Source organism: Shewanella sp. SR44-3 (assembly GCF_014163735.1).
Taxonomy (GTDB): Bacteria; Pseudomonadota; Gammaproteobacteria; order Enterobacterales; family Shewanellaceae; genus Shewanella.
This window is the reverse complement of sequence record NZ_JACJDV010000011.1, coordinates 57,672-100,301: the sequence shown is the minus strand read 5'-3', so window position 1 is coordinate 100,301 and position 42,630 is coordinate 57,672. Positions and strand designations below refer to the sequence as shown.

The window sequence follows — 42,630 nt, the reverse complement described above, 5'->3', positions numbered from 1 at the left end:
ATGCTGAATATGATTGGCGGTTTAATTGCCTATCAACTCAAAGAGAGTAAGCCACAACTTAATATCACAGATGTCGATTTCAATGCGATTTCTGTTATGGCTTAAACCGATCTCAGGTTACTTAGGATAGGATCAACTTAAGGTTGGTAGGGAAACTGTGGGTGACTCCTTGCTTAAGTTAAAAAGCACTTACCCTTAAGCTAGTACTTGATTAACCAGTAAGACAAGTGAAAACACTAATACTACCGCCATAATAATGCCCATGGCAATGTAGGCAAGCGGTGAGTGATTTTGAAAGTCTCGTCGACGATTAGCATTGGATTGTACCCCGAAAAAGGCGGCGAGAGTGCTGGTGAATACTTGCCACAATACCCGCATTTACAGAGGGGTATCCGTGTTGGCAGGGATGTCATCACTGGCCTTGCTCTTATGACCGTGAAGTAGCTCTAATAAATCTAAGAAATGGAACTGATTTGAGCGGCTCTTACCGGTAAGCCAATTCTTCCAGCTAACATCAGTACTTTCAGTGGCACAGCGATTATTCGGATGGCTACTGGGGAGCAAAGCATTGTAACTAGTATTTTCGCTGCATTGACAAGCATTGCTTGCGGCTAAGCTGGGTTTCACCGATAAACTGTAGTGAGTAACAACTAGGGTAAGGCTTAAAGCGGCAAGTGCTAACATAGGCTTGATAATTGCAAAGCCCGCAGCATGACTGCTTTTGTTAGAAATCTTAGCTAAGATATTAATTTGGTTACTCATTGTTGAGTGCCTCTGTTTGATAAGTCCATCTAATTCAGCATCCTTGTATAGGTCATGTTGAGCTTTTTAACCTTGGCTAATTACTGCAATAGCAGAGGCGAGTATATCAAAGCTGGCTAGATATTGAACACTGTTTTTAACTTAATTTAGTTAAAATACGATTTGTTAGTGAACCTTGCCAATATATATGAGTGATAAACCGTGTAAAAGTTTTGTATGGCTCACGCTTTGATGGCGAAAAAACTGATTTTTAGCCTACTAGGCTAGAGGCTAAGCCTCCCAGAGGGTAAACTAAGCCTCCTTTTACTTGCTAGAGAAGACTATGCGCCCATTTTTAATTGCCCCCTCTATTTTATCTGCAGATTTTGCCCGTCTAGGTGATGATGTTAAAGCGGTATTAGATGCTGGTACCGATGTGGTGCATTTTGATGTGATGGATAATCATTATGTGCCCAATCTAACCATAGGCCCTATGGTCTGCACTGCATTACGTAATTACGGTATTACTGCCGATATTGATGTACACCTTATGGTAAAACCTGTAGATCGCATTATTCCTGATTTTGCTAAGGCAGGCGCTTCGATTATTACCTTTCATCCTGAAGCTTCTGAGCATATCGACCGTACCTTGCAGCTGATTAAAGAATCAGGCTGTAAAGCAGGTTTAGTATTTAATCCGGCAACACCACTGCATTATCTTGATCACGTGATGGATAAGCTAGACGTTATTTTATTGATGTCAGTGAACCCAGGTTTTGGCGGCCAATCTTTTATTCCTGCGACGTTAGACAAGCTTCGCCAAGTGCGCGCTCGCATCGATGCCAGTGGTTTTGATATTCGTCTAGAAGTCGATGGCGGCGTAAAAGTGGACAACATTGCTGAAATTGCAGCGGCAGGTGCCGATATGTTTGTCGCAGGTTCGGCCATCTTTAACCAACCAGATTACAAAGTTGTGGTGGATCAGATGCGCGCCGAGTTAGCCAAAGTATAAGGCTTTATTTATGACAAAATGGCATTCAATCAAGGCTATCGCCTTTGATTTAGATGGCACCCTTATCGACAGCGTGCCAGATTTGGCCGCGGCAGCTAACGCTACCTTAATCGAGCTTGGGCTGGCTGTCGTCACTCAAGAGCAAGTGCGCGCTTGGGTGGGTAATGGCGCACAAGTATTGATGCAAAGGGCGCTTAATTGCGCCTTGGGTCGCGATGTATCAGAAGATGAACTTAGGGAGGCCATGGTGCCTTTTCTGCACCAATATGAGCTTCATCTTGAAAAGCACAGCCGCCTTTATCCCAATGTAATTGCAACCTTAAGCGCATTAACTCAGGCTGGCTTTAAGCTAGCCGTTGTGACGAATAAACCACATAAATTCACTGTGCCACTGCTTAAGGCATTTGGGCTAACAGAGTTTTTTAGCTTAGTGCTCGGCGGTGATTCGTTAGCGAAAATGAAACCAGATCCATTGCCGCTAGCGCATGTATTGGCAACTTGGCAGATACACCCTGATGAATTATTAATGATTGGTGACTCTAAGAATGATATTTTAGCAGCCAAAGCGGCCAAGGTTGCTTCAATAGGCTTGACCTATGGCTACAACTACGGTGAACATATCAGCTTAAGTGAGCCCAATGCTGTCTGTGATGACTTTGGACAAATTTGTGAGTACTTGCTTACTGTTAATGTGTAATATCAATTTGAACGTCAAACTTAATTTTATTAATCGGAGTAATTAGACCCATGTCGAAACCCATAGTACTAAGCGGCGCGCAGCCATCAGGCGAACTTACCATAGGCAATTATATGGGCGCGCTTCGTCAGTGGGTTGCCATGCAAGACACTCACGATTGCCTCTATTGCGTAGTAGATTTGCACGCTATAACTGTTCGCCAAGATCCTAAAGCCCTGCGTGAAGCCTGCTTAGACACCTTGGCTCTCTACCTAGCTTGCGGCGTTGATCCAAAAAAGAGCACGGTATTTATTCAGTCTCAGGTGCCGCAACATACTCAATTGGGTTGGGCGTTAAACTGTTACACCCAGATGGGTGAGCTGAACCGCATGACTCAGTTCAAAGACAAATCACAAAAACACGCCAGCAACATCAACGTCGGCTTATTTAGCTATCCAGTATTAATGGCGGCGGATATCTTGTTGTATCAGGCTAACGAAATACCCGTAGGCCAAGATCAGAAGCAACATTTAGAGCTGACTCGCGATATTGCTAGTCGCTTTAACAATGCCTACGGCGACACCTTCACCATTCCTGAGCCGTTTATTCCAGAACATGGCGCTAAGGTAATGTCACTGCAAGATCCGTTAAAGAAAATGTCAAAGTCAGATGACAACCGCAATAACGTTATCGGCTTATTAGAAGATCCAAAGGCCATCTTAAAGAAAGTGAAAAAGGCCATGACTGACAGCGAAGAGCCGCCGGTTGTACGCTTTGATATGGAGCAAAAGCCAGGAGTATCTAACTTGCTTAGCTTAATGTCTGGGGTGACGGGTCAATCTATCGCGAGCCTTGAAAGTGAATTTGAAGGTAAAATGTATGGCCATTTAAAAGGTGCCACAGGTGAAGCGGTTGTGGCTATGCTTGAACCATTACAAGCCAGATACCGCGAATTCAGAGCCGATCAGAACTTGCTTAACCAAGTCATGCACGATGGCGCAGAACGCGCACAAGCCAGAGCCGAAGTCACCTTGAAGAAGGTGTACGAAAAGATAGGTTTACTGGTGTAGCAGTAGCATTACAGCATAAAAAAGACACAAAAAAGGCCTTTAATTCACACTAAAGGCCTTTTTTACCTCTGTGAGGTTAGTCTTGGGTTACGTCGACATACTCAAACACTTTTACCACTTTACGCACCCCAGCGGTGTTACGGGCGATGTCCACTGCTAAGTCAGCTTGCTTACGATCTACTAAGCCTAATAAAAAGACTTCACCGTTTTCAGTAATCACTTTAATGCGAGTTACGTCTATACCGTTTTCATTGAGCATGCGTCCCTTTACTTTAGTGGTCACCCAGGTATCATTACTGCGAGTCGTAAAAGAGGTCGGATTACCGATGCGGATTTGATTATGGATTTTACCGCCAAGCTGTAAATTTTGTACTGTGTTAACCGCCTTGTCGCGCAACATAGAATTAGGCGATTGACCAATTAAGAGCACATTGTTATTCATCACCACAGCGGTGATATTAGTCTGATTGCTAATATCGGCATGCTTAGATAATGCGCTTGAAATCTCAAAATCGGCATTGGTGTCACTGAGCTGAGTACCAACACTGCGTTCGTCGTTGGCCATTTTAGCGCCACTAACAGCGCCCAGCACAACTGCACCAGCGCAACCTTGTAACAGGGCTAAGGTGAGCAGTATTAGTGTATATCTCATTAGACTTCATCCTGTGGGAATAGAGTTCTGTCTATGTTGTCACATAGGCAGTGAATAACCAATAAGTGAACTTCCTGAATGCGGGCCGTCACGTTGGATGGCACACGGATCTCAACATCCCCAGCACTCATTAGACCTGCCATCGCGCCGCCATCCTTACCCGTTAGGGCAACGATAGTCATATCACGACTTAATGCCGCTTCCATAGCCTTGATAATGTTGCCAGAGTTACCGCTGGTGGAAATGGCTAATAGAATGTCACCAGGCTGACCTAAGGCTAAAATTTGCTTAGAGAAAATTTCATCATAGCTGTAATCGTTGGCAATCGCTGTAATGGTTGAAGTATCGGTCGACAGCGCGATAGCCGGTAACGGTGGACGCTCAATCTCATAGCGGTTTAACAATTCGGCTGAGAAATGCTGAGCATCACCTGCACTGCCGCCATTACCACAGGCAAGGATTTTCTTACCGCCAAGTAGGCATTGAACCATCATTTCAGCCGCTTTTTCAATTGACTCAGGCAGTGCCTCGGCCGCATCGATTTTAGTCTGAATAGATTCGGTAAAGCTGTCTTTAATACGTTCTAACATGAAAAAATCCTTACAAGGTCAAGTATTGCTATCATGCCATAACTCAGGCTTGAGTCTAGGTCATAATAAAGTTTTTAAAAACAGCCCTGTAGCCAGTTTATTTGCGTGCCATCTATGGCAAGGACGTCAAACCGACACGGGGCATTAATCTTATTAAGCTGCAGGTAATGATTAGCAGCTTTGCGGATCCGCTGAATTTGTTTAGGCCTGATGGCCTGTAATGCACCGCCAAATTGTAAATTTGTACGAAATTTTACTTCAACAAATACCCAAAATTTCTGTTCGCGCATCACTAAGTCCAATTCACCGAACGGGTAGCGCACATTATGCGCCACGTACTCTAGACCCTGTTGCTCTAAATAGGTTCTAGCCAGTTGCTCGGCTTCTTGTCCTGTGGTCATTGAGGTGTTAGTACTCCTTGTTGGTAACGTCCCCAGCTAAGCTGACGCTCAATCACCCCATTGGGTTTCACCGATAATGCACCACTGCGACCATTAAATTGGAATCCAGGGAAGGCGCGCATTTGAGCTAAACGATTCACTAAATCTAAAGCATCAAAACCCATGATATAAAGGCGCTTTTGGCTGTAGCTCCATTGAGACCAGAGTGTATTCACCATGCGAGTCTCACTGCTGTCATTCATCAACCAGGGGATGTCGCTAATCATTAGCTTATTGAGTTCTTGCACCGCCTGACCTGAGTCATTTTCAAGGCGACTGCGACTGGTGGTGTACAGCGCCACAGGCTTGGCAAATACACTGAAATTTACATCCAAGAAAGCTTTAAGCAATGACAGGTCTTGGGCTGGCGACACCATGTAGATGGCATCAATATCCCGACGTGAACGAAAATCTGCCTCGACTTTGCTACCAAGAAGTTCTTTCATTCTGGCGATACGGGCTTGGCTGTCTTTAACGCCTAAGGCTTCTTGGACAGTCAATTTCATCTGATCGCCAGGGTTATAATAATGGATCTCGGCATTGTTCTGGGTTAAGCCAAACCATGCTTGATTGAAACTTTCGGCCATGCGTTTGCCCACAGGGTCGTTACTGACCAATAATAACGGCAGGTTGATGCCATCTTGGAACAATTTACGGGCGGCATCACTGGCTTCTTGAGCGGGCGATAACGAGAAATAAAACTGATGGGCTTTAGGGGTAAAGTTGTCAGTTTGGTTCAAGAACAGCTGCGGCAACATCAACTTGCCCTTATCATTGAGATTTTGCAGCTTCTCGACTTCTTCAGGCAATAATGGCCCTATGACAAACTCAGCGCCAGCACTTACAGCTTGCTGATAGGCTTGCTCAATACCAAGTTGAGTGTCATAAAAATTCACACTGGCTTTGCTATCAAACTGCGATTGGTAGCTAGATAAAATACCTAAACGTATCGGCTCAGCAACCGCGGCTCGTGGGCCACTTAACGGCAGTAATACGGCAATATTTTTCGGCCTAAAGGGCTTAGCATTAAGGGCTTTTTCAAGATCTGACGGCAATTTAACCGCAGCCGTGTGGTAAGGGTTATTGCGCTGCCACTGACCTAAATGAAGCACTAACTGATTGGGGTCAACCGCATAGTGCTTGGCGATGTAAGCTAATTGCAACCAACCGGCAAAGGTAGGGTTAAGGGCATCTTTAGCAAAGCCTTTGACGGTTTCTTCTTGCAATGGCTGCAAAATTTTCCAAATGGCATCACTAACTTTAGCGGCTTCGAAGCTAGGCAGGAAAGTACTTAATAAACTTAATTGACGCACTTGATCTATAGGGAGCTTGGCTTGTTTGTAAAGTCTTGCCTTATACCTGTGATAAGTGATCCTCTGGCTTTGAGGCAATTGCCAATGGGGTGGATAATCTAGTAGGGCGAGTGCAGTTTCATTACCTGCGATTTGCTCAGCAATGCGGGCGCTTAAATAAATGTGTTCGGCCAATAAAGTGTGCTCTTGAACCCGGTCTTTGAGCATCATCTTAAGCACTTTTTCTGCCGCAGTGTAATTGCCATCATTGATATAGGCATGGGCAGCTAGTAAGCGATAGCGATCGCGCTTTTCTGGTAGTTTAGCCTTAGAGGCCTCAGCAAGATAAGCCGCAGGCTTATGGGTTGCCGAACCTAAAGCGGCGCTGAGTACAGGCTGCTTCACTTGGGTCTGCGAAGCACAGCCGAACAAAACAGTGGCGAAGATGACCGCGCCGATTATTTTTGCTGAATTCATAGTTTTTATCACAGGGCTTTTTAACACTTGGCTTTACTCTGGTAAGATGCTGGCACTAGTTTAACCCGCTCTTACGTTTGGCGAAAGTCTGGGTATATTGAATATTGAGGAAGATATGGATCAAAGGGTCGCACTGTACGTTGTTCCCACTCCAATTGGTAATTTTGCTGACATGAGTTCCCGCGCTATTGAGGTGCTAAATCAAGTCGCCTTGATTGCCTGTGAGGACACGCGCCACAGCGGAAAACTCCTGAGCCACTTTGGTATTGCCACCCGAAAAATCGCGCTGCATGACCATAATGAACGTGATCGTGCTCAATGGATTGTTGAAAAACTCCAAGCGGGTGAGTCAATTGCGTTAATTTCAGATGCAGGGACTCCGCTGATTTCAGATCCTGGCTATCACTTAGTCAAGCATGTGCGTGAAGCAGGCTTTGATGTTATTCCCTTGCCTGGCCCATGCGCGGCGATTACGGCTTTAAGTGCATCTGGTTTACCTTCGGACAGGTTCAGTTTTGAGGGTTTCTTGCCCGCCAAAGAAAAAGGTCGCTGCGACAAACTCGAAGCCCTGCGTGAGGATCCGCGCACCTTGATTTTTTATGAGTCACCTCATCGCATCGAGCAAAGCTTAGCCTCGATAGTGCAAGTGTTGGGTGAAGACAGGCAAATGGTGATGGCCCGCGAAGTGACCAAAACCTTCGAGACGTTTTTATCAGGCACTGCTCAGGAAATTCTTGACATCGTCCGTCACGATCCCAACCAACAAAAAGGTGAAATCGTACTCATGTGCCACGGCTTTGTGACTCAAGATGATGAGGCCATTCCTACCGTAGCGCTAAGCACGTTAACCTTGTTATGTGAAGAATTGCCATTGAAGAAAGCCGCAGCGATAGCGGCGCAAATTCACGGGTTGAAGAAAAATGCCCTGTATAAATATGGTTTAAGTATAGATTTATAATCTTTACCGCAGCAATTGATTGGTTTGTGCCAAGGCTTGGGCTATAATCCGCGCCGAGTTGGCCAGACAGTCGCCGCGTTTTTCGGAACGGGGAGGAAAGTCCGGGCTCCACAGAGCAGGGTGCCAGGTAACGCCTGGGCGGTGTGAACCGACGACAAGTGCAGCAGAGAGGAGACCGCCATTTTAAGCTTCGGCTTTAAATGGTAAGGGTGAAAGGGTGCGGTAAGAGCGCACCGTGCGGCTAGCAATAGTCCGTAGCAAGGTAAACTCCACCCGGAGCAAGACCAAATAGGGTTCCAGTGCTTACTTAGGTAAGCTGATGCGTGGCTCGCGTTGGAACCGGGTAGGTTGCTTGAGCCTGTGAGCGATTGCAGGCCTAGATGAATGACTGTCGCTCCTCACGGAGAGACAAGACCCGGCTTATAGGCCAACTCACCTCATACCCCAGAAAGGCCCCGCAGCAATGCGGGGCCTTTTTGCCTCTTCGATTTTAAAATTTTACACTTATATCAATCACATTAATTATGTGTTCTATCAGAGCACCTCAAGCTTTTCAAATTAATGCAACGAATAAGTGGGACGCTTGAGATGCTCACTAAGGGCGGGGTTTCAAATGTCCCTATGGGCTCGGGCGCAGCATCCTTGCTGCTAACGCACTCGAACCATCCAACCCAATACCTTCCCGTTAGTATTTGAGTTTCCATTGAGTCCTAACAGCATTAACGGGCCATATACAGTTAAAGTGATTGGTACCGTTAGATGTTTGCGAATATGCACTTGTTATTGGTGATGGCTTGGCGTGTAATGGCCTGTGCGAGTAAGTTGAGCGTAACTTATTATTGGGGTTTAGGGCTTAGGAAGGTTGTGTGATTAAAAACGTTATTGATAAATTAGTGTTTGGCATAGCCTTAATTTTTGCGTTGCAGTTACCGCTGCTTGCGGATCATTATCAGCAATATCTCTCTGGGCTTTATCAGGCGACTAAGTGGCAAGTTGATGGCTATGAGATGACGGCTAAGATGCATGAATTTCCTGATGCTAGGGCTATGATAGCGCGTCATCTTCAGCTCAATGAACCTAGTGTTAACACTGATGCCAAACAGAAACTGGTCACTCTCGAGTTATTCGACGAGTTAAGCTTAGGCATGGACACATTTAACCGTGGTAACCTGTTTGAGCAGCTAGTCTTTATGTTTAATCCCAAGCGATATGATGCACTCATTGAGACCAGTAAAAACTTTACCTTGGGTATCCCGCTTGATCCTGTTGGTTTAGGCTTTGGGGTGATTTTAGGGCTGCTGTTAAATGGACTCATTATGTTGCCGGCGACTCTGCTGTTTAGCAAAAGAAAGTCTTAGCCTTTCTATCGATTTTACACTCTCTCTATTTCACGCTTTAGCTGAAAACTGTCATCTGTGGCTAGACGTTCTAGCACTTCCACACGTTGGCGTAATTGATTGAGCTCATCATGCAGGGCTTGATTATGCTTGTTGTGCTCGGCGCTGATTTGTTTTTCTCTGAGTTTCATAATGCTAACAATAAAACTGCCGCTAATGGCTAAAATGGGAATAAGTAGGGCCAAGGTTGCTGCGTTCATAATGTGATTCCTTATTCATTGGGTATTTTTTATGTTTGTGGGAGCTATTGTGGATTTTTTTGGCAAAAATGCCAGTGACAAAAGTCATCAATATGACTGTCCCCTATCACTATTTTTAATAATAGCTATTTATATCCATCATTCTATTTATAATCAAAATGCGTGTTAATCGGCTTCATCCATCCAGGCCATTTGCACCGCTTCTAACACTTTTTCACCGCAATGCTTAGGGTCGTCATCGAAATTCTCTAGGGCTAAAATCCATTTCATTAGTTCAGGAAAGTGTAGCGCCGTAGGGTCTACTTCAGGGTGTTGTTCGATTAACGCCAATGCAATTTCTTGTGAGTCTATCCAACGTAATGACATAGCAGAGCTCCTTTTTTGATGACTATCATGACTAATAGCTAAGTTAAAGTTTAGCTCTTACCGCTAAGTTGTTCGATAGCATGTTAGAAAAGTAGATTTGCACTGAAATTTGTAATTAAAGCTAAAAAATGGCACAAATACTCTCCAAAAATTAGATTAAAAACAAAATGGAACACTAGCATGAAGTTAAGCATTAACGTAAATAACACAATTTGGACTTCAATTGGAGCCCTTGCCTTAATGAGTTCAGCGGTTAGTGCGCAGACAGTGCAAGATGATTTTTTTGCAGACTTAGCCTCCCATTGTGGTAAGGCATTTGTGGGCAAGGTGGTATCAAACGATAGCGCCGATAAGGCCATGAGTGAGCAGCGATTAGTGATGCATGTGCGTGAATGTTCAGATACTGAACTTAAAGTGCCTTTTCATGTGGGTGAGGACAGCTCGCGGACTTGGGTTATCACTAAAACAGCGGGTGGATTGCGCTTAAAGCATGATCACAGACACCAAGACGGCAGCCCAGATGCAGTGACGTTTTATGGTGGTGACACCCCTGCAGGAGATTTAGGCAGTCCTATAGCTCAGTCGTTTCCCGTGGATGCTGAGTCCATAGAAAACTTTAACGCTAATGGCTTAGAAAAGTCAGTGACGAATGTGTGGCATTTATATATTTCACCTGGGATATTCACCTACAGATTGAGCCGCGAAGACCGGGAGTTTAGGGTTGATTTTGATTTGAGCAAACCCGTTGAGACGCCAGCAGCCCCTTGGGGGTATTGAGTGAGTCGAGCGCTCGATGAATAAAAAATGGCCCTAACGCGTAAGCACTAGGGCCATTTTTATTGGTAAGTTTCACAATAGGGTAAAACTTGTTTATCTCACGGTTCTAATTTATCAGTCTTTAACGCTAAGGCTGGCCTGAGTTTAAAGCAGAGGATTACCATGTTTTAAGGCTAAAGCTTATTTGGGCTTAAAGCTAAATGATTGTCCTGCTATCGCAGCTTCATACATTAGCCCGCCTTTGGCTGAGGTAAATATCGCCATGCCATTAACATAGGCCGCTTTAGTCGATTGATTGCCTCCGGACTGCCCAGCATTAGCCGAATTCCCCGTGGTGCCAACTTGGGCGCTGGCTCCAGCATTAAGCGCTACTGCTGACGCTTGAGCGCTGAACTCAAAACTGCCGCTAGTAAAGGCGTTATACGCCTCAGCATTTTTGAAGAAGATAATTTCACTGTAAGCCTGACCACCAATTTGAAACCCTATGGACACTTGGGTCAAGGTTGACTCGCCAGTGAGCTGGCCGCCGCGATAAACACGGCCTTCGCCGTAAGCGGCGCCAATGCCAAAGCCGCCTTTACCCACTGTGGGGAAAATGGCATAGCCATAAGCGGTATTAAAAAATGCTTGGCTTTCAGCGGCCTGTTTAAAATTCGTCATTGCTTTGCTGTAAGGCTCGGCGCTGGCATTGGCGGTTAATGTCAATGACAATAAACCGAATGCAGAAATTAGTAATGCTTTGAATGTTGACATTATTTTCTCACTTTCATAATGAAATAAACCTGACTCTGGTTTCCGTGCTTACTCTATGACCAAATACACTTACTCTTTACCAAGTACATAGTGCTCAAACCATTTTTGATCCCATAGCATCTTAGTTTTTCGATGTTGATATTTGCTGAGGCCATGGCCTTCCCCAGGGTAGACTATGAGTTCGACCGGAACATTAAGGTAATGGTTCAATGCACGGTATAAGCCCTGTCCATGACCTAGGGGCACGCGTTCATCATTTTCACCTATGTGAATTAATGTTGGGGTGGTTATTTTATTGGCATGGGTAAGGCTCGATGCCTTAGTGTAAGCTTCTGCTTGTTCCCAAGGCAGGCCCTGCATGAAGTTAATCACATGCCCTGGCGTGTCTTCTAGCATCCATTCCAATCGTTGATCGAACACCCCAGCACCAGAACTTGCCGCCTTAAAACGATCTGTGGTGCTGATTAACGCATTGGTTAAGTAACCGCCATTACTCCAGCCCATGACTGCCATTTTCTCTGCATCCACTAGACCATCGCTGATAAGCTTATCCACTCCAGCGAGGATATCTTGCACCTCGATGTCGTGCTCGCGGCCAATCAAGTCAGTTAAAAACTTGTCACCATAGCCGACAGAACCACGGTAGTTGGGAGAAAATAGCGCCCAGCCGTTCGCGCTAAAAGTACTGCGACCGTATGATCTGTGCTGCAGCGCATAAGGCGTCGCAGCGGTGGGGCCGCCATGTAACTGCACCACTAAAGGTAATTTACCTTGGGCTTTAGTGTAACCAAAGGGTAACTCTAAAATTCCTTCTACTTGGGTGCCATCAGCAGCTTGCCATTTCACAATGGAAATCTGTGGCAGTTTCCAGCTGTCTATCTGTGGGTTGATATGGGTTAAGCGTTTGAGTTGGGCTCTTGGGCTATCGGCATCGGCAATAAACAAGTCACTGACATGATCTAAGCCGTCGTGGCTTACGGCAACTTGTTTGCCTGAATCAGTAAAGCTGTAGCTGCCGATAACCAGGTCGCCTTCAATGACTGCACGGCTTTTGCCTTGGGTGCTGCCATTCATTTCTGTGCAATACAGTTTGACCCTGGCCTTGTATGCACCGCGATAGCAGATGTCATTGCTATCACCGCGCCAATGGAGGTTATCACCAAAGTAGGTGACTTGATTTGGCGGCGTCACTGGGATGATGTGCGCTTGCTTGGCGGTATTGGCGACAAACAATTGCCCTGGGTAACCGTCAAAGTCGATCCGAAACGCCAGTCTTTGGTTGTCTTGATGCCAATCTAAACCCAGTAGCCAGCCATAGGGCGAAGGCGCTTTCCCGCGCCATTGTTCATCGGCAAGGGAGGTATTTGTTCCTTGCTTAATGTCGAACACTTCGATATGGGAGCGGCCTTCAAGGAAAATAAGCTCGTTGTCTGTGGTGGTTATCCGAGCGATTTTAGTCTCGTTATCATTAACGCTAAATTGCCACACTACTTTGTCATCATCTAACAGTAATTCTTGGTTGAAATGTTGTAAGTTCAGGCGGTAAATAGGGTGAGTGGTTTTCTTTCCGTGGGCATAGTTTACCTTGCCGTGCTCGGCGCGCAGCGCTGCAAACTGGTCTTTGTCAGTGATCTCTTTAGTGGTCGAATAGTAAATGTTGTCACCGCTTCGATTAAGCTCAAAGGCGTTAACTCCAGTGACGGTTCGGGTGATGACCTGAGGCTGACCGCCAGTGGCAGCAATGCGATACACCTGTGCTATGCCTTGGTACGGATGAAGCGGGTCTTTCTCACCTATTTTGGCGATAAAATAAATGTAGCGATTATCTGGGCTCCACACTGGGCTGGATTCATTTTCATCACTAAAGGTTAATCGAGTTGTCTTACGGCTATTGTTATCGATATGCCACAGTTCAGTTTGAGCTTTGTCTAAGGCTTCATCCCAGCGGCTCTCTACCCATACTGACTGTTTACCATTAGGGCTAATTTGGCTTTGAGTCATGGTGGACAGGCCAAAAAAGTCATCTATGGTGATTTGATGATCCCGGGGGGTGCTGTTGACGCTAAGGCTGACGCCAGCCAATGGTAATAGCAGTGCCAATGACAACAGCTCTGCCTTGTGGGCGCGATAAAAGCCGCTTATCCCATCCAGTGGGCGTGATTTAGTAAGCATGAATGACAATTGAATACTCCTTTACTGTGGGCGATACCTAGGCTTGCTAGTCTACCTCAAACTTAGCCCAAAGGGGCGCTGAGGAATAGCGGTTCATGAAAGCGTGATGTAAGACAAGGGTTGCAGATTGAGAGTTAACTTGGATTTAAATGACAAAATTAACATAAATACTTGATTTTATACCGCCAAATGGCTTATTAATAACCACTGTATGCTTAAAAAAGCAGCTTAACATTGCCGATGCTGAAGTGAATCTTTGCTTAGCATTGCCTTAGGTTCATTATCGAGCCCACGATTAGCATGGTGAAATAGATGAAAATTGTTCTAGTGATTGTGTTGGTGATTATTGCCGTTTATCTCTATCGTCGTACTCAAAAAACGGCTGAAACAGAATTAAGCGTATCTAAATCCGAATCTAAAGCTAAGCCTGAGTCTAACAGCGCCTCAGATGTGGCTGATGTTGGCAGTGAGCCAGAAGGCAAAGCCATAGAAGACAGCAGGCAAGAACCTGCTAGCAGTGACTCAGAAATCTCCTCCGTAGAAGATAAAGCCGCAACAGAGCCAATCCCTGTCAGTCCAGAGCCTACGCCGCTTTCAGTGGTTGAAACATCAGTGGTAAAAACACCTCAAGTAAAAGCTAATGCCACGATGGATGCCGAGCCTGCAAAGGCTGATAATGCCAAGCCAGCGTCACCTCAGTCCAAAGGTAGCCTTAAGCCTAGCCCTTTGAGCGATAGCGATAATGCTTCTACAGCATCCGGTTTCACGCCAATTGCGGGCTTAAGCGGTAACTGGGCCAGCGATACCTTTATTCAGCTGGTGGGCGTCTACGGCGAGCAAACGGAGGTAATTGCAGCTCATAAATGTTTGGAAGAGGTCATAGCGCACTGTTATAAATTACGTAAGCAATCAGACTATTGTGCCTATGGAGCCAAACTGAGTGACAACTACCTTGCGCTCTTTAAGCAGCTCAAGGAAGACCCTCAGATATCGGTGGATCTGAAAGGCGGTGCCTTTATGCAGCTCACCACTTTGCTCAATGATGTTGAGGATTTTGCAGCAGCGATAAAAGTGTGTCAGCAGGCGATAGCCTATCAGCTCGATGATGGCACTGTAACAGGTTACGCAGGGCGACTCGCCCGGGTGGAAAAAGCTCAGCTGAAAGCACAAGCTTAAGTGGCTGCATTACTATAAAATAGTGCCATGGAATGCAGGCTTGCGAATATTACCGCAATGACTGCCTCTGTGGATTAACGTTTAAGGCGAACTCAAGTTCGCCTTTTTTATGGCTGCAAGTTTGTGTGGGTAAGGAAATCGGATGAGGCGCGAGGTTCAATCTATGAGTCGATATAAGAGATTATTGAATTTAAGTCCCTGGCTAATCGCCGCCTCTTTGCTCGCCGCTTGCACGCAAGCGCCACAGTGGACGCTATTTTTTACGCCAATTCAAGGCGCGGGACCCGAGACTCAAGTAAGCAAACTCGTGGTTGCAGACATTCAAGGGTATTATCAGACCTTGGCACAGTGCCAGCATAAGGCTGAGGGCTTGATGAAATTAGCCCTAATACAGGCGAATGCCCCAAGGGGCGTGTATCAGTGTGCCGATGAATGCCTAGTTGAGGCGGATAATAGCCTTAACTGCCAGCAAGTGATTCAAACCGGGAGTCATAATGAAGTTTAAACAAGATTTTTTCGAACAGCTGCAAGGTTTTTACTCCCAGGTGGCCCCCTTACCGCTGAGCAATCCTCATTGGCTTGGTTGGAGTCAAGATGCGGCGGCCCTGATTGGTGTAGATAAACCCGATGATCACTTGTTACAGCAATTGTCTGGTAATGCGCAACACCCACAAGCATGCTATTACGCCCAAGTTTACAGTGGTCATCAGTTTGGTGGATATACCCCTAGATTAGGTGACGGGCGCTCGATAATTTTAGGTGAAGCGCAAGGTCCTACTGGCTCATGGGATTTAGCCTTAAAAGGCGGCGGTCCAACACCCTATTCTCGCCACGGTGATGGCCGCGCTGTAATGCGATCCGCTGTACGTGAGTTTTTAGTGTCAGAAGCTTTAGCCAGCTTACATGTGCCCACTACCCGTGCTTTAGCGGTCATAGGATCAGATTTACCCGTGTGGCGTGAAAGCCAAGAGACAGCTGCAATCACGGTGCGCCTTGCTAAGAGTCATATTCGCTTTGGTCATTTTGAATATTTTTGCTATAGCGAAAAGGGTGCTAAAGACAAGTTAACCCAGTTAGTTAACTTCACGCTTACCCAGCATTATCCATATCTCAGCCAGGATGCTGCAGGTTATAAAGCCTGGTTTTATGAGGTGGTAAAAGCGAGCGCGAAAATGATCGCCCATTGGCAAAGTGTAGGCTTCGCTCATGGAGTGATGAATACAGATAACATGTCAATTCTTGGTGACAGTTTTGATTTTGGCCCGTTTGCGTTTTTGGATACTTTCAAAGAAAACTTCATTTGCAATCATTCAGATCCAGAAGGGCGCTACGCCTTTGGCGAGCAGCCAAGCGTGGGCTTATGGAACTTACAGCGTTTGGCTCAGGCACTCACACCGCTCATTCCCTCGGATGATTTGATTGCTGCGCTTAATACTTATCAGAGCGAGTTAGTGGGCCATTATTTGCATTTAATGCGCGGCAAACTTGGCTTGAGTGAGTTTAATTTCAATAGTGATAAATTAACCCAAGCAGCAAAAACTGAGCAGGACAAGCAAGATCTACAGTTAATTGGCCGTTTCACCGGGTTACTGGAGTCTGAGCAGCTTGATTACACCAATAGCTTGCGTCAGTTTGCCTATTTAGATCCAAGCAGTGTTCATTCGCGTTTAAGGGATGATATGCGTCAGCGAGATAACTTCGATAGTTGGTATCAAGACTATCAGTTTAGGGTTGGTGCACTGGTGGAGCTAGAGGCATGGCAACAGGCCCGTGCAGTGGAAAATCCTAAATACATTTTGCGCAACTATTTGGCGCAAGAGGCGATTATCGCAATCGAAGACGAGGGCGATACCAGTAAGCTCGAGCAGTTGCATGTGTTACTGCAGCGTCCATTTGATGAGCAGCCAGAACATGAGGCGTTGGCTAAGCGTCCGCCAGATTGGGCCAATGGATTAATTATGTCCTGCAGCAGCTAGCCCACGAGCACTCAAGCGGTTGAGCGATAAATATCATATTAAAGACATTAAGGAAGCCAGCTAAGTGATCAGATTAGCGTCCGTACAATTGAACCAACAGGCTTTGAGTCTGCTTATTGAAGCTGATATTGACTTTGAAGCTTTCGAAGAGTTTGCAGAACCTTTGGCAAAGGCGCTTGATTGCCAAGTTCGCGAGCGTCAATGGGGCGCAGATAGACACCAATGGCTATTGGACTTCGAAGGTTCGCAGCTGTGGCTTAACTATGAGTTTTACGGTGATATCTGCTGGATATCGACTCAAAATGCCGCCGAGTTCGATGTATTGCAATACCTTGCCAGCTTGCTACAGCCATTAATTACCCAAGGAATCAGCGCCCATGACTGATGTCGCGTTTCATTTTCAAGCATTGACGCCAGAACTTATTCTCGATGGCATTGAGAGCCTAGGAATTTATCCTGATAGCGGCTTATTGGCGCTTAATAGCTACGAAAACCGTGTGTATCAATTTCGTTGTGATGATGGCAAGCGTTATGTGGTGAAGTACTACCGCCCTGAGCGCTGGAGTGAAGCGCAAATCCAAGAAGAGCATGATTATGCCCTGGCATTGGCGGCGGAAGATATTCCAGTGGCAGCCCCTTGTGTGTTTGATGGCAAGTCGTTGCACCATTACAAAGGCTTTATGTTTACCCTGTTTCCCTCCATAGGCGGGCGTGCTTTTGAGGTGGATAACCTAGATCAGCTTGAAGCAGTGGGGCGTTTTGTTGGCCGTATTCATCAATACGCCGCAAAGCAGAAGTTCGCCCACCGTGAGGGGCTTAATCCACAGATTTTGGGGGTTGAGCCTTTGGCTTATTTACGCCAATCAGGCATGGTGTCAGCTGGGATGGCAGAGGCGTTTTTTACCGTCGCCGAACAAGTGCTGGCGAAAACTCAAACCATTTGGCAGCGGCATAATTTCAACACCATACGGTTACATGGTGATTTGCACCCAGGTAATATTCTATGGACTCCAGATGGCCCAGGGTTTGTTGACTTAGATGATGCCCGCCAAGGCCCGGCGATCCAAGACTTATGGATGATGGTAACCGGTGACAGGCAGCAGCAATTACTGCAACTGGATGTGCTGCTAGAGGGCTATCAAGAGTTTTGTGATTTTGATATGCGTCAGCTGGCACTTATTGAGCCGCTGCGAGCTTTACGAATGCTGCACTATAATGCCTGGCTTGCAAAGCGTTGGTCTGATGGTGCTTTTCCGATGAACTTTCCTTGGTTTGGTGATGTAAAGTATTGGGAGCAGCAGACATTGAGCTTTAAAGAGCAGCTAAGTGCCTTAAATGAAGCGCCGCTGAGTTTGCAAGCTTATTAGTGACAGAAACACTTGGTTAAACTTACTTCATGTTTGGTGATTGAGCTTAGCTTAAGTTTAGGATTATGATAAGGTTTGAAAAATTTATCTTGAAAGCTCCAAAGACCTTAGATAACAAACCATGACATTTTAGCGTTGAATAAAGAAGGAAGTTACATGAAAAAAGCATTACTTATGGCCGCAGCGCTACTACTCGCTCCACTGTCAGCCTTGGCCGCCGATTATAAAGAAGGCGTACATTACACTGTTATTAACGAGGGCCCTGCTACAGAAAAACCTGAAATTACTGAGTTTTTCTCATTTTTTTGCGGCCACTGTTACAACTTTTCTAAAACTGTGGTGCCAAAGATCAAACAGACTCTGCCAGAAGGCGTAGCATTTAACCAATCACATGTTGAGTTTATTGGTCGTGAAATGGGTGTTGAATTATCTCGTGCCTATGCTGTTGCTCATCAGTTAAACGTAGATGAAAAAATGGAAGCGGCAATATTTACCGCCATTCATGACGAGCGTAAGCGCTTAGTCAATCGCGATGATGTGCGCGCCTTGTTTGTGGCTAATGGCATTGAAGGCAAAGATTTTGATGCTGCGGCCAATTCATTCATGGTGAACGCTCAAATGTCAAAAATGAAGCGTGACACTGAAAATGCAAAATTATCAGGCGTACCATCATTGGTGGTTAACGGAAAATACCGTGTTGAAACAGGTGCGGTTAAATCTTTTGATGAAGTGATAGCCATTGCTTATCATTTAGCTAAGCTCAAATAACCAGCTATACTGAATCACTAAAGGCGCCTAGGCGCCTTTTTTGTTGGCCAAAAAAAGCCAAAAAAAAACCGTATGCTCAAAAGAGACAATACGGAGATGAGTCAAATGACTCGTTTTTACCCTGAGTAACCAGTGTAATTTAGCAGAGTGTCAAAAAATTGGCAAGCGTCAATTTTACGTTATTTTTTATGAGGATAAAAAGAGCAAAAAATACCGCTAAAAATGAACTCTAGCTTAAACCCCATGGTCAAACAGGATGTTAGTCAACTGACTTGTTACCTTTAAATGGCTTGTCTGCGCCCTGCATTGATGAATTAATGGGTTAGAGATGAATAAGCCTACAAGGGAGCAATGCAGACAATATTGATACGGAGGTTATATGAGGATGTTTCCTGTTTATGCGCCTAAGCTCATCGTAAAGCATGCGCGGATATTTTTAACGGGTGTAGTCTGGGTACAAGATTTGGGGCGACTGGAATTTGAGAAAGGCCGTTTTTTACTGCCGAAAAAAAGCCTGCCAAAAGTGAAGCAGGCTATTTGTGAGCTTAATGCATTAATTGAATCTCAACAGCAAACGAGTGCGGTTTAGATTTCGTTGTTAAGCAGGCCAACAAGACCGTTTACCTTGTCACTCCAAGAGTTGAGGTCTTGTTGTAACTTTTGATTCTTTTCAGCCAAGATTTGGCTCTTTTGCTTTTCTTCTTCAAGCTCCATTTTTAGTAGCTCAATGTTTTCAAGCGTGGCCTGGATTTTGGTTTCCAGTTGGGACAGTAATTCGAGGCTCATGGGGAGTCCTATAGTTTCTGGATGGAATGCCGATTTTAACAGTGACTTAGGCGTTAGTAATAGCCTTTAGCTGCCTGCAGGTAAAAAAAACTCAATAAAATACTTAATTAGTGGTGTTTTCGATGCTGGCCAGTGCCTTCGGCGTCGTAGTTGTGACTTTTTGCGCATTTTTTATGCATATTGGGCTGGGCTTTTGCTTCCTTACTTTGATATCCCTATCTGCTGAATAAACTTTGGTGTCTATAGCAAAGCATTTGATAGACTCAAATTCAAACTGTTAATTTACCGAATTTATTGGAGAAAACATGATCCAACGTCTTGATGTTAGCGCCCGCATGAGCAGCATAGTTATCCATAACAATAGCGTCTATTTATGTGGTCAAGTTGCCAAAGATAAGTTCAGCGATATTACTGAGCAAACACGCACCATGCTAGAAGAGGTCGACGTCTTATTATTGCAAGCGGGCAGTAACCGTGAGCAAATGCTATCGGCCACCATCTACCTCAAGGACATGCAAGACTACCATGAGATGAATTTGGTTTGGGATGCCTGGGTGCCACAAGGGTGTGCGCCAGCTCGAGCCTGTGTTGAGGCCGCCATTGCAGAACCTGAGTATAAGGTAGAAATATCCGTGATTGCCGCGATTAAGCCTTAATTTAGATACCAGCGGCAACAGATTGTGCACTGGGCGTGACGCTTATTAATCCGCGCTTTTAAGCCGATTGCTTGACTTTATTATCAAGCCTCCATAGGCTGCAAGCATAGACTTAAAGGTGGTATGCAATGGACATAAAATATAACTTAAAACCAGTTTCAGAGCGTCGTACACAAGCTTTTATTCCAGAAGGTAATTTGGGCTTTGGCAGCTTAAGAACCGATCACATGTTTATGATGGATTACAGTGACGGTGAATGGCGCGATCCGCGTATTGTGCCTTATGGCCCGTTCGAGATGGCGCCTGGTGCTATGTCGCTGCATTATGGGCAGTCCATTTTTGAAGGCGCCAAAGCCTTTATGCATCAAGACGGTGAAATCTATACTTTTAGATTGAACAAGAATGCCGAGCGCATGAATCGTTCAGCGGATATCGTCTGTATTCCTAATCTGCCTGAAGAGATGCAACTGGCGGCAATTAATGCACTGATCGATGTGGATAGACTGTGGTTCCCACAGCAAGACGGCGCCTGTTTGTATATTCGGCCATTTATTTTTGCAACCGAAGACAGATTGTCAGTGAGCCCAAGCCAGAAATACACCTTCTGCGTCATTATGAGCCCAAGCGGCGCTTACTATGCCACAGGCGTAAACAATGCTATTCGTTTACTTATCAGTAAGAAGTTTCACCGCGCGGTAGCGGGTGGCACTGGCGCCTCAAAAGCGGCGGGTAACTATGCGGCGTCATTGCGAGCCGGTAAAGCCGCCGCCGAATACGGTGCAGCTCAAGTATTGTATCTTGATGCCAGCAATACTCAGATTGAAGAAGTGGGCGCCATGAATCACTTTCACGTGCTTAAAGATGGCACAGTGATCATCCCAAGCTTTACCGATACCATATTGCAATCAATCACCTCAAAATCCATGCTCGAGCTCGGGCATTTATTAGGCTGTGAAGTTAGGCAAGAAACCGTAATGTTGGATAAATTTATCGCCGATATTGAGTCTGGCGACATCGTTGAGGCCGGCGGTTTTGGCACCGCAGCTGTGGTATCAGCTGTTGGCTCATACATTTTTGAAGATGGCCGTATTGTGACTGTGGGTGATGGCAAAGTTGGCCCGTTTACGCAGCGCATCTACAAGCTCTACACTGACTTGCAAAAAGGTAACAGCCCTGCACCAGAAGGTTGGGTAAAACAAGTGCCAAGGCTAGCAAAATAACCTAGGCCTAACACAAAAAAGACGCCTCGGCGTCTTTTTTTGTTTAATTCAGCTGTGGGTTAGGATTTCACGGATCTTTTTGGCTTTCTGCTTGCCTATACCATCAACTTGCATTAATGCCGCCTCTGAAGCGATGAACACAGCTTCAACATTGTTGAAGTGATGTAAAAGCCTGTGTGAAAATTTAACCCTGTGTGGCTGGTTAAATTTAGGATGGAGATTTCAGTTACCATTTTGAAGGTAAGTATTGGGTGTAATATAACGGCATCACTATATTGGTTTGCTCTAATGCTGAAGAACCCTGGGTGCCAGTTAGTTTGAATGTTTTGCTCGGTGCACATTTGTCTATATAGGATGCCAGCGATTTAGCGCGCGTGCGTTTACCGCTTTTTACTTCAATTGGGAAAATGGCACCTTCATCATTTGAGACAATGAACTCGACTTCTGCTCGTGCATCATTCCAAGAGTAACTCGGGTCAACGCCCATGGCGGTGAGCTCTTGTTGGACAAAGTTTTCAGCAATGTAGCCCTTGTACTCATAGCTTTGTTGCTTTATTTCTTTATAGCTGCAGCGGAGCATATGGTTAAGCAAGCCCACATCAAACAGAAACAACTTAACCCTATTGTCTTTTTTGTAGGCGGCAAGTGGCGCTTTGGCTGTGCCTTCAATGGCGTAGTTAGCTAGGGCTAAACGGCAGCATCTTAGCCAGTGAATAGCCGTTTCAAAATCGCTGTAGCGAGATTTACGCTCGTGAACGTTTTTAAACTTAAAGCGTTTAACAGAATCATCCATCACCAAAGAAAGCTGCGCTGGGATGCTATTAAAAACGGATTCTATCAGGGTCGCATCCACTTTACCGGCATACTTACCAAAGTCACGTTGGTATCCAGCGACTAAGTCAGAATGTATTTTATTCACCTTTTCAACGCGTTCCAAAATGCTGATATCTTTGAATTGATACCAGGCGGCAACAGCCTCAGGCATACCGCCAGTAAAAAAATAATCCGTGAGTTTATCCATTAATTTGCTGTGGGCTGCAGGCGAGTTCACTTGTGTATCAAATGCCTTGATCAAGGGCGCTTCTTTGGATGCATAAATAAATTCTTGGAAGGTCAAAGGACGTAAATTGTATTGCTCGACCTTGCCAACCGGAAAGGTGTTAAGCAAACCTATGTTTGAGCCGCTTGCTGCAACAAAGTAGGTCGGTGCTTTTTCTGCAAAATATTTAAGAGAAGTAACAGCGCGTTCACACTCGCCAATCTCATCCAGAATCAGTAAGTCTGTTTCGGGGTTAAAGGATTGGTTGGTGATAAGCTCAAGGTTCATCAATAACTCATCTGGCGAAAGTGAGCCATCGAAGGCTTCTTTGTAGGCCGGGTTTTCCAGAAAGTCTATGCGCAATACATGGGTAAATGTTTTACCGAAAAGCGTTTTCAGTAAGAAGGTTTTACCCGTTTGGCGAGCACCATCAATCAGCAATGGTTTACGCATAGGCTGATTTTTCCATGCTATCAATGAGTCTAATAACGTACGCTGCATCTTTGCTTTTTACCGAGAGGGTGCATTTATAGCGAAGAGTATAGCAATGACCACACTTTTATGCGCAATAAAATGTGTAAGTCCGCACTTTTATGCGCCATAAAATGTTTAAGCTCGCACTTTTATGCGCCATAAAATGTTTAAGCTCGCACTTTTATGCGCATAAAAGTGTGATTTGTGGCAGTTTTACGCGCGTAAAAGTGTTTTGTTAGGTGTGCTGCAGAAACTCATGGCACTTGATTTAAACTTAAGTCGGCAGCCCCGTCTGATGTGAAAGGACTCACAAATGCCGCGATGGCATGGTCAATGATGTTCCGATTATCTTAATGGCATTTCCCACTTCCATGTAGATCAGACGCCAAAGAGCGGCCATGAGGCTGATGGTCTGCTCACCAAGTAGCCATAGTCTGCCTTGTGGGTTTGGGGTTAGCAATTAGCTATAACAGCTCAAGCAAGTAGGTGTTTAACAGGAACCTTGTAGTACTGGCTAACCATGATGCTTGTCTCTCCGACACGCTGCCTTCTGTGTAAACCAAAGTCGTCCATGAAGGCTCGTCAGCCTCGGCTGATGTGAAAGGATGTTGAAGGAGGCGGCAGCGAGTTAAAAATTACTGGCACTGGTTATTGAATGAGACAATAACCAGGAGCTCAGAAATGTTACCTAACAAAAAGCTAATCAAATTAAAAGCAGTGATGGATTGCACCGGCCTAGGGCGATCAACCGTTTACAACTACATAGCCGAAAACCAATTTCCAAAGCCTGTAAGCCTAGGCTTGAGAGCTGTTGCCTGGGTAGAGAGTGAAGTGCAAGATTGGATCTTAGAAAGGATAGAAGAAAGGGATTTGCATTGTGAACTTGGTAATTTCTTAGTTATTTTCACGTCGACTTTAGATTGAATTAAACAAGTAAATATTACTACGAATATATATTATAGATTTCCTCTTGTGAATAGAGGTAAAAAGTATTGCAAATCATAGGTTCGCTTACATTTCTCACGAAGAATTGTTGGCCATAATAGGCAATGGTGATAGGCTGCAAAACATAAGATACACTGGCAAATAAAGTTGTGAATCAATGGATATGACCTCAAACAAATATGACTCTGTTCGCCACGTAGATGCAACTCCTTATGCTTCATCACTGATTGAAGGGCATAGAGACTTTGGCTACAGCCTTAAAACTGCGTTGGCTGATATAATAGATAACTCCATTTCTGCTGATGCTAATTGTATCCGTCTTGTTGTCGATTCAGTTTCTAATAATCCATCGGTTATTATTGCGGATAACGGGCATGGAATGACTGAAGGAGAGTTGTTAGAAGCTATGAGGTTAGGGTCTAAAAGCCCTACTATTGAGAGGAAACCTTTTGAACTTGGACGATTTGGTCTTGGTTTAAAAAGTGCGAGTTTTTCTCAATGTCGTTCACTTACTGTAATGAGCAAACGTGACGGTATTAGTTCTTGTGCCCGGTGGGACTTAGATTTAGTCGCTAAAACAAACTCATGGACTTTAGAGGTATTTGATCATTTTGAGAATCAATTAGGTTATGATTTACTTGAAGATAAGGGGACGGTTGTAGTCTGGCAAAAGTTAGATCGTCTAGTCGGAGAAGTTGGCTCGGTAGCTAAGATAACCGAGAATATGAATGCAGAATTCTCTCTTGCTGAACGTCATTTAAGACTTACTTTTCATCGATTTCTTGAAAGCAATAAACCGCAAATTCAATTGAGCCTTAATGCTCGTCAGCTTACTCCCTTAGATCCCACGGCCTCATCTCATCCAGCAACTCAGAAAGATCCAGAAGATACAATTCATTTATCTAACGGTGATGTACGTATTCGTAGTTACACTATTCCACATTACAAAAAAATGTCGCAAACAGATTGGGATGAGCTTGGCGGACCTGAAGGGCACCTAAAATCTCAAGGATTATATATCTATCGAGAAAATAGGCTAATAATAGCAGGTAGCTGGCTTGGGCTTGCGAAGCAAACAGAATTAACGAAATTAAGCCGCATTGCTATCGATATTCCTAATACAATGGATTCTCAATGGAAAATTGACGTGAAGAAGTCATCGGCACAATTACCTCCTTTAGTGCGAGAGCGACTTATGCGAGTGGTTGAGCGTTTTGTTGGAACGTCGAAAAGGACTTATCGAAGTAGAGGTCAAAGACTGGTTGAAAGCACTATGCACCCCATTTGGAATAGAGTACAAGTAGAAGGAAAAATACACTTTAAACCGAATATAGACCACCCAGTATTTCAAGCTTATTCAAAATGTCTACCGATTGAGTTTAAAGAGGGGTTTGAGCGCTGTATTCGGTTAATCGCTGCAGGCTTACCTATCGATGCGCTACATGCCGAGCTGGTGGGGAATGCGGAATCAATAGTTGCTTTGCAGACAGCTGAATCAGATTTAAATCAGGTCGTAATTGATCTCACGGAAGTGTTGTTGGCTAACGGTATCACTCGGGAGCGAGTTAAAGACACACTTCAAAATTACCCTTTGTTGCAATCGAATTGGGAAGTAGCAGAGCGATTAGTCACAAATTACCTTAAGGAAAAGGTTTATGAATAGCAGACAACAAGTATTAAACATGGTTGAATCTGGGCTCTTTAATCAACCCCGTAAATCAGAAGATGAATTGAGAAGCTTTGTAAAAGGAATTGCAGCTATTGTTGACCTTACTCTTAGTGAGGAAGATATTGAATCAATAGCGCGAGAGGTCGAATCAAAGCAAGGTATTAATGTTGGGCTAGGTTCAGTTGTTGATAGTAAAGAGTTTAAGCCATGGTTAGATGATGCAAAATCAAATATTGAACCATTTTACTGGAAAAGATACGAGAAACTGCTGTTGCAAAGTGGCTTACCAAGAGATGTAGTAACGGGTACAGACATCGTAACGGATAAGTTACTTGGTCGCTTAGGAAACCCTAAAGAGCATACGCCCTGGGATCGACGAGGGATGGTCGTTGGCCATGTTCAAAGTGGAAAAACTGCAAATTATACAGGCTTAATTTGTAAAGCTGCTGATGCAGGTTACCGCCTTATTATTGTTGTAGCAGGAATACACAATAACCTACGTAATCAAACTCAAGCTCGAATTGATGAAGGTTTTATTGGTCGTGATACAGGCAAGGTATCTGATAAGAAAAGTGGGAATGCAAAACATGTTATAGGTGTTGGCTTGTTTGATCAAAGTCGAACCCCAGTAAGCCTAACAAACATTACAAGAGATTTTAATAAACCTACAGCCTCAACAAATACCAGCGAAATAGATTCGTATAGAGTGCCTGTTGTTTTAGTCATAAAGAAAAATCACAGTACACTTAAAAACTTGCTGGAATGGCTCAAGGATAATAGTGCTCGCGGTGATAGAGAAATGATAGATCAACCAATGTTGTTGATTGATGATGAGGCTGATAATGCATCGATTAATACTAAGTACAGTAATCAGCTTGTAACAAAAATTAATGGTCAAATACGTGATCTTTTGAAGATGTTCCATCGAAGTTGTTACGTGGGTTATACAGCGACACCTTTTGCAAATATCTTCATAGATCCGGATGAAACCCATGAGATACACGAGCAAGACTTGTTTCCTAAAGATTTTATCATCGGCTTAGATGCTCCTACCAACTATTTTGGGCACAAGAAAATCTTTATCGATGGGTTACCTGATGAAGGGGAACCTACGTGGTTACGTGATATTTCTGATAATGAAGATATTTTTCCGATAAAACATAAGATTGACCATGACTTAATTCAATTACCTAGTTCACTTTTATTTGCATTACGCGCTTTCCTTTTATCACGTGCAATTAGAAACTTAAGGGGCCAATCCACTTCACACTGTTCCATGCTAGTTAATGCTAGCCGATTCACCGCTGTTCAGAGCAAACTGAGAAATCGACTTCATGAAGCACTAGAACGCATTCAAAACTCTCTAAGGATGAATTCCTCATCTTCTAATGCATTAAATGATCCTGAAATAAAAGCCATCTTTGATGTATGGGATAGAGAGTATGCTGATACCGAATTTAGGTGGGCAGATATCCAATGTTCAATTTTTGATTCAATAGCGTCAGCCAAAGTTGTTGAAGTAAACAGCAAGGCCAATGATTTAAATTATTCAGAGACAGGTGAAAGAGGGCAAACTGTCATTGCTGTAGGTGGTTTCTCATTATCTAGGGGATTGACACTTGAAGGGCTAACTGTCACATGGTTTTTGCGTAATACCATGATGTACGACACGTTGATGCAGATGGGACGGTGGTTCGGCTATAGAAATGGATACGAAGATCTATGCCGTATCTGGATGCCTGATGACGCGATGGGGTGGTATGCATTTATAGCTAACGCAGCAGAAGAGCTTCATGCTGAACTAAAATTAATGGAACAGGCTAAAGCAACGCCTGAAGATTTTGGTCTCGCAGTTCGCAGTCATCCTGCCTCATTATTAGTAACTGCTAAAAATAAGATGGGAGCAGGGAGAGAGGTTACAACTCTTATAGGGCTATCAAATAAGTTTATAGAAACAGCGAAGGTCCATACAAATAAGGCAGAGTTAAATACGAACCTAATTGCGGCTAAGGTGCTAATTTCAAAATTGAAACATGATGGCTTTGACATAAAAAAGACTCAGTGGGGCTTATTGGTTCATGATTTACCTGTCACTTATATCGATGACTTTCTAGTTGGCTGGAGTAATGTTCCGGAAAGTGTGATGACAGCAACGGCTCCAGTACGGAGTTATATTAGTGCACGTAAAGAAGATGAATTAGCATCATGGGACCTATTGATCCCTAGTTTACAAAAGGGAGAGGCAGACTCAACTCTCGGAGTTAATATAGTCCCTACTAATCGAGCCGTTAATCTCGATGATTTGCAACATGGATTTATGTCTTTTAGTGGCAAAAAAATGAGGGTCGCATCACGAGGAATCGAAAAAGCTGGTGTCGATCCTGATATGGCCCTTATTGCTGAAAATAATTATGAAAAGGATAACTTAAAGAGTAATTATCCTGATTCAATATACCGGCAAGTGAGAACTAAGCCTTTATTTGTTTTGCATTTTGTACAGGCAATTGCTCCGAAAGGTAAAGAAAACTATAAGGAAGCTGCATTACTTCCAAATGAGCCTGTTGTAGCATGGGGAATTAGCCTACCTATCTCAAAAAAAGCCTCAGAAAAGGTTGCATATATCGTTAACACTCAGCGCTATAAAGAGCTTTATGGTGAGGACGACACTGATGAAGGGGCTGAGGATGAGTTAAATGGATAACTCTCCTTGGAAAGGCTTAGATCCCAGTAATGCCAGAAGAGTAAATAACAATGGCCACTATGATTTTTTCTGGGTTGTTGTTGAAAACGGAATGCCAGGACTCATGCTTAGACTTCCAACTGAGCCAGAAAGTAAGCTTAAGCTTCCTGAACTCAAAAATATCATTGCTAGTTTCAGAATAATATCAGGACGATTGGCACTTGTAATCGCACTCAAAGAAAGCAGTCAAGCAGAGCTTTTTGAAACTCTTTGCAGGGATGTCGTTAAATCAGGTGAGGAAGCTAAAAATCTTGATGAAGCATTGTCTAGAGTCATCCATCGCACGAAAAGGTGGCACCACCTTCTGCGAGCTGGACATTCGGACGGCCTTTCTGTTGAAGAACAACGAGGCCTTATTGGTGAGTTAGCTTTTCTGCGAGATTTAGTAGTTACTTTTGGAGCTAATACGGCGATTGAGGCTTGGAAGGGGCCTTCGGGAGCTCCAAAAGATTTTGAATTTATTGGATGCTGTGTTGAAGTAAAAACTAGAAGAAGTGCTGCAGTTCCTTCAGTTTCTATTTCATCAGCAGATCAGTTAGCAGATTTTGATGGTGGGCGTCTTTTTCTAAATGTGACAAATGTAGAGTCTGCCATTGTGCCTGAAGGCATTACACTTCATGACTATGTAAATTTGACTGACTCTTTATTTCAAGAAGAACACCATATTTATACTAAATGGGAAGATGTAATTTATTCAACTGGTTATGATCCTCAAAATAAATACGATGACCGTCGTTGGCTGATACGATCTACTTCTTACTTTGAGGTGATAGATGGTTTTCCAAGGATACCCTGCCCGTTACCACTGGGAGTGCAAAATGCAAGATACTCAATATCTTTAGATGCCTGCACCCCTTTTCAATTGAGTAACAATATTTTTGAATCTATTCGAGAGTGCTTTTAGAAATGACAGAATTAGCAGAATTCAATCTCCAGTTTATAGCTGATGTGCAAGGCGATGCTGATGCATTGGGCCTAGTAACAGTAGAAGCATTCTTTGAAAAAGCAGGTGATCTACTGAGTGAAGCGGGGGAAATCGAAAACGCAAACAGAGCTTTTCATGAAAGTTCATATTCACGTGGTATTGCGCAGATTGATGGTTATGGGGGAGACCCTAGAGAAAGTGATGGGATCCTTAGTTTAATTTTGTGTGATTTCACTTTAGATAAAGAAATACGTCCCTTATATAAAGAGCATGCACAAAAATTATCTCAAAAGCTTTTTAGGTTTTTAAACGCGAGTTTAGATGACCGATTTAGAGATAAGCTTGAGGAAACTAGTCCCGGTTTCGGCCTTGCTGATTTAATTAAAGCAACATGGTATAGCGTAGAAAAAGTTAAATTTATTATCGTTTCTAACGGTGACTATAGAGCAAGAACAGATGCAGATAACTTTGAAGTTATCGACGGAAAGCCAATAACATTAAGCATTTGGGATATTAAGCGTCTTAAGCGTTTTATGGAGCAAGGGCAAGTTAGAGCTGACACAGTCATTAATTTTAAAGAAGATTTTGGCGGCGGTATACCTTTACTCAAAGCATCTGGCGGTAACGATGCACTTGAGAGTTACCTTGCAGTCATTCCAGGAAAACAGCTTGCTGAAATTTATGATAAATGGGGGCCTAGGCTGCTCGAAGCTAATGTTAGGAGTTTCCTCCAAGTTAGGGGGAAAGTGAATAAAGGAATACGGGATACCATTCGCGATGAACCTCATATGTTTTTTTCTTATAACAATGGGTTAAGTGCAACGGCTGATAGTGTTGAGATAGAAAAAACAGAGACTGGCTATCAATTAACTAGTGTTAATAATCTTCAAATAGTTAATGGTGGCCAGACTACCGCGTCTTTATATACAGCGAGTAAAACTCTCAAAGAACAAATTCAACAAGTATTCGTGCAAATGAAGTTAACTCTAACTCCTAAAGAGTGTTCTGAAGAAGTTGTTCCAAGAATATCTGAATATGCAAACAGTCAGAATAAAGTAAATGCTGCTGATTTTTTTGCTAATCACCCATTTCATATACGTATCGAGGAATTATCTCGACGCATTTTATCCCCCGCAGGTTCAGACAGTTATCGAGAAACAAAATGGTTTTATGAGCGAGCTAGAGGCCAATTTGCAGATGAAAGAAGTAGAAGAACGCAAACTGAACGCACAAAATTTGATAAAGAATACCCAAGGAAACAGTTTTTTACTAAAACTGATCTGGCAAAATATGAAAATACTTGGTTGTGTTGTCCCCATATTGTAAGCCTTGGTGCACAAAAAAACTTCTCAGAGTTTGCTAAAAAAATAGGTAAGAATTGGGGGAAAGAGGGTTCTGCTTTTAATGAGGTTTGGTTTAAGAGGTTGATTGCTAAAACTATCATGTTCAGGGAAACTGAAAAGCTTGTTTCTTCAGCGGAATGGTACGAAGGTGGTTATCGAGCCAATATTGTAACATATGCAATTTCAAAGCTTGTACATGATGCTAAAAGCGTAACTATGGTTATAGATCTTGACCTTATCTGGAAAATGCAACAAATCCCAGATGCATTAAAAACCTCATTGTTGATAGCTGGAAAGTTGGCTCAAAATATTATCACTACCCCTCCAGAAGGAATTAGGAACTTCAGTGAATGGGCAAAGAAACCACTTTGCTGGCAAAGATTAACGGAGAGTGAATCTCTTCTTAACGACACCTTTAGAAGTGTAATCATTCCTTCAGAGCTAGCCGATGAAAAAGTTAGAGAAGTAAAAGCTGAAAAGGCGTTAGATGACAGTATAAATGTAGAGCTTGAAGTTTTTAATCTAGGTAAAGAGTTTTGGAGTGATGCTAAAAGCTGGGCAAAAGAGCGAGGAATGCTCACACCCAGGGAGAATAGTATTATTGAAATTTGTGCAGCAATTCCTTTAAAAATACCATCACCAAAGCAATGTGAAATTGCGATTGAGGCGCTTAAGAAGTTGAAAGTAGAAGGTTTTACAGCTTTGAATGGTAAATGATGTAATAAATATTGGCGGTGAAATTTTTAGTAATATACCGCCATCTTTTTAAAAAGATTCAATGGATAATAATTGTAAAACAACTTCACCAATTTGCTGCGCCAAAAACGGCGGTACTGCATTTCCTACCTGGACATATTGCTGTGTTCTTGTCCCTTCGAAAATGTAATTATCTGGAAATGTTTGTAATCTTGCGGCTTCACGTACCGTTAAACTGCGGCATTGCTTTGGATCGTAATGCACAAAATAATGGCCGTCTTTCGAGATATGACTGGTTACAGTTGTGGCATATTTATTGGCAGATTGAACCCTGAAACGATCTGCATGAGTGCCAGTTGTCCAGTTTTTATGCTCTGGAGCTAGCTCTTCAGGGAAGTCACGTGATTTAGGTGATACTCCATTATTTAATTGTGCGTGTGCAGCACAAAATGCGTATCTCAATAAATCAGCCTCAATATGTCCACGAGTTGCATGGTTTAGCACATATCCTAAGTCATCATCTATTAGCCAGTCTTGTAATGGTTGAGGGATTTGACAATTATCAATATCAGCATGGATAGTTGAAGAACGCGGTAAATTCGAAAGAGGTGTCAAATCTAACGCTTTGACTGCTTCTAATGGGTAGTGCTTTTGAAATAATGTTATCAGTTGCGTTGAGTGCTTAGTGATAGTGTGTTGCCATTGAGTTGTGTCATCTTTTTGCTTGGAAAATCCACTTCTTAAGGGCGGGAGATCACCAAGTACCGATTTAACTGTTATAGCTTCTTTAGCTTTCTTTAGGGCTTGTGGTATCGCCTCAATATCATCACGCACACCAAGCAAAATGACTCTGTGTCTCGCTTGAGGTATGCCATATTGTTCCGATCGAATTAAAAAATCTGCAGAATTAGGGTATTGAGGATTTTTGGGATTATCAGCATCAACGACTAAAGAATATATTCTATAGTTTGCAGTATCTTTTATTTTAGTTACCCGCCCAGGGTTCCTCAGATCTTTAAGTATCTGTGGGAACATCACTTTACCATTCAATTTTGCAGACAAAATACCTCTAACATTTTCCATTACAAAAATGTCTGGTTGCGCGATAGTGAGTACTTTCAAGTATTCCATATACAGAAAATGACGCTCATCTTTTTCTGCTTTATAGTCTTTGATACCGGCATTTCTTGAGCGTCCAGCTAATGAATAGGCTTGACATGGTGGGCCGCCAATCACGACTTTTGGCCCTTTATGCTGGCTTACAAGTTCTCTGATTCGAGCATGAATTAACTCATTGTCTTGGCCTAAAGCTCGAGGTGCTTCCAGCGTTTCTTCCTGTGCGGCTTGGGCTTCATCAGGGTGGAAAGTAAACAATTGCTCTCGGCTAATTTTACCTTGAACATAATCGTAATAATGTTGTTTAGCCGCAGGATTATTAGCAAGCTTTCTAAATAAAGCTCTAGTGGTAAGTGTTTTGTGTGCTGAAGGTTCTTTTTCTACAGATATGCCGATTTGAAATGGCTTATGGCCTTTTTCATCAGTACATGAAGAAATCCCTTCACCTAGTCCGCCAGGTCCCGCGAAGAGATCAATAACAAGAACACCAGCTTTCATAATTTAACGCACTTAACCTAACTATAATTGTGTGCAATCATACCAGGTATGTCAAAGCTATCAATCATTGAATGGTGATCTATCGATATTAAGTTTGTTTTATTCGCTCCCAAGGACAAAATAGTTAATACAAAGGTTTACACTGGTTAAAGCGTGTTCAAGGCTGAACTCCAAGCCTGTATCTAACTCTTCCCCATCTTTGGAGACTGACCAAAGATAGCCTCCTCGGTATTGGTCGGGATTGGGTTCGATATAAACCTCAAAACCATTAATAGTCTCTTCAATCACTGCTGTATATGGATCATCCCACATGGTGTTAGCTCCAATAAAATCTATGCTTTATTGTCGCCGTAATAGACAAGGAAATCCACGGACTATGAGTCACATAGGCTTCTTGAAACATTAGAGGTGATGATACTGAGGTTGATTCTCCGGATTGATTAAGATGAAACTGCTAGAGCCTGCCATGTTGGCATAGGCAACTGTTGAAAACAGGATGTTTTCGTCAAGCCCCCATGGATGGGTTTACGGCGTGTTGCAGAGGGCGATGTGGTGGGTGGGTTTACTACAAGGATATTTGATTAAGATAAGCGATAAGGTGTTCAGGTTTTTCGCACTCAAAAAGGCTAACGGCTTCAGACCCTGCATAGATTTCCGGATACTCATCAGTGCCTTCATTGGTGGCCGACTCGATAGTGTAACGCGCACCTGCTATTTCGCGCTCGCTCGGCTGTTCATGATCTACCCATAATATGTTGTATTGGCCAGCTTGTTTAAAATAGAAGCTGACACAAGTGTCGTTAGCGTAACTATTATCAATTAAAAATGGATAATTATGGGGGCTAAATCCTAAACTAAACTGAGTGTCAAAAGCGGGTAAATGCTGCTGCATCATCATATTTCTCCGTTTTAGCGGTTAGTATAATTATAGTCCACAGTGTGTTTTTTATAGGTTTTTCAGCTGATGTTTTAGTGAAAATTGAATTCGATGTGAAAAACTGCGCCTTGACATATTTTCATTTGAAATCAGTGGTTTATGCTGTTGCTGCAAAGTGCGCTACCTCCCGTCTTAGTTGGTTTTAGCACTGCTTGGCGTTAACAGAACTCCGAACGCCTTCATAATTTCACTTCTGATTTGACGCATTGTATCCCTCGACACTTGCAGATGGCATCATTCCCCTCGTTAGTCTTTTAAGTGATAACGGGTACTGCGTCCACCTGAGTCTGATTTCACCAAGCAGCCCATTCTCTAAGTCACAGCACAAGCATGCTAATGTGACGGGTAGCGGTCGCGCTGCTTGTGTTGCTACTTATGTTGCCTAAGTGTTGATACTGGCTTTTTTTCTCCCTGTGTCAGGATAGATGCCTTGTTTATCCATCTATTGATTCAACTCTTGATTCAACTCTTGATTCAAACAAAGCGATTATTCGCATCACGCTATGATGCGAATAGGGGGTTTAATCAACTCATAAGGTGAGCTGATTAGGGTCATTTTTCTAATCATAAAACAACCTTTAAGTTGTATTCTCTAATTGATACAACAAGTAAGTTGTTTAATGCCGACTCTGATGACAATTGAGGCAATTTACAAACTACTTTCATCTCGAGGTAAAACGCTGCGAATAAACAGCAATGGCAGCAAACCGAAACAAAAAAGCCTCAAAAATTGAGGCTTTATCGGATTTTTAGGCTTGTTAATGTTCTAGCGTGAGCGCTAAAACATTACTCAACATTTTGAATTTGCTCCCTCATTTGCTCGATTAGCACTTTAAGTTCTACCGCGGCGGCGGTGATTTCAGTGCTGATGGATTTTGAGGCTAAGGTGTTTGATTCGCGGTTGAATTCTTGCATCATAAAATCTAAACGGCGACCTTCGCTGCCGCCTTTTTTGAGGATGCGGCGGGCTTCAACCACGTGGGCTTCAAGCCGGTCCATTTCTTCGGCGACGTCTTGCTTTTGAGCTAACAGCACCATTTCTTGTTCGATGCGGGCGGGGTCTAGCTCACCGCTAATTTCGGCTAACCGGTTGGTGAGCTTGTCACGCTGGTATTGCATTACCGTTGGCATGTGAGTGCGCACCGCAGCGATTTGCTCTGTAACGCCATCTAAACGGGTGAGCAGCATGTCTTTTATGGCTGCGCCTTCACGGCCGCGAGCTTCGATGAATTGATCTATGGCAGAGTCAAAGGCGGTCATCAGTTCTGCGCCGATGGCATCCATGTCTTGCTCGGCGCTGGCGAGCACACCGGGCCAACGCAGTATATCTGTAAGGCTCACTTCGCCTTGACCAGCTTCTTGTTTTAGCCAGTTGGCGGCATTCAGTAGCTGCTTGGCGAGCGGTTGATTCAGTTGCAACTCATTGCTGGAATTGTCGGTTAACTCATAACGTAGATTGACTTCGATTTTGCCGCGATTGAGGCGTTTACGCAGACGATCCCTGAGGACAGGCTCAAAGCTTCTAAATTGCTCAGGGAGGCGCAGGTAAGTTTCTAGGTAGCGCTGGTTGACTGAACGAATTTCCCATGAGGCCGTGCCCCATTGGGCTTTGTGCTCGATACGAGCATAAGCTGTCATACTTTGGATCATTGGTTTATCCCTGTGATTGGCGGCGCAATGCTAAGCGCTAGATGCAAATGGGTAAGTGAGGGCTGATTATAGTCTTTTTCCCTTGTAGAGTTAAGGCGTTAAGAGAATTTGCCACTAACATGGTATATCGCGGCACTAAGCTCTATAATGTGCGCCCAGAATATGACACAGCCCACAGGACTTTTCATGCGCCCAAGTAAACGTACCCCAGAACAAACTCGCCCTATCACTATTACTCGTAATTTTACTGCCCATGCTGAAGGTTCAGTGTTGGTGGAATTTGGTGAGACTAAGGTTCTTTGTACTGCGAGCTTCACCGAAGGCGTACCGCGTTTTCTTAAGGGTCAAGGCCAAGGTTGGGTAACGGCGGAATATGGCATGTTACCACGCTCGACTCACAGCCGTATGGACAGAGAAGCCGCTCGTGGTAAGCAGTCTGGTCGTACTCAGGAAATTCAGCGTTTAATCGGCCGTTCATTGCGCGCCGCCGTTGACATGAAGGCCCTAGGTGAAAACACTATCGTTATCGATTGTGATGTCATTCAAGCCGATGGTGGTACTCGTACTGCGGCCATTACCGGTGCTTGCGTGGCTATGGTCGATGCACTTAACTGGGCTCGCGCTAAGAACATTATCAAGTCTAACCCGCTTAAGTTCTTAATTGCTGCTGTTAGTGTTGGCATCTATAAAGGCGAAGCCATTAGCGACTTAGAATATTTAGAAGACAGCGCTGCTGAAACGGATATGAACGTGGTGATGACTGAAACCGGTAAAATCATCGAAGTGCAGGGCACTGCAGAGGGTGAACCATTCAGCCACGAAGAGTTAAACGAGTTATTGGGTCTGGCGAAAAACAGTATTCGTGAGATCGTCGATGTGCAGAAAAGCGCATTGAATTAATCAGTAGTTAGGGGCCTTATGGGTCCCTTTTTTTTACCCTTTTAAAGCCAATAGAAACAGTGAGGAGTCAGAGTGAAAGAGTATCAAGTAGCGTTTATTGAGTTCGCTTTAGCGCGTAAGGTATTAAGATTTGGTGAATTCACCTTAAAGTCTGGCCGTACTAGCCCTTACTTTTTTAATGCCGGTTTATTTAATACAGGTGGCGACTTGGCGCGCCTAGGGCGCTTTTACGCCGCAGCCTTAATGGATGCGGGTATCGAGTTCGACTTGTTGTTTGGCCCCGCTTATAAGGGCATCCCCATTGCGACCACCACAGCGGTGGCGCTTAACGATCACCACCAACGTGACGTGCCTTATTGCTTTAACCGCAAAGAAGCTAAAACCCATGGTGAGGGCGGCAGCTTAGTGGGTAGCGAGCTTACAGGCAGAGTCATGCTGGTGGATGATGTGATTACTGCAGGTACTGCTATTCGTGAGTCCATGGATATTATTCAAGCCCATCAAGCAACGCTGGCTGGGGTGTTGATTGCGTTGGACAGGCAAGAGAAAGGCAAGGGTGAGTTATCGGCGATTCAAGAAGTTGAGCGAGATTTTGGCTGTAAGATAGTGTCTATCGTTAAGCTTGCTGATTTAATCCAGTATTTGTCGGCAAAACCTGGCATGGAAGCCGAGCTTGCTAGCGTCAGCGCCTACCGCGAGCAATATGGTATTTGACCTCAACTCGGGTTAAGAGCCGTTTGATATGCAGTTATTATCCGCAGCTGAGGCTAGTCCAATAGCTGCAGCTTATTCCGCGCTGCAGCCATTTATGGGCAGAACTCAGCCTATGCTAGAGGTCGAACTTGTGAGCAAGGGCGCTAACTTTTGCTAGGCGCTATTAAAGCGCTCGAGTATAATTGCGCCGTTTTTAATCAACTCAGTTAATCTATAAAGGCTGTGTTGATACGCTAAGATTGAACAAAATAATATTGAGCTAGCCCCCAAAAGTGACTTGTCCTAACCCGTTAGGTCAGCACTATTATATTTTCTATTCCCTCTGGGGAGTGGATGCAGGTGTATCATGAGTGTTACAGATAGTTTGTTGATTATTCTAGTGTTAATTGGAATAAGTTGTTTTTTCTCCATGTCAGAAATTGCCCTTGCGGCTTCCCGTAAAATTCGCCTGCAGCAGATGGCTGATGAAGGTGATATACGCGCAGATAAAGTCCTTAAATTACAGCTACATCCCGGCAGTTTTTTTACTGTGGTGCAAATCGGCCTTAATGCCGTGGCCATCATGGGGGGGATTGTGGGCGAAGCTGCCTTCAGGCCGTATTTTTACGACTTACTCGAACCTTGGCTCAGCATAGAGTGGTTGGGGCAAACCAGCTTTGTGATGTCATTTGTGTTCGTTACCGCGCTGTTTATCCTGTTCGCCGACTTAATGCCTAAGCGCATCGCTATGGTTATCCCTGAGCAAGTGGCCGTCACCTTAGTGACCCCGATTGTTTTTTGCATCACTTTTTTAAAACCCTTAGTGTGGTTTTTTAATGGTACGGCAAATCTTATTTTTAAATTACTGCAAGTGCCGACGGCCCGTAACGACCAAGTTACCCATGATGATATTTATGCCGTGATGAGTGCTGGTACCGAAGCTGGGGTGCTCGACAAGGGCGGCCAGCAGATGATGGAGAATGTGTTTGAAATGCAGTCTGTGTCAGTCACCTCAGCCATGACAGCCCGTGAAAGTTTGGTTTACTTCTTAATGCAAGATAATGAAGAAGAGATCAAGCGTAAGATAACCGTCGATCCTCACAATAAATTCCTCGTCTGTGATGGTCAGTTAGACATGATCAAAGGCTATGTGGATGCGAAAGAGCTGCTGCTAAAAGTGATCAACGGTGAGAAAATCACCCTGATGAATGATTCTTTGGTGCATAACTGTTTGATTATTCCAGATACATTAAGCCTATCAGAATCAATGGATTACTTTAAGAGTAACAGAGCTGACTTTGCGGTGGTGATGAATGAATACGCCCTAGTGGTAGGCATAGTGACCACCAATGATTTACAAAGTGCGGTTATGGGTGCCTGGTCACTGCATGAGAGTGAAGAGCAAATCGTTGCTAGGGACAATAATTCTTGGCTGGTGGACGGTGTGACCCCCATAACTGATGTAATGCGCGCCTTTGGCATTGAAGAATTTCCACAGAATCAGAACTATGAAACCATAGCGGGTTTTATGATGTACATGCTAAGAAAAATCCCTAAGCGCACTGATTTTGTCAACTTTGCCGGTTACAAATTTGAAGTGGTGGATATCGACTCCTACAAGGTGGACCAACTGCTAGTAACCCGCATTCCAGACGGTGAGCTTGAGGAAGAATAAGGCTGAAATAGCCATTTCTCTATCCTAGCTTTATTCTATCGCCCAGCTTGCTAAAAACGCCTTGAGGACAGCTTCTTCAAGGCGTTTTTTCTTGCAGCAAAATCCTAACTCAAAAGCAGGAATGGCAATTGGCGAGGCCAACATTTGAATGCGATCCCGCACTGGGCTGTTCCCAACGACCACCTCTGGGCTAATCGCGACCCCGCAACCTAAAGCCACCATAGAGGCAATGGCTTCTTGGCCGGCCACTTGAGCATAAATATGGGGTTTAAAGCCCATGGCTTTAAACCAATTATCGGCCCTTTGGCGCCCGGGGCCATGCTCAGGCACGATATAAGGCAAATCTTGCCAAGCAATGCTTTGCTGGCTAATTTCCTGCTGCACTGGGCAAGTGATTGTCGGCGCGATGAGGCTTAAAGGCACCTTATCAATGGCGGTGAAATGCAGGCTGCTGGCGAGGTTATCAGGCAGGGCTATGATGGCAATGTCAGCGCGATTGCGATTAAGCTCATTCACGGCATTGGCAGCATCGCCGGTGGCGAGCTTGATATCCACATTGGGGTGAATACTTCGAAAGCGATCCAGCAGTTTAGGCAAGTGACTGTATGCGGCGGTGACCGAGCAATACAAGCTTAACTGACCATGAAGCTGGGCTTGTTGTGGGTCGACCTTGCCTTTAAGGTTGAGCCATTGGCTTAAGGTGTGCTCGGCAAATAATTTAAACTCTTTGCCTGCATGGGTAAGGGTCACACTGCGATTATCACGCTCAAAAAGCTTACCACCCACTTCATCCTCTAGGCGCTGCAAGGTGCGGCTTAAGGTTGAAGGGCTCATGTGCATCTGCTCGGCAGTTTTAGCAAAGTGCAAGCTGTCGCATAAATGCAGGTAGAGTTTTAGGCTGCGAATATCCATCGGTGAGCATTCCAAACAAGGTAAGAGATTTTATTGTGCCTTTGGTTGCAAAAAATGCAACATCAAATTCCTTTTATATCATTTTAAGCAATAACAAGCTTGGGCTATAGTCAGAGCATAGGCTGAGTTAATGGCTCGGCTCCATTTTTCAAGCTTGCCAATATGAGCGAGTTTGAATGGGTAGATTTGATCAGAGGAAGACGCAGATGGCTAACTATTTCAATTCACTAAATTTACGCCAGCAATTGGCGCAATTGGCACAGTGCCGCTTTATGGATCAGAGCGAGTTCGCTCAAGGCTGCGAGCACCTTAAAGGTTGGAATATTGTCATCTTAGGTTGCGGCGCACAGGGGCTAAATCAGGGCCTAAATATGCGTGATTCAGGCCTTAATATCGCCTTTGCCTTACGCAGTGCCGCCATCAGTGAAAAGCGCGCCTCATGGCAAAAAGCCACAGATAATGGCTTTAGAGTGGGCACCTTTGAAGCGCTTATCCCCGATGCGGATCTGGTGCTAAACCTTACCCCAGACAAGCAGCATTCGAACGTGGTTAACACCATAATGCCCCTGATGAAGCAGGGCGCGACCTTGTCCTATTCCCACGGCTTTAATATCGTCGAAGAAGGCATGCAAGTACGCAAAGATTTAACTGTTGTGATGGTGGCCCCTAAGTGCCCAGGCACAGAAGTTCGTGAAGAATACAAGCGCGGTTTTGGTGTACCGACCTTAATTGCAGTGCACCCAGAGAACGACCCAAATGGTGACGGGCTTGCCATCGCTAAGGCTTATGCTAGCGCCACCGGCGGTGACAGAGCTGGGGTGTTATTGTCATCCTTTGTGGCGGAAGTAAAATCTGATCTCATGGGCGAGCAAACCATTTTGTGCGGCATGCTGCAAACGGGCGCCATCTTAGGTTATGAAAAAATGCTCAGTGACGGCGTTGAACCTGGTTACGCCGCCAAGCTTATTCAACAAGGCTGGGAGACAGTCACAGAAGCGTTAAAACATGGCGGCATCACCCACATGATGGACAGGTTATCCAACCCTGCCAAAATCAAAGCCTTCGATACCGCAGAAGAATTAAAAGTACTACTTAAGCCGTTATTTGAAAAGCACATGGATGACATCATCAGCGGTGAGTTTTCTCGCAACATGATGGCCGATTGGGCTAATGATGATGCCAACTTACTGCGCTGGCGCGCCGAAACATCGGACACAGGCTTTGAGAATGCCCCTACAAGTGTCGAACACATCGATGAGCAAGATTACTTTGATAAAGGCATCTTCTTGGTGGCCATGATAAAAGCTGGCGTTGAGTTAGCGTTTGATACCATGGTAGCAGCAGGCATAGTGGAAGAGTCGGCCTATTATGAATCGCTGCACGAGACGCCGCTTATTGCCAACACCATAGCGCGCAAACGCCTGTATGAGATGAACGTGGTGATTTCAGATACCGCCGAATATGGCTGTTATCTATTTAACCATGCAGCCGTACCGCTACTTAGGGATTACGTTAATGCCATGCCTGCTGAGCTGTTGGGTAAAGGCTTAGGTAACATAAGTAATAAGGTTGATAATCAAAAACTTATACAGGTCAATCAGGCGGTGCGTCACACTGGCGTTGAACGTATTGGTGCTAAGCTTCGCGGCTATATGACCCAAATGAAAGACATTGCGGCGAGCTAATGATCAAAGGAGAAATGTCGTTAATTGGATTAATTTTTTAATATGTGTTGCCTTTTAAAAACAGAATGTGGTATCCCTATAGGACAGTTTTCAGCGTCCTTCGGACCAACTAACTAAACATATTTTTAGGACACCATAATTTAATGTTGAACCAAGCCAGCGCCATTATCCTCGTGATTATTACCGTAGTGATTATTAAGTCACAGCGGGGGTGGCGTTTGGCAATAAACATGATCTAAAAAATCAAACATTGCAAAAACCCCCGCTCCGAAAGGACCGGGGGTTTTTTCGTTTAAAGGGCTTTAACAAGTTCAAGCTGATGACAAAAAAGAGATAAGCATTATGGAAACAGGGCATAAATTAAGAGGGGCAGACGCAGTGATCAAAGTATTGGCTGCCCACGGCGTAACCACGGTATTTGGCTACCCGGGCGGCGCAATTATGCCAATTTATGATGCCCTCTATGGCGGTGGTGTGGAGCACCTCTTGAGTCGTCATGAACAAGGTGCCGCCTTTGCAGCTCTTGGTTATGCCAGAGCCAGCGGTAAAACTGGAGTGTGTTTTGCCACCTCAGGCCCAGGTGCCACCAATCTTGTGACCTCTTTGGCCGATGCCTTGCTTGATTCTGTGCCCATGGTGGCCATCACAGGGCAAGTGTCTACCGCTGTGATTGGCACAGATGCCTTTCAAGAAGTGGACGTGTTAGGCATGTCGCTTTCCTGCACTAAGCACAGTTTTATGGTCACAAAAATTGAAGATTTAATCCCTACCTTGTATCAAGCCTTTGAAATCGCCGCCTCGGGTCGCCCAGGCCCAGTGCTGGTGGATATCCCAAAGGACATCCAAATCGCCGAGCTTGAATATAAAACCCCGTTACTTGCCGTGACGCCTGAGCCCAAAGCTGCACAAGTTGATATCGATGCCGCCCGCGCCTTATTGGCTGCGGCCCAAAAGCCCATCTTGTATGTGGGCGGCGGCGTAGGTATGGCAGGTGCGGTTGAGCCGTTACGCGATTTTATCAAGGCCACTGGCTTGCCATCTGTTGCCACCCTAAAAGGCCTTGGGGCCATCGCCCACGATACCCCAGGCTACCTTGGCATGTTGGGAATGCATGGCACCAAAGCCGCCAATCTTGCGGTGCAAGAATGTGACTTGCTGGTGGTGGTGGGGGCCCGTTTCGATGACAGAGTCACAGGGCGTTTAGCAAGCTT

At 44.4% G+C, this 42,630-nt stretch carries 42 protein-coding genes, 1 other RNA gene and 2 pseudogenes (1 of these 45 cut by a window edge); 27 read left to right on the top strand and 18 right to left on the bottom strand.

Going from position 1 to position 42,630, the window contains the following annotated elements; genetic code table 11:
- A pseudogene (locus tag H5073_RS08515) lies at positions 1–105 on the top strand (IS982 family transposase); the annotation flags it as partial.
- Positions 106–195: 90 nt separating this feature from the next.
- Here H5073_RS08515 and H5073_RS08510 read toward each other — a convergent pair.
- Complete coding sequence (locus H5073_RS08510) at positions 196–378, bottom strand: DUF2970 domain-containing protein (protein WP_182678868.1); 183 nt, start codon at positions 376–378, stop codon at positions 196–198.
- Positions 379–762, bottom strand: coding sequence for a hypothetical protein (locus H5073_RS08505; protein ID WP_182678867.1), 384 nt, complete (start codon positions 760–762; stop codon positions 379–381).
- Between the two features lie 322 nt (positions 763–1,084).
- Between H5073_RS08505 and rpe the strand changes: the two genes are divergently transcribed.
- From rpe to trpS, 3 genes are read left to right on the top strand one after another with little or no spacing between them, the layout of a single operon-like run.
- The gene (gene rpe / locus H5073_RS08500) at positions 1,085–1,753 is read left to right on the top strand and encodes a ribulose-phosphate 3-epimerase (protein ID WP_182678865.1); all 669 of its coding nucleotides are present in this window, start codon (positions 1,085–1,087) and stop codon (positions 1,751–1,753) included.
- Positions 1,754–1,763: 10 nt separating this feature from the next.
- Positions 1,764–2,450, top strand: coding sequence for a phosphoglycolate phosphatase (locus H5073_RS08495; protein WP_182678863.1), 687 nt, complete (start codon positions 1,764–1,766; stop codon positions 2,448–2,450).
- Positions 2,451–2,500: 50 nt separating this feature from the next.
- Positions 2,501–3,499, top strand: coding sequence for a tryptophan--tRNA ligase (gene trpS, locus H5073_RS08490; RefSeq protein WP_182678861.1), 999 nt, complete (start codon positions 2,501–2,503; stop codon positions 3,497–3,499).
- 76 nt (positions 3,500–3,575) lie between these two features.
- On the opposite strand, the gene dolP is transcribed toward trpS, so the two are convergent.
- The 4 genes from dolP to H5073_RS08470 form a co-directional block, all read right to left on the bottom strand.
- Positions 3,576–4,151 carry a division/outer membrane stress-associated lipid-binding lipoprotein gene (dolP, locus tag H5073_RS08485; protein ID WP_182678858.1) on the bottom strand — a complete coding sequence of 192 codons (576 nt, stop codon included), beginning with the start codon at positions 4,149–4,151 and terminating at the stop codon, positions 3,576–3,578.
- The gene (locus H5073_RS08480; protein ID WP_182678857.1) at positions 4,151–4,741 is read right to left on the bottom strand and encodes a phosphoheptose isomerase; all 591 of its coding nucleotides are present in this window, start codon (positions 4,739–4,741) and stop codon (positions 4,151–4,153) included. The genes dolP and H5073_RS08480 overlap by 1 nt, the downstream gene beginning before the upstream one ends.
- Before the next feature lie 74 nt (positions 4,742–4,815).
- The gene (locus H5073_RS08475) at positions 4,816–5,142 is read right to left on the bottom strand and encodes a YraN family protein (RefSeq protein ID WP_182678854.1); all 327 of its coding nucleotides are present in this window, start codon (positions 5,140–5,142) and stop codon (positions 4,816–4,818) included.
- Positions 5,139–6,962 carry a penicillin-binding protein activator gene (locus H5073_RS08470; protein ID WP_182678880.1) on the bottom strand — a complete coding sequence of 608 codons (1,824 nt, stop codon included), beginning with the start codon at positions 6,960–6,962 and terminating at the stop codon, positions 5,139–5,141. Before H5073_RS08470 ends, H5073_RS08475 begins: the two co-directional genes overlap by 4 nt.
- A gap of 103 nt (positions 6,963–7,065) precedes the next feature.
- On the opposite strand from H5073_RS08470, the gene rsmI reads away from it, so the two are divergent.
- From rsmI to H5073_RS08455, 3 genes are all read left to right on the top strand, one after another.
- Positions 7,066–7,908 carry a 16S rRNA (cytidine(1402)-2'-O)-methyltransferase gene (gene rsmI, locus H5073_RS08465; protein ID WP_182678852.1) on the top strand — a complete coding sequence of 281 codons (843 nt, stop codon included), beginning with the start codon at positions 7,066–7,068 and terminating at the stop codon, positions 7,906–7,908.
- Between the two features lie 54 nt (positions 7,909–7,962).
- Positions 7,963–8,347, top strand: an RNA gene (rnpB, locus tag H5073_RS08460) — RNase P RNA component class A.
- 427 nt (positions 8,348–8,774) lie between these two features.
- On the top strand, positions 8,775–9,266 hold the full coding sequence (locus H5073_RS08455) for a DUF2937 family protein (protein ID WP_182678850.1): 492 nt from the start codon (positions 8,775–8,777) through the stop codon (positions 9,264–9,266).
- 14 nt (positions 9,267–9,280) lie between these two features.
- On the opposite strand, the gene H5073_RS08450 is transcribed toward H5073_RS08455, so the two are convergent.
- Entirely contained in the window at positions 9,281–9,505 is a 225-nt protein-coding gene (locus H5073_RS08450) for a hypothetical protein (RefSeq protein WP_182678848.1), read from the bottom strand.
- A 165-nt stretch (positions 9,506–9,670) separates the two neighbouring features.
- The gene (gene iscX / locus H5073_RS08445) at positions 9,671–9,871 is read right to left on the bottom strand and encodes a Fe-S cluster assembly protein IscX (RefSeq protein ID WP_182678846.1); all 201 of its coding nucleotides are present in this window, start codon (positions 9,869–9,871) and stop codon (positions 9,671–9,673) included.
- Positions 9,872–10,051: 180 nt separating this feature from the next.
- Here iscX and H5073_RS08440 point away from each other — a divergent pair, with 180 nt between their 5' ends.
- Positions 10,052–10,648 carry a hypothetical protein gene (locus tag H5073_RS08440; RefSeq protein WP_182678844.1) on the top strand — a complete coding sequence of 199 codons (597 nt, stop codon included), beginning with the start codon at positions 10,052–10,054 and terminating at the stop codon, positions 10,646–10,648.
- Positions 10,649–10,828: 180 nt separating this feature from the next.
- On the opposite strand, the gene H5073_RS08435 is transcribed toward H5073_RS08440, so the two are convergent.
- The gene (locus H5073_RS08435; RefSeq protein ID WP_182678842.1) at positions 10,829–11,401 is read right to left on the bottom strand and encodes a YSC84-related protein; all 573 of its coding nucleotides are present in this window, start codon (positions 11,399–11,401) and stop codon (positions 10,829–10,831) included.
- Between the two features lie 69 nt (positions 11,402–11,470).
- The gene (locus H5073_RS08430) at positions 11,471–13,573 is read right to left on the bottom strand and encodes a S9 family peptidase (protein ID WP_182678878.1); all 2,103 of its coding nucleotides are present in this window, start codon (positions 13,571–13,573) and stop codon (positions 11,471–11,473) included.
- Between the two features lie 312 nt (positions 13,574–13,885).
- Between H5073_RS08430 and H5073_RS08425 the strand changes: the two genes are divergently transcribed.
- The 7 genes from H5073_RS08425 (at position 13,886) to H5073_RS08395 (ending at position 19,449) form a co-directional block, all read left to right on the top strand.
- Positions 13,886–14,749: a hypothetical protein gene (locus H5073_RS08425; protein ID WP_182678840.1), complete on the top strand. Its 864-nt coding sequence runs from the start codon at positions 13,886–13,888 to the stop codon at positions 14,747–14,749.
- A 163-nt stretch (positions 14,750–14,912) separates the two neighbouring features.
- Entirely contained in the window at positions 14,913–15,254 is a 342-nt protein-coding gene (locus H5073_RS08420; RefSeq protein WP_182678838.1) for a hypothetical protein, read from the top strand.
- On the top strand, positions 15,244–16,725 hold the full coding sequence (locus tag H5073_RS08415; protein WP_182678836.1) for a YdiU family protein: 1,482 nt from the start codon (positions 15,244–15,246) through the stop codon (positions 16,723–16,725). The genes H5073_RS08420 and H5073_RS08415 overlap by 11 nt, the downstream gene beginning before the upstream one ends.
- Positions 16,726–16,792: 67 nt before the next feature.
- Complete coding sequence (locus H5073_RS08410) at positions 16,793–17,110, top strand: DUF3630 family protein (RefSeq protein WP_182678876.1); 318 nt, start codon at positions 16,793–16,795, stop codon at positions 17,108–17,110.
- Complete coding sequence (locus H5073_RS08405; RefSeq protein ID WP_182678834.1) at positions 17,103–18,092, top strand: serine/threonine protein kinase; 990 nt, start codon at positions 17,103–17,105, stop codon at positions 18,090–18,092. The genes H5073_RS08410 and H5073_RS08405 overlap by 8 nt, the downstream gene beginning before the upstream one ends.
- Positions 18,093–18,248: 156 nt before the next feature.
- Complete coding sequence (locus H5073_RS08400; protein ID WP_182678832.1) at positions 18,249–18,860, top strand: thiol:disulfide interchange protein DsbA/DsbL; 612 nt, start codon at positions 18,249–18,251, stop codon at positions 18,858–18,860.
- A gap of 379 nt (positions 18,861–19,239) precedes the next feature.
- Positions 19,240–19,449, top strand: a complete 210-nt coding sequence (locus tag H5073_RS08395; protein WP_182678831.1) for a DUF1107 domain-containing protein — start codon at positions 19,240–19,242, stop codon at positions 19,447–19,449.
- Here H5073_RS08395 and H5073_RS08390 read toward each other — a convergent pair.
- Complete coding sequence (locus H5073_RS08390; RefSeq protein WP_182678829.1) at positions 19,446–19,646, bottom strand: cell division protein ZapB; 201 nt, start codon at positions 19,644–19,646, stop codon at positions 19,446–19,448. The two genes, H5073_RS08395 and H5073_RS08390, sit on opposite strands and share 4 nt — an antisense overlap.
- Before the next feature lie 305 nt (positions 19,647–19,951).
- On the opposite strand from H5073_RS08390, the gene H5073_RS08385 reads away from it, so the two are divergent.
- Complete coding sequence (locus H5073_RS08385) at positions 19,952–20,302, top strand: RidA family protein (protein WP_182678827.1); 351 nt, start codon at positions 19,952–19,954, stop codon at positions 20,300–20,302.
- Positions 20,303–20,430: 128 nt separating this feature from the next.
- Positions 20,431–21,522 carry a branched-chain amino acid aminotransferase gene (locus tag H5073_RS08380; RefSeq protein WP_182678825.1) on the top strand — a complete coding sequence of 364 codons (1,092 nt, stop codon included), beginning with the start codon at positions 20,431–20,433 and terminating at the stop codon, positions 21,520–21,522.
- A gap of 48 nt (positions 21,523–21,570) precedes the next feature.
- Here H5073_RS08380 and H5073_RS08375 read toward each other — a convergent pair.
- Together H5073_RS08375 and H5073_RS08370 are read right to left on the bottom strand one after the other, a co-directional pair.
- Positions 21,571–21,690 (bottom strand): annotated as a pseudogene (locus H5073_RS08375) (multidrug MFS transporter); the annotation flags it as partial.
- A 58-nt stretch (positions 21,691–21,748) separates the two neighbouring features.
- Complete coding sequence (locus tag H5073_RS08370; protein WP_182678821.1) at positions 21,749–23,062, bottom strand: ATP-binding protein; 1,314 nt, start codon at positions 23,060–23,062, stop codon at positions 21,749–21,751.
- A gap of 654 nt (positions 23,063–23,716) precedes the next feature.
- Here H5073_RS08370 and H5073_RS08365 point away from each other — a divergent pair.
- The 5 genes from H5073_RS08365 to H5073_RS08345 all read left to right on the top strand — a co-directional run bounded on the left by H5073_RS08365 (position 23,717) and on the right by H5073_RS08345 (position 31,374).
- Positions 23,717–23,959 carry an AlpA family transcriptional regulator gene (locus H5073_RS08365; protein WP_182678819.1) on the top strand — a complete coding sequence of 81 codons (243 nt, stop codon included), beginning with the start codon at positions 23,717–23,719 and terminating at the stop codon, positions 23,957–23,959.
- Positions 23,960–24,137: 178 nt separating this feature from the next.
- Positions 24,138–25,643: an ATP-binding protein gene (locus tag H5073_RS08360; protein WP_182678817.1), complete on the top strand. Its 1,506-nt coding sequence runs from the start codon at positions 24,138–24,140 to the stop codon at positions 25,641–25,643.
- The gene (locus tag H5073_RS08355; RefSeq protein ID WP_182678815.1) at positions 25,636–28,350 is read left to right on the top strand and encodes a Z1 domain-containing protein; all 2,715 of its coding nucleotides are present in this window, start codon (positions 25,636–25,638) and stop codon (positions 28,348–28,350) included. The genes H5073_RS08360 and H5073_RS08355 overlap by 8 nt, the downstream gene beginning before the upstream one ends.
- The gene (locus tag H5073_RS08350; RefSeq protein ID WP_182678813.1) at positions 28,343–29,293 is read left to right on the top strand and encodes a PD-(D/E)XK motif protein; all 951 of its coding nucleotides are present in this window, start codon (positions 28,343–28,345) and stop codon (positions 29,291–29,293) included. The genes H5073_RS08355 and H5073_RS08350 overlap by 8 nt, the downstream gene beginning before the upstream one ends.
- Positions 29,294–29,295: 2 nt before the next feature.
- Complete coding sequence (locus tag H5073_RS08345) at positions 29,296–31,374, top strand: AIPR family protein (RefSeq protein WP_182678812.1); 2,079 nt, start codon at positions 29,296–29,298, stop codon at positions 31,372–31,374.
- Positions 31,375–31,422: 48 nt separating this feature from the next.
- Here the strand turns inward: H5073_RS08345 and H5073_RS08340 are convergent, their stop codons facing one another.
- From H5073_RS08340 to H5073_RS08325, 4 genes are all read right to left on the bottom strand, one after another.
- Entirely contained in the window at positions 31,423–32,967 is a 1,545-nt protein-coding gene (locus H5073_RS08340) for a DNA cytosine methyltransferase (RefSeq protein WP_182678810.1), read from the bottom strand.
- A gap of 99 nt (positions 32,968–33,066) precedes the next feature.
- Positions 33,067–33,279 carry a hypothetical protein gene (locus H5073_RS08335; protein WP_182678808.1) on the bottom strand — a complete coding sequence of 71 codons (213 nt, stop codon included), beginning with the start codon at positions 33,277–33,279 and terminating at the stop codon, positions 33,067–33,069.
- Between the two features lie 253 nt (positions 33,280–33,532).
- On the bottom strand, positions 33,533–33,865 hold the full coding sequence (locus H5073_RS08330) for a hypothetical protein (RefSeq protein WP_259394853.1): 333 nt from the start codon (positions 33,863–33,865) through the stop codon (positions 33,533–33,535).
- A gap of 825 nt (positions 33,866–34,690) precedes the next feature.
- Complete coding sequence (locus H5073_RS08325; RefSeq protein ID WP_182678807.1) at positions 34,691–35,554, bottom strand: YicC/YloC family endoribonuclease; 864 nt, start codon at positions 35,552–35,554, stop codon at positions 34,691–34,693.
- 186 nt (positions 35,555–35,740) lie between these two features.
- Between H5073_RS08325 and rph the strand changes: the two genes are divergently transcribed.
- The 3 genes from rph to H5073_RS08310 all read left to right on the top strand — a co-directional run bounded on the left by rph (position 35,741) and on the right by H5073_RS08310 (position 38,822).
- Positions 35,741–36,454 carry a ribonuclease PH gene (gene rph / locus H5073_RS08320; protein ID WP_182678805.1) on the top strand — a complete coding sequence of 238 codons (714 nt, stop codon included), beginning with the start codon at positions 35,741–35,743 and terminating at the stop codon, positions 36,452–36,454.
- A gap of 72 nt (positions 36,455–36,526) precedes the next feature.
- Positions 36,527–37,168 (top strand): orotate phosphoribosyltransferase, encoded by a 642-nt coding sequence (gene pyrE / locus H5073_RS08315; RefSeq protein WP_182678803.1) that lies wholly within the window; start codon positions 36,527–36,529, stop codon positions 37,166–37,168.
- Positions 37,169–37,514: 346 nt separating this feature from the next.
- Positions 37,515–38,822: a hemolysin family protein gene (locus tag H5073_RS08310; protein WP_182678801.1), complete on the top strand. Its 1,308-nt coding sequence runs from the start codon at positions 37,515–37,517 to the stop codon at positions 38,820–38,822.
- 30 nt (positions 38,823–38,852) lie between these two features.
- Here the strand turns inward: H5073_RS08310 and ilvY are convergent, their stop codons facing one another.
- Positions 38,853–39,734 (bottom strand): HTH-type transcriptional activator IlvY, encoded by an 882-nt coding sequence (gene ilvY / locus H5073_RS08305; RefSeq protein ID WP_182678799.1) that lies wholly within the window; start codon positions 39,732–39,734, stop codon positions 38,853–38,855.
- Positions 39,735–39,940: 206 nt separating this feature from the next.
- On the opposite strand from ilvY, the gene ilvC reads away from it, so the two are divergent.
- Positions 39,941–41,419, top strand: coding sequence for a ketol-acid reductoisomerase (gene ilvC / locus H5073_RS08300; RefSeq protein WP_182678797.1), 1,479 nt, complete (start codon positions 39,941–39,943; stop codon positions 41,417–41,419).
- Between the two features lie 342 nt (positions 41,420–41,761).
- On the top strand, positions 41,762–42,630 hold the 5' portion of the coding sequence (gene ilvG / locus H5073_RS08295; protein WP_182678796.1) for an acetolactate synthase 2 catalytic subunit. It continues 820 nt past the right edge of the window; only the first 869 of its 1,689 coding nucleotides appear in the window; its start codon is at positions 41,762–41,764; the stop codon falls past the right edge of the window.

What these genes read in the sequence shown, in the direction of transcription:
- H5073_RS08510 (WP_182678868.1), bottom strand. Translation starts at nt 378, where the DNA reads ATGCGGGTATTGTGGCAAGTATTCACCAGCACTCTCGCCGCCTTTTTC.
- H5073_RS08505 (WP_182678867.1), bottom strand. Translation starts at nt 762, where the DNA reads ATGAGTAACCAAATTAATATCTTAGCTAAGATTTCTAACAAAAGCAGT.
- rpe (WP_182678865.1), top strand. Translation starts at nt 1,085, where the DNA reads ATGCGCCCATTTTTAATTGCCCCCTCTATTTTATCTGCAGATTTTGCC.
- H5073_RS08495 (WP_182678863.1), top strand. Translation starts at nt 1,764, where the DNA reads ATGACAAAATGGCATTCAATCAAGGCTATCGCCTTTGATTTAGATGGC.
- trpS (WP_182678861.1), top strand. Translation starts at nt 2,501, where the DNA reads ATGTCGAAACCCATAGTACTAAGCGGCGCGCAGCCATCAGGCGAACTT.
- dolP (WP_182678858.1), bottom strand. Translation starts at nt 4,151, where the DNA reads ATGAGATATACACTAATACTGCTCACCTTAGCCCTGTTACAAGGTTGC.
- H5073_RS08480 (WP_182678857.1), bottom strand. Translation starts at nt 4,741, where the DNA reads ATGTTAGAACGTATTAAAGACAGCTTTACCGAATCTATTCAGACTAAA.
- H5073_RS08475 (WP_182678854.1), bottom strand. Translation starts at nt 5,142, where the DNA reads ATGACCACAGGACAAGAAGCCGAGCAACTGGCTAGAACCTATTTAGAG.
- rsmI (WP_182678852.1), top strand. Translation starts at nt 7,066, where the DNA reads ATGGATCAAAGGGTCGCACTGTACGTTGTTCCCACTCCAATTGGTAAT.
- H5073_RS08450 (WP_182678848.1), bottom strand. Translation starts at nt 9,505, where the DNA reads ATGAACGCAGCAACCTTGGCCCTACTTATTCCCATTTTAGCCATTAGC.
- iscX (WP_182678846.1), bottom strand. Translation starts at nt 9,871, where the DNA reads ATGTCATTACGTTGGATAGACTCACAAGAAATTGCATTGGCGTTAATC.
- H5073_RS08440 (WP_182678844.1), top strand. Translation starts at nt 10,052, where the DNA reads ATGAAGTTAAGCATTAACGTAAATAACACAATTTGGACTTCAATTGGA.
- H5073_RS08435 (WP_182678842.1), bottom strand. Translation starts at nt 11,401, where the DNA reads ATGTCAACATTCAAAGCATTACTAATTTCTGCATTCGGTTTATTGTCA.
- H5073_RS08430 (WP_182678878.1), bottom strand. Translation starts at nt 13,573, where the DNA reads ATGCTTACTAAATCACGCCCACTGGATGGGATAAGCGGCTTTTATCGC.
- H5073_RS08425 (WP_182678840.1), top strand. Translation starts at nt 13,886, where the DNA reads ATGAAAATTGTTCTAGTGATTGTGTTGGTGATTATTGCCGTTTATCTC.
- H5073_RS08420 (WP_182678838.1), top strand. Translation starts at nt 14,913, where the DNA reads ATGAGTCGATATAAGAGATTATTGAATTTAAGTCCCTGGCTAATCGCC.
- H5073_RS08415 (WP_182678836.1), top strand. Translation starts at nt 15,244, where the DNA reads ATGAAGTTTAAACAAGATTTTTTCGAACAGCTGCAAGGTTTTTACTCC.
- H5073_RS08405 (WP_182678834.1), top strand. Translation starts at nt 17,103, where the DNA reads ATGACTGATGTCGCGTTTCATTTTCAAGCATTGACGCCAGAACTTATT.
- H5073_RS08400 (WP_182678832.1), top strand. Translation starts at nt 18,249, where the DNA reads ATGAAAAAAGCATTACTTATGGCCGCAGCGCTACTACTCGCTCCACTG.
- H5073_RS08395 (WP_182678831.1), top strand. Translation starts at nt 19,240, where the DNA reads ATGAGGATGTTTCCTGTTTATGCGCCTAAGCTCATCGTAAAGCATGCG.
- H5073_RS08390 (WP_182678829.1), bottom strand. Translation starts at nt 19,646, where the DNA reads ATGAGCCTCGAATTACTGTCCCAACTGGAAACCAAAATCCAGGCCACG.
- H5073_RS08385 (WP_182678827.1), top strand. Translation starts at nt 19,952, where the DNA reads ATGATCCAACGTCTTGATGTTAGCGCCCGCATGAGCAGCATAGTTATC.
- H5073_RS08380 (WP_182678825.1), top strand. Translation starts at nt 20,431, where the DNA reads ATGGACATAAAATATAACTTAAAACCAGTTTCAGAGCGTCGTACACAA.
- H5073_RS08370 (WP_182678821.1), bottom strand. Translation starts at nt 23,062, where the DNA reads ATGCAGCGTACGTTATTAGACTCATTGATAGCATGGAAAAATCAGCCT.
- H5073_RS08365 (WP_182678819.1), top strand. Translation starts at nt 23,717, where the DNA reads ATGTTACCTAACAAAAAGCTAATCAAATTAAAAGCAGTGATGGATTGC.
- H5073_RS08360 (WP_182678817.1), top strand. Translation starts at nt 24,138, where the DNA reads ATGGATATGACCTCAAACAAATATGACTCTGTTCGCCACGTAGATGCA.
- H5073_RS08355 (WP_182678815.1), top strand. Translation starts at nt 25,636, where the DNA reads ATGAATAGCAGACAACAAGTATTAAACATGGTTGAATCTGGGCTCTTT.
- H5073_RS08350 (WP_182678813.1), top strand. Translation starts at nt 28,343, where the DNA reads ATGGATAACTCTCCTTGGAAAGGCTTAGATCCCAGTAATGCCAGAAGA.
- H5073_RS08345 (WP_182678812.1), top strand. Translation starts at nt 29,296, where the DNA reads ATGACAGAATTAGCAGAATTCAATCTCCAGTTTATAGCTGATGTGCAA.
- H5073_RS08340 (WP_182678810.1), bottom strand. Translation starts at nt 32,967, where the DNA reads ATGAAAGCTGGTGTTCTTGTTATTGATCTCTTCGCGGGACCTGGCGGA.
- H5073_RS08335 (WP_182678808.1), bottom strand. Translation starts at nt 33,279, where the DNA reads ATGTGGGATGATCCATATACAGCAGTGATTGAAGAGACTATTAATGGT.
- H5073_RS08330 (WP_259394853.1), bottom strand. Translation starts at nt 33,865, where the DNA reads ATGATGATGCAGCAGCATTTACCCGCTTTTGACACTCAGTTTAGTTTA.
- H5073_RS08325 (WP_182678807.1), bottom strand. Translation starts at nt 35,554, where the DNA reads ATGATCCAAAGTATGACAGCTTATGCTCGTATCGAGCACAAAGCCCAA.
- rph (WP_182678805.1), top strand. Translation starts at nt 35,741, where the DNA reads ATGCGCCCAAGTAAACGTACCCCAGAACAAACTCGCCCTATCACTATT.
- H5073_RS08310 (WP_182678801.1), top strand. Translation starts at nt 37,515, where the DNA reads ATGAGTGTTACAGATAGTTTGTTGATTATTCTAGTGTTAATTGGAATA.
- ilvY (WP_182678799.1), bottom strand. Translation starts at nt 39,734, where the DNA reads ATGGATATTCGCAGCCTAAAACTCTACCTGCATTTATGCGACAGCTTG.
- ilvC (WP_182678797.1), top strand. Translation starts at nt 39,941, where the DNA reads ATGGCTAACTATTTCAATTCACTAAATTTACGCCAGCAATTGGCGCAA.